General features: G+C 52.1%; 53 protein-coding genes and 1 riboswitch (2 of these 54 cut by a window edge). Of the genes, 36 read left to right on the top strand and 17 right to left on the bottom strand.

Going from position 1 to position 57,671, the window contains the following annotated elements; translation table 11 throughout:
• Together NK662_RS23535 and NK662_RS04025 are read right to left on the bottom strand one after the other, a co-directional pair.
• Positions 1-96: the 5' end (the start) of a 3D domain-containing protein gene (locus NK662_RS23535; RefSeq protein ID WP_279663557.1), read on the bottom strand. The gene continues 492 nt to the left of window position 1, outside the view; 96 of the gene's 588 nt are visible here — the first part of the coding sequence; it begins with the start codon at positions 94-96; its stop codon lies off the left edge, out of view.
• A 236-nt stretch (positions 97-332) separates the two neighbouring features.
• Positions 333-1,202 carry an SDR family oxidoreductase gene (locus NK662_RS04025; protein ID WP_368736053.1) on the bottom strand — a complete coding sequence of 290 codons (870 nt, stop codon included), beginning with the start codon at positions 1,200-1,202 and terminating at the stop codon, positions 333-335.
• Between the two features lie 176 nt (positions 1,203-1,378).
• Here NK662_RS04025 and NK662_RS04020 point away from each other — a divergent pair, with 176 nt between their 5' ends.
• Positions 1,379-1,516 (top strand): hypothetical protein, encoded by a 138-nt coding sequence (locus NK662_RS04020; protein WP_254757624.1) that lies wholly within the window; start codon positions 1,379-1,381, stop codon positions 1,514-1,516.
• 111 nt (positions 1,517-1,627) lie between these two features.
• Here the strand turns inward: NK662_RS04020 and NK662_RS04015 are convergent, their stop codons facing one another.
• Positions 1,628-2,944, bottom strand: a complete 1,317-nt coding sequence (locus NK662_RS04015) for a C40 family peptidase (RefSeq protein WP_254757623.1) — start codon at positions 2,942-2,944, stop codon at positions 1,628-1,630.
• Between the two features lie 176 nt (positions 2,945-3,120).
• Between NK662_RS04015 and NK662_RS04010 the strand changes: the two genes are divergently transcribed.
• Genes NK662_RS04010 through NK662_RS04000 form a run of 3 tightly spaced genes read left to right on the top strand, consistent with a single transcriptional unit; the run spans position 3,121 to position 4,966 of the window.
• Positions 3,121-3,375: a nucleoside phosphorylase-I family protein gene (locus NK662_RS04010; RefSeq protein WP_254757622.1), complete on the top strand. Its 255-nt coding sequence runs from the start codon at positions 3,121-3,123 to the stop codon at positions 3,373-3,375.
• On the top strand, positions 3,372-4,157 hold the full coding sequence (locus tag NK662_RS04005) for a 5'-methylthioadenosine/adenosylhomocysteine nucleosidase (protein WP_254757621.1): 786 nt from the start codon (positions 3,372-3,374) through the stop codon (positions 4,155-4,157). Before NK662_RS04010 ends, NK662_RS04005 begins: the two co-directional genes overlap by 4 nt.
• 47 nt (positions 4,158-4,204) lie before the next feature.
• Positions 4,205-4,966 (top strand): 5'-nucleotidase, lipoprotein e(P4) family, encoded by a 762-nt coding sequence (locus NK662_RS04000; protein WP_254757620.1) that lies wholly within the window; start codon positions 4,205-4,207, stop codon positions 4,964-4,966.
• A gap of 39 nt (positions 4,967-5,005) precedes the next feature.
• On the opposite strand, the gene dat is transcribed toward NK662_RS04000, so the two are convergent.
• Both dat and NK662_RS03990 read right to left on the bottom strand, forming a co-directional pair.
• Positions 5,006-5,878 (bottom strand): D-amino-acid transaminase, encoded by an 873-nt coding sequence (dat, locus tag NK662_RS03995; RefSeq protein WP_254757619.1) that lies wholly within the window; start codon positions 5,876-5,878, stop codon positions 5,006-5,008.
• A 153-nt stretch (positions 5,879-6,031) separates the two neighbouring features.
• Positions 6,032-7,954 carry an LTA synthase family protein gene (locus tag NK662_RS03990; protein WP_254757618.1) on the bottom strand — a complete coding sequence of 641 codons (1,923 nt, stop codon included), beginning with the start codon at positions 7,952-7,954 and terminating at the stop codon, positions 6,032-6,034.
• Between the two features lie 435 nt (positions 7,955-8,389).
• Here NK662_RS03990 and NK662_RS03985 point away from each other — a divergent pair, with 435 nt between their 5' ends.
• The 7 genes from NK662_RS03985 to NK662_RS03960 all read left to right on the top strand — a co-directional run bounded on the left by NK662_RS03985 (position 8,390) and on the right by NK662_RS03960 (position 15,238).
• The gene (locus tag NK662_RS03985; RefSeq protein WP_254757617.1) at positions 8,390-8,755 is read left to right on the top strand and encodes a YkvA family protein; all 366 of its coding nucleotides are present in this window, start codon (positions 8,390-8,392) and stop codon (positions 8,753-8,755) included.
• 151 nt (positions 8,756-8,906) lie between these two features.
• Complete coding sequence (locus tag NK662_RS23530; protein WP_279663551.1) at positions 8,907-9,029, top strand: hypothetical protein; 123 nt, start codon at positions 8,907-8,909, stop codon at positions 9,027-9,029.
• 13 nt (positions 9,030-9,042) lie between these two features.
• Positions 9,043-9,525, top strand: coding sequence for a metal-binding protein (locus tag NK662_RS03980; RefSeq protein WP_254757616.1), 483 nt, complete (start codon positions 9,043-9,045; stop codon positions 9,523-9,525).
• A gap of 228 nt (positions 9,526-9,753) precedes the next feature.
• Complete coding sequence (locus NK662_RS03975; RefSeq protein WP_254757615.1) at positions 9,754-10,041, top strand: ArsR/SmtB family transcription factor; 288 nt, start codon at positions 9,754-9,756, stop codon at positions 10,039-10,041.
• 444 nt (positions 10,042-10,485) lie between these two features.
• Positions 10,486-12,885, top strand: coding sequence for a PAS domain S-box protein (locus NK662_RS03970; protein ID WP_254757614.1), 2,400 nt, complete (start codon positions 10,486-10,488; stop codon positions 12,883-12,885).
• Complete coding sequence (locus NK662_RS03965) at positions 12,882-13,280, top strand: hypothetical protein (RefSeq protein ID WP_254757613.1); 399 nt, start codon at positions 12,882-12,884, stop codon at positions 13,278-13,280. Before NK662_RS03970 ends, NK662_RS03965 begins: the two co-directional genes overlap by 4 nt.
• A gap of 299 nt (positions 13,281-13,579) precedes the next feature.
• Positions 13,580-15,238 carry a lactate permease LctP family transporter gene (locus NK662_RS03960; RefSeq protein WP_254757612.1) on the top strand — a complete coding sequence of 553 codons (1,659 nt, stop codon included), beginning with the start codon at positions 13,580-13,582 and terminating at the stop codon, positions 15,236-15,238.
• Between the two features lie 297 nt (positions 15,239-15,535).
• On the opposite strand, the gene NK662_RS03955 is transcribed toward NK662_RS03960, so the two are convergent.
• From NK662_RS03955 to NK662_RS03930, 6 genes are all read right to left on the bottom strand, one after another.
• The gene (locus tag NK662_RS03955) at positions 15,536-16,096 is read right to left on the bottom strand and encodes an AAA family ATPase (protein ID WP_254757611.1); all 561 of its coding nucleotides are present in this window, start codon (positions 16,094-16,096) and stop codon (positions 15,536-15,538) included.
• Between the two features lies 1 nt (position 16,097).
• On the bottom strand, positions 16,098-17,270 hold the full coding sequence (locus NK662_RS03950; RefSeq protein WP_254757610.1) for an SDR family NAD(P)-dependent oxidoreductase: 1,173 nt from the start codon (positions 17,268-17,270) through the stop codon (positions 16,098-16,100).
• Positions 17,267-17,614 (bottom strand): hotdog family protein, encoded by a 348-nt coding sequence (locus NK662_RS03945; protein ID WP_254757609.1) that lies wholly within the window; start codon positions 17,612-17,614, stop codon positions 17,267-17,269. Before NK662_RS03945 ends, NK662_RS03950 begins: the two co-directional genes overlap by 4 nt.
• On the bottom strand, positions 17,611-18,756 hold the full coding sequence (locus tag NK662_RS03940) for a thiolase family protein (RefSeq protein ID WP_254757608.1): 1,146 nt from the start codon (positions 18,754-18,756) through the stop codon (positions 17,611-17,613). The genes NK662_RS03945 and NK662_RS03940 overlap by 4 nt, the downstream gene beginning before the upstream one ends.
• Complete coding sequence (locus tag NK662_RS03935) at positions 18,753-20,177, bottom strand: AMP-binding protein (RefSeq protein ID WP_254757607.1); 1,425 nt, start codon at positions 20,175-20,177, stop codon at positions 18,753-18,755. Before NK662_RS03935 ends, NK662_RS03940 begins: the two co-directional genes overlap by 4 nt.
• Positions 20,178-20,265: 88 nt before the next feature.
• Positions 20,266-20,829, bottom strand: a complete 564-nt coding sequence (locus tag NK662_RS03930; RefSeq protein ID WP_254757606.1) for a biotin transporter BioY — start codon at positions 20,827-20,829, stop codon at positions 20,266-20,268.
• 172 nt (positions 20,830-21,001) lie between these two features.
• Here NK662_RS03930 and NK662_RS03925 point away from each other — a divergent pair, with 172 nt between their 5' ends.
• A complete protein-coding gene (locus tag NK662_RS03925) occupies positions 21,002-21,859 on the top strand; it encodes an SDR family oxidoreductase (RefSeq protein ID WP_254757605.1) in 858 nt (285 codons plus the stop codon).
• A 112-nt stretch (positions 21,860-21,971) separates the two neighbouring features.
• On the opposite strand, the gene NK662_RS03920 is transcribed toward NK662_RS03925, so the two are convergent.
• Both NK662_RS03920 and NK662_RS03915 read right to left on the bottom strand, forming a co-directional pair.
• Positions 21,972-23,003, bottom strand: a complete 1,032-nt coding sequence (locus NK662_RS03920) for a cytochrome d ubiquinol oxidase subunit II (protein WP_254757604.1) — start codon at positions 23,001-23,003, stop codon at positions 21,972-21,974.
• Entirely contained in the window at positions 23,000-24,355 is a 1,356-nt protein-coding gene (locus NK662_RS03915) for a cytochrome ubiquinol oxidase subunit I (protein WP_254757603.1), read from the bottom strand. Before NK662_RS03915 ends, NK662_RS03920 begins: the two co-directional genes overlap by 4 nt.
• Positions 24,356-24,592: 237 nt before the next feature.
• Here NK662_RS03915 and NK662_RS03910 point away from each other — a divergent pair, with 237 nt between their 5' ends.
• The gene (locus NK662_RS03910; RefSeq protein WP_254757602.1) at positions 24,593-24,748 is read left to right on the top strand and encodes a hypothetical protein; all 156 of its coding nucleotides are present in this window, start codon (positions 24,593-24,595) and stop codon (positions 24,746-24,748) included.
• Positions 24,749-24,801: 53 nt separating this feature from the next.
• On the opposite strand, the gene NK662_RS03905 is transcribed toward NK662_RS03910, so the two are convergent.
• Positions 24,802-25,965, bottom strand: coding sequence for an acyltransferase (locus NK662_RS03905; protein WP_254757601.1), 1,164 nt, complete (start codon positions 25,963-25,965; stop codon positions 24,802-24,804).
• 216 nt (positions 25,966-26,181) lie between these two features.
• Here NK662_RS03905 and chbG point away from each other — a divergent pair, with 216 nt between their 5' ends.
• Positions 26,182-26,889, top strand: coding sequence for a chitin disaccharide deacetylase (gene chbG / locus NK662_RS03900; RefSeq protein WP_254757600.1), 708 nt, complete (start codon positions 26,182-26,184; stop codon positions 26,887-26,889).
• Between the two features lie 56 nt (positions 26,890-26,945).
• Here chbG and NK662_RS03895 read toward each other — a convergent pair whose 3' ends face one another.
• The gene (locus NK662_RS03895; protein WP_254757599.1) at positions 26,946-27,767 is read right to left on the bottom strand and encodes a polysaccharide deacetylase family protein; all 822 of its coding nucleotides are present in this window, start codon (positions 27,765-27,767) and stop codon (positions 26,946-26,948) included.
• 159 nt (positions 27,768-27,926) lie between these two features.
• On the bottom strand, positions 27,927-29,009 hold the full coding sequence (locus NK662_RS03890) for a glycosyltransferase family 4 protein (protein WP_497717176.1): 1,083 nt from the start codon (positions 29,007-29,009) through the stop codon (positions 27,927-27,929).
• Positions 29,010-29,293: 284 nt separating this feature from the next.
• Here NK662_RS03890 and galU point away from each other — a divergent pair, with 284 nt between their 5' ends.
• The 21 genes from galU (at position 29,294) to NK662_RS03785 (ending at position 54,406) form a co-directional block, all read left to right on the top strand.
• Positions 29,294-30,175 (top strand): UTP--glucose-1-phosphate uridylyltransferase GalU, encoded by an 882-nt coding sequence (gene galU / locus NK662_RS03885; protein ID WP_254757598.1) that lies wholly within the window; start codon positions 29,294-29,296, stop codon positions 30,173-30,175.
• Between the two features lie 702 nt (positions 30,176-30,877).
• Positions 30,878-32,275: an NCS1 family transporter gene (locus NK662_RS03880; RefSeq protein ID WP_254757597.1), complete on the top strand. Its 1,398-nt coding sequence runs from the start codon at positions 30,878-30,880 to the stop codon at positions 32,273-32,275.
• A 108-nt stretch (positions 32,276-32,383) separates the two neighbouring features.
• Positions 32,384-33,766: an allantoinase AllB gene (gene allB / locus NK662_RS03875; RefSeq protein ID WP_254757596.1), complete on the top strand. Its 1,383-nt coding sequence runs from the start codon at positions 32,384-32,386 to the stop codon at positions 33,764-33,766.
• Positions 33,767-34,019: 253 nt separating this feature from the next.
• Positions 34,020-34,775: an IclR family transcriptional regulator gene (locus NK662_RS03870; protein ID WP_254757595.1), complete on the top strand. Its 756-nt coding sequence runs from the start codon at positions 34,020-34,022 to the stop codon at positions 34,773-34,775.
• A gap of 194 nt (positions 34,776-34,969) precedes the next feature.
• On the top strand, positions 34,970-35,794 hold the full coding sequence (locus NK662_RS03865) for a transketolase (protein ID WP_254757594.1): 825 nt from the start codon (positions 34,970-34,972) through the stop codon (positions 35,792-35,794).
• 1 nt (position 35,795) lies between these two features.
• Positions 35,796-36,740 (top strand): transketolase family protein, encoded by a 945-nt coding sequence (locus tag NK662_RS03860; RefSeq protein ID WP_254757593.1) that lies wholly within the window; start codon positions 35,796-35,798, stop codon positions 36,738-36,740.
• Between the two features lie 26 nt (positions 36,741-36,766).
• Positions 36,767-38,206: a four-carbon acid sugar kinase family protein gene (locus NK662_RS03855; RefSeq protein ID WP_254757592.1), complete on the top strand. Its 1,440-nt coding sequence runs from the start codon at positions 36,767-36,769 to the stop codon at positions 38,204-38,206.
• Positions 38,207-39,967 carry a thiamine pyrophosphate-binding protein gene (locus NK662_RS03850; protein WP_254757591.1) on the top strand — a complete coding sequence of 587 codons (1,761 nt, stop codon included), beginning with the start codon at positions 38,207-38,209 and terminating at the stop codon, positions 39,965-39,967.
• A gap of 89 nt (positions 39,968-40,056) precedes the next feature.
• On the top strand, positions 40,057-40,998 hold the full coding sequence (locus NK662_RS03845) for a sugar phosphate isomerase/epimerase family protein (protein ID WP_254757590.1): 942 nt from the start codon (positions 40,057-40,059) through the stop codon (positions 40,996-40,998).
• A complete protein-coding gene (locus NK662_RS03840) occupies positions 40,998-42,257 on the top strand; it encodes an allantoate amidohydrolase (RefSeq protein WP_254758021.1) in 1,260 nt (419 codons plus the stop codon). The genes NK662_RS03845 and NK662_RS03840 overlap by 1 nt, the downstream gene beginning before the upstream one ends.
• A gap of 32 nt (positions 42,258-42,289) precedes the next feature.
• Positions 42,290-43,639: an allantoinase gene (locus NK662_RS03835; protein ID WP_254757589.1), complete on the top strand. Its 1,350-nt coding sequence runs from the start codon at positions 42,290-42,292 to the stop codon at positions 43,637-43,639.
• Positions 43,640-43,672: 33 nt separating this feature from the next.
• Positions 43,673-44,437: a (S)-ureidoglycine aminohydrolase gene (gene allE, locus NK662_RS03830; protein WP_254757588.1), complete on the top strand. Its 765-nt coding sequence runs from the start codon at positions 43,673-43,675 to the stop codon at positions 44,435-44,437.
• A gap of 30 nt (positions 44,438-44,467) precedes the next feature.
• Positions 44,468-44,854: a cupin domain-containing protein gene (locus NK662_RS03825; protein ID WP_254757587.1), complete on the top strand. Its 387-nt coding sequence runs from the start codon at positions 44,468-44,470 to the stop codon at positions 44,852-44,854.
• Positions 44,855-45,395: 541 nt separating this feature from the next.
• A complete protein-coding gene (locus NK662_RS03820; protein ID WP_254757586.1) occupies positions 45,396-48,821 on the top strand; it encodes a beta strand repeat-containing protein in 3,426 nt (1,141 codons plus the stop codon).
• 155 nt (positions 48,822-48,976) lie between these two features.
• Positions 48,977-50,302, top strand: a complete 1,326-nt coding sequence (locus tag NK662_RS03815; RefSeq protein WP_254757585.1) for an FAD-dependent monooxygenase — start codon at positions 48,977-48,979, stop codon at positions 50,300-50,302.
• Complete coding sequence (locus NK662_RS03810; RefSeq protein ID WP_254757584.1) at positions 50,302-51,294, top strand: class I SAM-dependent methyltransferase; 993 nt, start codon at positions 50,302-50,304, stop codon at positions 51,292-51,294. Before NK662_RS03815 ends, NK662_RS03810 begins: the two co-directional genes overlap by 1 nt.
• A gap of 212 nt (positions 51,295-51,506) precedes the next feature.
• Entirely contained in the window at positions 51,507-51,953 is a 447-nt protein-coding gene (locus tag NK662_RS03805) for a hypothetical protein (RefSeq protein ID WP_254757583.1), read from the top strand.
• 83 nt (positions 51,954-52,036) lie between these two features.
• On the top strand, positions 52,037-52,237 hold the full coding sequence (locus NK662_RS03800; RefSeq protein ID WP_254757582.1) for a helix-turn-helix transcriptional regulator: 201 nt from the start codon (positions 52,037-52,039) through the stop codon (positions 52,235-52,237).
• Between the two features lie 2 nt (positions 52,238-52,239).
• Entirely contained in the window at positions 52,240-52,662 is a 423-nt protein-coding gene (locus NK662_RS03795; protein ID WP_254757581.1) for a hypothetical protein, read from the top strand.
• A complete protein-coding gene (locus tag NK662_RS03790) occupies positions 52,655-53,479 on the top strand; it encodes a phosphotransferase family protein (protein WP_254757580.1) in 825 nt (274 codons plus the stop codon). The genes NK662_RS03795 and NK662_RS03790 overlap by 8 nt, the downstream gene beginning before the upstream one ends.
• Positions 53,480-53,547: 68 nt before the next feature.
• A riboswitch (cobalamin riboswitch) is annotated at positions 53,548-53,731 on the top strand.
• Positions 53,732-53,863: 132 nt separating this feature from the next.
• A complete protein-coding gene (locus tag NK662_RS03785; protein ID WP_254757579.1) occupies positions 53,864-54,406 on the top strand; it encodes an acyl-CoA thioesterase in 543 nt (180 codons plus the stop codon).
• 62 nt (positions 54,407-54,468) lie between these two features.
• Here NK662_RS03785 and NK662_RS03780 read toward each other — a convergent pair whose 3' ends face one another.
• Positions 54,469-55,590, bottom strand: a complete 1,122-nt coding sequence (locus tag NK662_RS03780; protein WP_254757578.1) for a HupE/UreJ family protein — start codon at positions 55,588-55,590, stop codon at positions 54,469-54,471.
• 190 nt (positions 55,591-55,780) lie between these two features.
• Here NK662_RS03780 and NK662_RS03775 point away from each other — a divergent pair, with 190 nt between their 5' ends.
• Positions 55,781-57,671 carry the beginning of a DUF4350 domain-containing protein gene (locus NK662_RS03775; RefSeq protein WP_254757577.1) on the top strand. Its footprint extends 3,494 nt past the window's final position, so only the first 1,891 of its 5,385 coding nucleotides appear in the window; it begins with the start codon at positions 55,781-55,783; its stop codon lies off the right edge, out of view.

Here is a 57,671-nt window from a genome sequence, read left to right as displayed (position 1 = left end):
AACTTGCGTTGGTGCAGTACTCGCTGCGGCATCGGCAGATATACATAATCCAAGGCTGACACAAGCCCCCAATACAAAACCTAGCAGTTTTTTCATGATGTAAGCCCTCCGTGTAAGTTGTTGGCTCAAGTATAGCACTGAAAACGCTGCCAAACGACAAAATCACAGAAGTAAAAAGCTTTTGTAACACAATAGTAATGTGGTGTAACAGGGTAATTTTTCCGACCCTCGATGAAATCAGGCTTTATCCGACATTTCCTGATTATGGTTGTAATATTTCTTGTCCATTTCCCGGGAAAAATTGTGTCGAAAGGGAGGGACTCAGTCCCTCCTCAGCCATTGATTACAGCACCGCCATTCACATGAATGGTCTGCCCGGTCACATAGGAAGAATCATCCGAGGCGAGATACACATAAGCAGGCGCGAGTTCATACGGCTGTCCCGCACGCTTCATGGGCACTTGCTCCCCGAATTTTGCAACCTCTTCCGCTGAAAAGCTGGCCGGAATGAGCGGTGTCCAGATGGGACCAGGTGCAATGGCATTGACGCGGATTCCCCGGGGGATGAGCTGCTGTGACAGGGAACGGGTAAAGGTGACAATTGCCCCTTTTGTGGCGGAATAATCGACGAGCTCTTTATTGCCCTGATATGCGACAATCGAGGCGGTATTGATAATGCTGTCGCCTTCCTGCAGGTGCGGCAGGGCCGCCTGTGTCACATAAAAGAAGGAGAAAATGTTAATGCGGAAGGTTGTCTCCAGCTGCTCGGGGGAAATATCCTCAAGCCGCGTTTGGACAAACTGCACAGCGGCATTATTGACGAGCACATTCAGCTTGCCAAAAGCGGTGAGAGTGTCAGTTATAATTTTTCTGCAATAGTTTTGTTCGCGCAAATCGCCGGGGAGGAGGATGCAGCTTGCCCCGCAGGCTTCCACCTTCTTTTTTGTTTCTTCGGCATCCTGGTGCTCATCATAATACGAAATGGCGATGTTTGCGCCTTCCTTGGCGAAGGCAATTGCGGCAGCGCGTCCAATGCCGCTGTCGCCTCCGGTGATGAGAATCGCTTTATTCTTAAGCTTTCCGCTCCCGTTATAGGCCGGGTTATCCGAAATGGGCAGAGGGTGCATGACGTATTCAAAGCCGGGCTGCCGGTCCTGATGCTGCGGCGGGAAGTTTTGCATGGCAGAGCTCCTTTCTCGGATGACATTCTTTTTACAAATATGTATGTGGGACAGAAAAAATGTTGTGTTCTGGAAAAAAGACTAGTATAATATTACTGTAAGCGTTTGCAGTATTATGGGGAATTTGAATGTTGTAATCTATGTATTGGGGAATACATAGCATCAGAGACAGAGTGATCATGTTAGGGGAGACGGCAATGAAGCGGTACGAGCGAAAGCTGAAGCAAATCAGCCTGAAGCGCCAGGCACATCAGTTGCGCGTTCAGTCACATGAAGAAGATGGGAAGAAGAAGGAGCAGCCTGTTCTGAAGAAGGACACGGCATCCGCCTCCTGATTGACACGGTTCAAACTAAGGGGATTTCATACAGAAAAAAGCAGAGGTTGGGGAACCTCTGCTTTTTTACGTTCAGGCAGAGTTTTCTTGGAATCTAGAAAACTCTTTTTCTTAATATGGTTTGGTGTAGCCTGTGAAATGCTTGCTCCAGTATGAACTGCTGAGGCTGCCGATGGCCACTCCGGAATCGCCGGCCTGGATGAAAGAGCCATTCCCCAAATAAATGCCCATATGGGAGATGCCCGGCTTATAGGTGTTCTGGAAATAGATGAGATCACCCGGCTGCGGGTTTGTTGTTTTCTTAAAGGCGCTCCAATACGCTGCTGCGCTCATGCGGCTGAAGGAGTAGCCGCTGTGGCGGTACACATGGTAGATGAAGCCGCTGCAGTCAAAGCCCTTCGGTGTGCTGCCGCCCCACAAGTAGGGCACGCCTGCCAGAGACTTTGCATAGGCCACGAGGGCGGAAGAGGCTTGCGGCTGGATGCTTTCTTCCTTAACGCTGTCTTCCTTCGTGCTTTCCGTTTGTGGCTTTGTCTGCGATGTGTACTTCTTCGCGATGTAGCCGGCAGCTCCCTGATAGCTGATGCGCAGCCAGCCGTTTCCTTCATCAGCTGCTTCCACCTGGGTGCCGAGGGAGAGGCTTCCCAGCGTCTGGTAGTCCGTGCCCGCTCCGCTTCGCACATTCAGCGAGCTTACAGTGATATAGCGGGTGTCTGTTACCGCAGCTGCCGCGCCGGCTGTAAATGCCACATATTCCTTCGAGACGAAGCCGACCGTGCTGCCGCGGCGGATTTTGTACCAGCCGTTCTCCTCTCCGATGACATCGAGCACAGTTCCTTTGACAAGGCCGCCGATAATGCCCTCGTATACCGCGGGTCCTTTGCGCATGCGCAAGGAATCGGCAGTCACGGTGTATGTACCCGGCGCCGGTGCGCCCTGCGCGGCAACCGCCGCTGTGCCTCCTGTTACATAGCTTTTGCTGACATAGGCATTCTGCCCGTTATAGGAGATTTTGTACCAATCCTGCACTTCTCCGATTACCGTCAGCGCCTGTCCCTTATAGACGGCCCCGATTGCCGGGTGGGCGGTGCTCGGCCCTGTCCGGACACGGAGCGAAGAGACGCTCACCTGGTAGCTTGCTTGTATGGTTTCGGACTTCACATAAGGCTTGCTGACATAAGCCGTTCGTCCGTCATATTGAATTTGATACCATCCGTTTGTTTCTCCAATGACCTGCAGTGTCTGTCCGCTGCGGACAACTCCCAAAATGCTGTTGGCTGTGTCTGGGCCGGTGCGGACGTTCAAGGCATTTGCTTCAACTGTGTACGACGCCCCGTTTTGTACTGCCGCAGAGGTGGCATCCGCTTGGCCTGCAAAGGAGGCGCCCGCAGCCGTGAGTGCCGCAATACTGGCGAGAGCTTTCTTCATAAATTCCCCTTTCCTTTCTATCGTCTATTTTTGGCAAAAGAAAATATTGCCAATCCATATGGTAAATTCATTGTCGATATGTGTCAATTGTTATTCTTGAATCCGTATATCTGGCTGTGATGAAAGGGACGGAGTTGAAGCAAACTACAGGCATCACACAATGAGGAGCTGTAGGAATGAGAAAATGGATAATGGGGCTAATATGCATCATCGGGCTGCTGTATCCGGAAACGGCACATGCAGAAGAGAAGGGGCTCATGGGCTCAATGAAGGGGGCAGCCATTTCGCATGTCGCATATTTGAACCATGTCCCGTTTGTCATTGTGCGGGCAATTGCGGATGATGCAAAAGAGTTTGATAAGCTGATTTTGCTGGCCTGCAGGCAGTCCACTGCGATTGTGGAACAAATGATGAAGGGGGAATTTCAATGAAGCGAGCACTGATTGCGCTTCTGCTGTGTATGCTGTGCGCGATGCCGGGCGTACAGGCGCAGGACGGCGGGGAGATGTATACAATCGGGATTATCGGTCCGATGGAGGAGGAGATTGAACTCATCCGTTCCAAGATGAAGGTGCAGAAGGTCGAGAAATTGGCGAACTTCACGTTCTACAGCGGAACCTGGGACAGACAGCGTGTGGTACTGGTGCGTTCCGGCATCGGAAAAGTCAACTCATCTGTAGCGGCCCAGATTTTGATTGCGCTCTACCGCGTGGATTTTCTCATCAATTCCGGCGTGGCCGGGGGGCTGAATCCGAAGCTGAAGGTGGGGGACATTGTTGTTTCCAGGGACGCCGTGCAGCATGATGTGGACCAGACTGCGATTGGCGAACCACCGGGGAAATTCGAGGATGCGGATGTGATCTATTATGAGGCAGACCCGCGGCTTGTCCGTCTGGGGGAAGCCGCGGCCAAAGGGCTTCCGGGTGTCAAAGTGTATGTGGGACGTGTGGCCAGCGGCGATCAGTTCGTGGGAACAGATGAGCAGAAGCAGCGGATCGTGAAAACCTTTCAGGCGGATGCGGTGGAAATGGAAGGAGGAGCAATCGGACAGGTCGCCTATCTGAACCAGGTGCCGTATGTCATTATTCGTTCCATCTCTGATGCCTCAGCTGACGCGGCGGGGGCGGAGTATAAGAGCTTTGTGAAGCAGGCAGCACGGAATGCCGCTTATTTGATTGAACAGATGATTCAGAACCTGCCAAAGAAAAAGTAAGACATGCCGCCGGAAGTTCCCCGTATACTGAAAAAAGGGGGGATTTGATGAGGAAGCAGATGCTATGCTGTCTTGCAGCTCTTTTGTTGAGCGGCTGCGGCAAACCGACGGAGGATGGCACACTTGCGGTTCTCTGGTATCAGCAATCCGGCGAAGTGCGCGGGTTATATGAGCAGGGCTATGAGCTTGGCAAGCAGCAGCTTGATCAGGCGCTGGCAAAAGGAACGGGAAAGCCGCCGGCCATTGTCCTGGATTTGGATGAAACAGTGGTGGACAACAGCCCGTACCAGGCGCAGGTAATCCGCGAGGGCGCCAGCAGCTTTGCCCTGTGGGATGAGTGGGTCCGGAAGGCGGAGGCAAAAGCGCTGCCGGGGGCGCTGGACTTCTTGCGGTATGCGGATTTGAAGGAAGTGGCGATCTATTACATATCAAACCGCCGGACCTCGCAGCTGAAGGATACGCTGCACAATCTGCAGCAGCTCGATGTCCCGCAGGCGGTGGAGTCACATGTCCTGCTGCGGGCTCCGGGGGAACAGGGAAAGGATGCACGGCGGGCAGCTGTCATGAAGACGCATGATATTGTGCTGTACTTTGGCGATAATCTGTCTGATTTTCCCGGGTTTGAAGGAAAATCCAATGAGGAGCGCCGCAGGCTGGCTGAGGAAATGAAGGCATTGTTTGGCAGACAATTCATCTTGTTTCCCAATCCGATGTACGGCCATTGGGAGGACGCGATGTACAACTATGAAGACAAGACAGAGGAAGAGAAGAAGAAGATTCGGGATAGGCTGCTGCAGCCATTCCGATAAACGCATGAAAGCCATGCAGGGAAGCATGGCTTTCTCTCTTTACAGAGCATGCAAGCGTGTATTCTTGACGCCTTCACTGAAGGCCTCCTGCAAAGCGTATGTAATCGGGCCGGGCACTCCTGTTCCGATGGCAGTGCCGTCAAGCTGCACCATCGGCATCACTTCGGAGGTTGTGGCAGTGAAGAAGCACTCATCAGCCTGCAGTACATCGCGCAGACCGAACATTTCCTCATGCACAGGAATTTCCAGCGTATGCGCCAGGGAGAGCACATATTGCCGGACGATGCCATTTAAGATGAGATGTGTGGCCGGATGGGTATACAGTGCCCCATTCTTGACGAGAAAGAAGTTGGAGTGGCTGCCTTCCGTTACAATGCCGTTCCGGACAAACAGCGCTTCCGTGCAGCCTTTTCGCTCGGCGCTTGTGCGCGCCATAACATTTGGCAGCAGATTCAGCGATTTAATATCGCAGCGGAGCCAGCGGATATCCTGCTCCGAGCAGGCCTTGATCCCTTGCTGCATAGAAGACAGCGGACGCTCCTTCCCCACAATGTACGCATACAGGGTCGGCACATTCTGCGGATCATAGATATGGTTGCGCGGCTGCACCCCGCGGGAAATTTGCAAATAAATCATTCCGTCCCCCCGGAATTGATTTTGCTCCACAAGCTCATACAGCCAGCGGACGAGCTGGGCTTTTGAAAAGGTTGGCTTCAGTTCAATTTCCTCCATGGAACGGTACAGCCGGACGAGATGCGGCTCAAGCAAATGAAAGACGCCGCTGTACAAGCGTACCACCTCATAAATGCCATCGCCAAACTGCAGGCCGCGTTCCTCCAGGGAAATATACGGCTGCTGTACAGATGTATCAACGAAGCTGTCTCCAAATAACACGATTGGTTCATGGCGCATAAAGCATTCTCCTATCCGTGAATAATGGTTGTACTAACAAATTAGCGTTTTCTGGACAAATTCCTGCCTGCATCTTAAAAAAACGGCATACAGGCATATGGCAGGCTGTGATCAAAAACAGCCAAAGAAAAAAGACGATGCAGGCGCATCGTCTTATTCCTTCGTTTCCGCTTTGATGATTGTCTTTACTGTGCCCGTCTTGATCTTATTGTTCTCGAAGAAGCGCAGTAAATCGCCTTCGATAATCTGGTCGGACATGCGTAATTCATTTTGCGCACGGTCAATCAGCGCAGTGGCTTCAGCCTTTGGCACTTCCACCTTCTCGCCTGTCTTGAAATCGTAGAAGGTGCTCTTGTAATAGATGTACTTATCTGTTACAAAGCCGCCGTCGCGGAAGACAACAAACTGCTTATGGTCAGGAGAGAACAGGTCATGGCCAAACTCGATGTCATTGGATGTTCCAACACCAAGCAGGTTCAGAATGGTCGGCTTTACATCAAGCTGTCCGGCAACCTCTGTCATCGTCTTGCCTTGCGTTTGGCCAGGCACGTGGATGAACAGCGGTGTACGCTGCAGGTTGGCTGTATCTACAGCTGTAATTTCTTTTTTGCCGAAGAACTTTGCCAGCGCGTCATTATGGTTTTCGGAAATACCATAGTGGTCGCCGTAGAACACAATAACAGAGTTATCATACAGGCCGGCTTCCTTCAGCTTTTCAATGAAGTGCTTCAGCGCCTCGTCCTGGTAACGCGCTGTTACAAAGTAACGGTCGAACGTGCCGTCACCGGAGTTGAACGGTTCAATCATCTTCATGCTGTCATCATAAGTGAACGGGAAGTGGTTGGTCAGCGTCAGGAAGCGTGTGTAGAACGGCTGCTTCAGCGTCTTCATCTTCTCGACGGACTGGTCGAAGAACTCAACATCTTTCAAGCCCCAGTTCACCTTTGTCTGCGGTGTAATCGTATAATCCAGTTCGTTAAAGTAACGGTCATAGCCAAGTGAAGGATACATCATGTTACGGTTCCAGAAGGTCGCGTTGTTCGCGTGGAACACTGCTGTATAATAGCCCTGCTGGCGCAGAATTTCCGGCGTTGCCACAAACTCGTTGTTGGAGTGTGTGAAATACACGGAACCGCGGTCCAGCGGATACAGAGAGTTATCAATGATGAATTCCGCATCAGATGTTTTGCCCTGGCCGGTCTGGTGGAAGAAGTTGCTGAAGAAATAGCTCTCCTTCGCAAACTGGTTCAGGAATGGTGTAACCTCTTGTCCATTTACCTTTGCATTCATCAGGAATGTTTGGGTTGATTCCAGAGATACTATGATTACGTTCTTGCCTTTGGCAACGCCGAACATATCCTTGTTCGGATTTACCTGATTTGTTTTCACGTAGTTCTCCGTTTCCTGCAGCTTGCTGCCGTCAGCAAATGCTTTTTGGGAGCTTGCTTTCGCCTGCAGGCCAAGGTCATACACCTGGTGTACATACAAGCCCAGGTTTTTCACGAGCATGACACGGTCAAAGGAGCGCGTCAGCAGCTCAGGGCGTTCTGTTTCCGCCAAGCCGAGGTTGGCGAAGAAAACGGCCACAGTGGCAAGGAAGTACAGAGATTTCATTGGGCGGGCCACATTCCCTGTCTTCGAGAAGTTCGGCTTCTTGCGCACCAGGTACAGCAGGAAGAAGATATCTGCCACGGCCAATAGAATTCGATAGTTGAACAGCTCTTTCACACTGGAGCCAAGGCTTCCGAAGTTGGACGTTTGTGTCAGCACCGGCAGTGTCACAAAGTCATTGAAGAAGCCATAAAACATTACGTTGCCAATCAGTACAACTGTCAGTATAAAGTTAATGAGAATTGCAATATAGTTCCGTTTCTTCCCTGTCGCGAACAATGCCAGTCCGACAAGGAGCAGCGAGGAAGCAAGCGGACTCAGGAACAGGATAAATTCCTGCATAAGCGAATCCAGCTTCAAATCAAAGCTGACGCGTGTCACAATGTATGTTTTCAACCATACGAACAAAGCGGCAAGAAGTGTAAAGCGGATATTCTCAAACTGTTTTTTCAATGATTCCTTCATCCATTTTCACCCTTTCTGTTTCTAGACATGGTTAACTCCAAAAGAAAAAGGAGTCCCATTCGAAATGCCAAGCCTTCCGCTCTCCATGGATCCAATGCTCCATGTTAAGTTTTCAACGCTGCATTCCCTGTATGTTTCTCCACTAAAATTCATCTCCATTTTTGTAAATGTGGTAAATTCCATCTTAACATTATACAGGATCTCCCTCCGTTGTGGAACCGGGAGACGTTCTACATTGTCTTACAATATTTTCAAGCCGGGTTGGCAACAATCTTCACTTTATCACTTGTCCCGACAGTCCGTCAACTGTGAAATCATGCATTGCAAACACCTCCCATGGCAGGTAAGGAAACATTTTGGCGGTCATGCAGGCTTTTGAAAACTGGGCAGGTTGTTCATATAATAGAAGTAGCTGGAAAATAAGGAGGAATCGGCATGGAACAGAAATTTTCCGTAGAGGCCTTTTGGGGCAAGCTGAAGGCAGCTGCCGTTAAGGCCGGCCATCTGGTTGTGTATACAAGCCTGCTGTTGTTTTATGTGCTGCAGCGGCCGGATGTGCCGAAGCGGGTAAAGGTGATCATCCTTGGCGCATTGGCCTATTTCATTGCGCCTGTTGACGCAATTCCGGACTTTGTGGCCGGTCTTGGCTATACGGATGACCTTGGCGCGCTTGGTGCGGCACTTGTTCAAGTGGCCATGTACGTGGATGCGGATGTGAAGCGGCAGGCGAAGGGCAAGATGGCGGAATGGTTCGGGCCTGACGTGGACACATCGGAAATTGACCGCAAGTTGGACGAGTAGGCGGCAAAGCATCTGTAAGTAAGCATATGAAGCACCGCTTCTGTTTTATGACTGGAAAGAAGGGAATTGTCGTCCGCTTCTTATTATAGAAGGGACTGCCTCTCTTTCCGGCGGCAAAAAAAAAAGAAGCTCCGCCCGGCGGAGCTTCGAAATGGCTGCTGAGGAGTTGCATGAAGCAGTGAAAAAGGCTGAGATGCTGCAGAATATGCGGAGAGGAGCGAATCTGTTCTTGCAATCTGCCTGGGAGGTTGCGAAAATGGAAGCAGCAGGTTAAGAGGAGGTGCATCATGCCATCAGGAAAAACGCACACGCGCCTCAATTTAGCGGCGCTGCCTGTGCTCGGATTTGTACTTATTACATACAAGGTGACGGATTGGAGCCTCCTGCTGCCGTCGGCGGCGGGATTCTTGCTTGGGACGTATCTGCTGAACCCGGATTTGGATACCGTCAGCGCAGCCTACCGCAATTGGGGGCCGCTGCGCTTCATTTGGTACCCGTACCGTTCCATGCTGCCGCACCGTTCCTTTCTCACCCATACGATCTTGCTCGGTGACATGATTCGCGTGGTCTATGCGGCGATTGCCTTATCGCCATTGTTGTATTTGTTGAACTGTACCGTGCTGGGCGGCCAGCTGCCGGTATGGGTGCAGACACACCGGCCGTTTCTGGCAGCCGGATTTGCCGGTATTGTGGCCGCAAGCGCATTGCATATTTGGGCGGACCGGTTGAATACAAAACGAAAGCGGGTGTTCCGCCGCAAGCGGCGCTGAGCACGGGGGAAGCCATATTTGTAAAAATGGAGATTTTAGATATATAAATTCGGTTTTTTCTGAAATTTGTTGAGAAAGTTTCTGTACATATTCAGATATTCCGCGAAATGTAATATAATAGGGAATGAGTAACAGTATGCGGTTCCATAGATGGAACGAACTGCATTCCTCAAACTTTGTACAGATGAAAGCATGAACAAACATATATCGCAAAGGGGAGGCGTATTCATGCAAGGATTCAAGGCAAACGAAGAAAAATACGTAGAAAGTGCAGAGACGATTAAGGTGCTGGCGCACCCGGTCCGTCTCGGTCTCGTGAACCAGCTGATCACGAAGGGACCTTCCAACGTCACATCGCTCTATGAGGAATTTGAACTGCCGCAGTCTACCATCAGCCAGCATTTGGCGAAGCTGCGCTCCGGCAACATTATTAAGGGAACAAGAAAAGGGCTGGAGATTTACTACGAGGTTGTGGATGATAAAGTACGCGATCTGGTGCAGATGATCGTTCATTAAAACAGACAAAAAAAGCAGCGCATCCGAAATCGGGGGCGCTGCTTTTTTTGTACAGTACAATACAGGGAATTGTGATGGGATTGTGACAGCTTCATTATAAGGCGGCAGGAGCCTCTATAAATGTGATAAAAGTCACAGCTTCGTCCTGTTTCTTTGACAAATATATGGCATCTTTCACAAATGTCGATATCTTTTGTGGCAGAAAAGAGCACGATTCTATATTTCTTAATAGGAAATTGCTATTTTACCTAGAATTATAAAATTTATGTCCATCTTGTCGATGGAATCTAGAGCAGCTTTGAATCGGAAGACCTTTATATAGTCATGCAGATTCTCATGCGACTTGGAGCTGGGATGTTTCCCTTCCGCCTGGGCTTCGCTCTTCGTGTTTCTCAAGAAAGAGAGTTCTTTCGGCAAAACTTGATTGAAAATGGAGGAGAATTCATGCTGCAGGCGCTCCTGGTGAATGTTGCAATTATATTGGTTCCGCCGCTGATTATTACAGTAATCCTCATGAGTGAACGCTGCAGACAGAATGGCATGAGGATGAAGCTGCTGACGGGCTTCATATATGGCTGCGCAGCCATAGGGTGTATGATGCACCCATTTGTGAGCGGAGCAGATTTTCTTTGGGATCTACGATGGGTTCCTTTCCTGGTCGTCTTGCTGTACAGCGGGCCGGCAGGCGGCATGGTGTGCCTGTTCATGCTGGCGGGATACCGTTTCTTTCTTGGGACGGGGCTGGCTGCATATATGACGCTGGCTGATGGATTGCTGCTTTTGCTGGCATCGTGTGCGGTGTCACCCGGCTTCCGCAGGCAAAGCCGGTCCGCAAAGGCCATTTGGGGACTGTGGCTGTCATTGATTTTGTATGCCTTTGTCATGATATCAATCGGCACCTATTTTGCCGTAACAGGACAGCTTGCCTTTCTCTTCAAGCAAAGCATTTGGTTGTATATTGGCATGGCCACTTGCTATGCGGTGTCAGTGACAGCTTCCATTTTGCCGATTGAGAACCTGCGTGAGGTACAGCTGCTCCGGCGCCTTTGGAATGTAAGTGAGAAGAATTATCGTATCTTGGCGGAGAATTCGGCCGATATGCTGTGCCGCATTTCAGCTGATGGGTACATCTTATACGTGTCCCCCGCCTGTAAAAGGCTGCTTGGCTATGAGCCGCATGAGCTGACCGGACGGAAGGTATCCTCTTTGCTGCATCCCGAGGAGCTGGACATGGTCCGGGGGAGCTTTTGGACAACAGGGGTGGCAGAAGAGGTCTTTACGTTCCGCATGAGGAAGAAGGATGGCTCCTACAATTGGTTTGAAACAGTGGGCAGCAAGCATGAAGGCCGGCAGCTGATTACGGTCCCCCGGGATATTACAGAGCGTGTGCAGCGGGAGGAGGAGCTGCGCCGGAGCGCCCAGCTGCTGGCCAGCGCTCAGGAGATTACCAATATCGGCAGCTTTGAGTGGGAGCTTGGCCACGATACATTCACGCATTCACAGCAGAACCTCCATATTTTCGGCCGGGAAAGCGGCAGCATCTCAAGCTTTCCGGCTGTGCTTGCCTCCCTTCATCCTGATGATCGCCCAAAGCTGAACCAGGCTGTATCCACTGCCATTCGATGCGGGATATATGAAACAGAATACCGGGTGATTCGCCCGCATACAGGGGAGGTGCGCCATGTCCGTTCCCGGGGCAAGATAATATATGATGGGAAGGGGCAGGCCCGGCGTCTTGTCGGCACCAATCAGGATGTGACAGAGCAGAAGCAGATGGAGCTGCAAATTCAGGAGAGCGAAGAACGCTACCGGCGGATTGTGGAGAGCTCGCCAAACGCCATTTTTATTTTCCGGGAGAATGAGATTGTGTACGCGAATGAGACCGGCCGCAGGCTGCTGCGTGTTCCGTATGCTTCCATTATGCAAATGAGCCTTCCGGATCTCTTGGGTGATGCAGGGGCGCAGGCTATGCATGAAGCAGCCCGGAAGCAGCGGACGGACGGGGTGGCCTTGCCGGTGGAGGTGCAGCTGCAGCGCCTGGGCGGAGATGCTTGCATCGTGGAGGCAAGGGCCTTGTCGGTTGTATACAGGGGGGAACCGGCTTTGTATGTGCTGCTGACGGATATTACGGAGCGTAAACGAAGCCAGGAGCTTCTGCAGCAGTCCGAGAAGCTGAAGCTTGTCGGCGAACTGGCGGCCGGCATCGCCCACGAAATCCGGAATCCGTTGACGAGCCTGAAGGGCTTTGTCCAGCTGTTCGGGTATGACAAGCAGCAGGGGCAGGCGGAATATATTCATATTATGCTTAGTGAAATCGACCGGATCAATGATATTGTGGGAGAGCTGCTGCTGTTGGCGAAGCCGAACAAAAGTGATTTTGCCCGCAAGAACCTATGTTCCATTCTTCACGATGTCATCACTTTGCTGCAGCCGCAGGCCAATATGGACAATATCCGCATTCTGAACTACTGCGAGGGCGGCAGCATCCCGGTATACTGCGTCGAGAACAAGCTGAAGCAGGTATGTCTCAATGTGTTAAAGAATGCGATGGAAGCAATGCCTGAGGGAGGAAACATTTCAGTGTTTTGCACGGAAGAGGAAGGACGGGTCAAAATCCGCTTTCAGGATGAAGGCTGCGGCATTCCGCAGGAGTATTTGCCCAAGGTCGGCCAGGTCTTCTTTACGACAAAGGAGAAAGGGACGGGGCTCGGCACGATGATCAGCTATAGCATTGTGGACAACCATAAGGGCGAAATGCGGTTTGCCAGCGAGGTGGGCAAGGGGACAACGGTTGATATTTTCCTGCCGCTGGCTTCTCCGGCCGCCAGGGAGACTGTGCAATGAGACGCATAAGCATATCTCTGCTGCTGCTTCTTTGCCTGTGCGGCTGCGGCAGAGAAGCACAAATCTATGAGCGGGTGGAGGCCCATTTTGCCCAAAGCGGCTATACGCTGCGGCAGAAGCAGGAGGCGCCGCCGCTTCAGCTGCCGCAGCCGCATCGGTATTATGGCCTGCAGGATGGTGATGGCTTGGCTGTGTATCTGTTCCCGGACGGGAAGGAAGCCAGGCAAGCCAAGTTGAAGCTGGAGCAAGAGGCCTCGCTGGAGTGGGATTTTCTCATTCCGCTGTACTTCGTCAAGGGGCCTGTGCTCATTGTGTACTTTACAAATCCGGCAAAAGCCAAGCTGCCGCTGTTTGAGAAGCTGGAACGGCTTGTACAGAGACTGGAGCTGCCATAGGAGGAGGCAGGGGAAACTGTCTTCTCTTTTTGTCTGAAGTGTGACATTCATCACAGTTTTAGCCAGGTTTAAATTTTTTGTCACAAAAAATACAAAAAAATGTCGAAAAGGGCTATGTAAAAGAATAAAAGTATGGTAGATTAATAATACAGCATCCAGTTCCTGCAAATGTAAGCGTTTTATGAAAACGTTTTACTTTTTGGGTAAGAGGTATGATGACCATACAGTCAACTCATCCGGTGGGATGCAGATAGCACTTTTTATTTTACATTATGATAATGTTTAAAGGAGATGAAGGTATGCAAACTTGGGTCCAGAACTATGATCCATTTGGCAACATCTGGCTCTCAGCCGCAGTTGCACTTATTCCAATCGTGTTCTTCTTCCTGGCACTTGCAGTTTTTCGCATGAAGGGGTATATGGCAGGACTCATCACTGTGCTTTTGACAGTGGCGGTGGCGATTCTTGTATATAAGATGCCGGCAACCATGGCGATTTCTGCAACCGTTTACGGTTTTGGATATGGTCTTTGGCCAATTGCCTGGATTATCATTACATCCGTATTCCTGTATAAGATTTCTGTAAAGACAGGCCAGTTCGATGTGATTCGCGCATCTGTGCTTTCTATTACAAATGACCATCGTCTATTGGTAATCCTGATTGGTTTCTCTTTCGGTGCGTTCCTTGAGGGTGCGGCGGGCTTCGGTGCTCCGGTAGCCATCACAGCAGCACTTCTTGCAGGTCTTGGCTTGAACCCGCTGTATGCGGCAGGTCTTTGCTTGATTGCAAACACAGCGCCGGTGGCATTCGGTGCAATGGGTATTCCGATTATCGTTGCAGGCCAGGTTACTGGCATCGATGCTCATCGAATCGGACAGATGGCTGGTCACCAGCTCCCATTGTTGTCCTTGTTCGTACCATTCTTTATCGTATTCCTGATGAACGGCATCAAGGGTGTGAAGGAAACTTGGCCTGCACTGTTCGTGGCTGGCGGCTCCTTCGGTTTGACACAATTCTTGACTGCAACTTACCTTGGACCTGAGCTTCCGGATATCACATCTGCGTTGGTAAGCTTGGTGGCATTGGCAATCTTCCTGAAGTTCTGGCAGCCTAAGAACATCTACCGCACAGACGGTGCAAGTGCTGAAGCAGCAGCTGCGGTACAGAGCAATCAGGCTGTGAAGCTGACATTCGGCAAGGTGACAAAGGCTTGGTCTCCATTCATTATCCTGACAATCATGGTTGTCATCTGGAGCCAAAACGCATTTAAGAACCTGTTCGCAACAGGCTCTCTGCAAAATTGGGTATTGAAGTTCCACGTGGCTGGCCTGGACAAGCTTGTGCTGAAGGCAGCTCCGATTGCCAAGCAAGGCACTCCGTATGAAGCGGTGTATAAGCTGAACGTAATTGATGCAACTGGTACAGCGATCCTGATCGCAGCGCTGATCTCCATCGTGCTGCTGCGTATGAACGTGAAGGATGCAGTTTCCACATTCGGTGAAACAATGAAGGAATTGCGTCTTCCAATCCTGTCTATCGGTTTTGTACTTGGCTTTGCGTACATTGCAAACTACTCCGGTCTGTCCTCCACGCTGGCATTGGCATTGGCGAAGACTGGCGGCGCGTTCCCGTTCTTTGCGCCATTCCTTGGCTGGCTGGGCGTATTCCTGACAGGCTCCGACACTTCTGCGAACGCATTGTTCAGTGCTCTGCAAGCTATCACAGCACAGCAGATTGGTGTAAGCGACGTACTGATGGTTGCTTCCAACACAACAGGCGGCGTAACAGGCAAAATGATTTCTCCACAGTCCATCGCAATCGCTTGTGCGGCTGTAGGCCTGGTTGGCAAAGAGTCTGATCTGTTCCGCTTCACAGTGAAGCACAGCTTGTTCTTCGTAACACTGGTGGGTATCATCACTTACGTACAAGCTTACTTCCTGACTTGGATGATTCCGTAAAGAAATATGGTGGATCAGAACTGCCGGCTGCTGCCGGCAGTTTTTTTGTATGCTAAGAAGAGGAGCAAGCTAATTACAGCTGATATGGGGGCTATGACCTTCCAATCCCAGCATATCAGGGCTGCTTTTCGTCTATTTTACCCATCTGTACTGGAAAACCCGACAAGTGCCTGATAAGCTGCCGGCGGAACCCGACACCTCCCCCGTAAACCGGACAGCTTTGCACTTCCAGATGTCTCCATGGGAGCCGGGGCACGTAAATGAAAGAAGGGCCCCAATCCGGGGCCCTTTCTGCTGCTACAGCTGGAATGTTTTTTGAATGAGAGCGGCTGTTTCTGCCGCAGTCAGGTTCGTATTGTCAATCCGTATGTAGTTCTTCTCCTGAACTTCACCCGGAAGCGAGTTCAGCCGGTATTTCTGCATATCCTCGAGAAGGTTTTGCTCCGAGTGCTCCAGGTTGCGCTTTGTCGGCTTATGGGCGAGGCGGTGCGGTGTTTTGTTGCGCTGCAGCCGTTCTTCCACATCGGTTTCCAGTTCGACAAAACAAATATCAGCGCCGCGTGACCGGAAGATCTCGCAGATGCCCTCAATAAATTTCCAGTCGCCTTCATGGTCAAAGGCCCAGACGTAGGTGAAAATCATCCCGTACAGGTCACTTGCCGCCACCTCTTCAAACATCTCCCGCCGGAACAGCTTCACCAGCCGGTTGAAGGAAGGGGAGCCGAATGGGAAAAACGGCAGTACGAGATCAATGGTCATATGGTTATGAAACAGCTTCAGCGCTGTCAGCTTTTCTAATTCATGTCCGACCGTCATTTTGCCTGAAGCCTGCGGTCCGAATAGTAAAACGAATTTCATGTTAATCCCCCTTAGAAGTGAGTGCCTCCCGCTGCATGGTCAAGGTCAGCCGTTCGGCCTTTTTGCCGTTTACCGCATAGATGCTGCCGGATTCAGCCAGTGTGCCCTCCACGAGCAGCTGGCGCACAAAGGCGGCGACCTCCTCGGCACTTCCGACCTGCCAATAGGAATCCAATTCGCGGTTGCCGGCGGCAGCATCCGCCTGTGCCCGCTCGATAAGCGGACGTGTCATGTCTGTTAAGGCAGCGGGTGCCACGGCGTACACCCGGATGCCGGAGCGCGCCCCTTCCTTGGCAAGCGTCATGGTCATTCCGAGCAGACCGGCCTTGGCCGCACTGTAATTCAGCTGCCCCGGCACACCTTCCCAGCCGGCGGAGGAGACCACATTGATAATCGTGCCGCCACTTGTGCGGGCTTGCCGGAGGAAGGGCTTGCTGCAGGAAAAGGCGCCTTTCAGATGAACATTCAGCACCTCATCCCATTCCAGTTCAGCTATCTTATGGGCCATGCGGTCGCGGGTAATGCCGGCATTGTTGATGAGATAATCCGCCCGGCCGAAATGGGTGAGGGCTGCCTGCAGCAGCCGCTCGCCTGTCTCCATGTCCGCAACAGAGCCGGCAACGCCGGCCGCCTGTCCGCCCAAGGCTTGAATGTCTGCCACAACCGCATCCACGCCTTCCTGTGTCCGGCCGTTGATAATCACAGCCGCCCCTTCCCGGGCAAGACGCAGCGCCATGCTCTTGCCGATTCCGCGTGTGGAGCCGGTAATGATGGCAGTCTGTCCATGCAGCGGGCTTGTCTCAAGCACGAAGGATCCATGCAAAATGTCTGCTTCCTTGCTTGCGCCCCGGAACACAACGTTCACTATGCGGCCGTCCACGCTCTCAGTCCGGCCGCTGATGTGCAGCGTTTGCCCGACCAAGAGCGGAGAGAGAAAGCGGGCATCGAATTGAAGCAGGGTGCCGCCCTGCAGTGGTGCAAGCAGCCGGGTGCAAAGCCCCATCGACAGCATGCCGTGGGCAATCGCACCGGAAAAGCCGGCATCGCGGGCCGCGGCATCATCGAGATGGATGCTGCTGTGGTCGCCGGAAGCGTGTGCGTATTGCTGTACCATATCAGGTGTAACGGTAATGGAAAAGCTTGTTGGCAGCTCTTGTCCTGCAAGGAATCTCATGATTTCTCCCCCTGTACGATGAAGGTGGAGGAGCAGATGGCCGCGACGCAGCCGTCCGTGTCCCGCACCTCCAGCTCGTGATATAAAAACCGTCTGTTTCCTTTTTCCCTGCTTGCGGTTAAGGAAATGACAACTGTATAGGTTTGATTGAGCTGCAGCGGCTGCCGATAGATAAAGCTTTGCTCGCCGTGAATGATGGGCCCCGCATGCTGCAGCCAGGGGACCTCAATCAGCTTCCAGAACAGAAAGGGAAGCGTCGGCGGCAGTCCCTCCGTGCCCAGAGCGGCATTCAGGCTGTCCATCATCTCTTGTGTAAGGGTGATTTGTACAGGCTCTGTTTTCATGCTTTCTCCACCCGTTCCAGCAGCGTTGCGACACCGAGCCCGCCGCCGATGCCGAGTGTGGCCAGCCCGTAGCGGGACTGTGTCCGCTGCAGCTCCATGCAAAGGCGGGTGATGAGGATGGCGCCGGAAGCGCCGTACGGATGGCCGAGGGCGAGGGCCCCGCCGCCGATGTTCACCTTTTCCTCCGGAATTCGCAGCTCCCGGAGTGAAGCAAGCACTTGGGAGGCGAAGGCTTCGTTAAACTCGACAAGGTCGATGTCGTCAACGCGGAGGCCGGTTCGCGCCAGCAGCTTCTGCACCGCCGGGACCGGTCCGATGCCAAGCAGATTGGGATCCACGCCGGCGCTTGTGCTGTCAACAAAGCGGGCAAGAGGGCGGAGGCCCAGCTCCCGGCATTTGTCTGCCGACATGAGAAGCACAAGGGCTGCCCCGTCGTTGACCGGACAGGCATTGCCGGCCGTCACGGTGCCGTCTGCCTGAAACACAGGGCGGAGCCGCTGCAGCCTCCTCAGGCTTGTGTCCGGGCGCGGACATTCATCCTGGTCCATCCCTTGAACCGGGACAATCTCAGCGGCAAAGCGGCCGCTTTGCTGCGAGCGGACGGCTTTTTCATGGCTATGCAGCGCAAAACGGTCCTGATCCTCCCGGGAGATGCCAAATTGTGCGGCTACATTTTCAGCCGCGATGCCCATGTCCGGGTCGCCGATCTCATCTGGAGAGAAGCGGGCGCGTGTGTATAGCCGCGGCATTCCTGTCAGTGCCGCCGGCTTTTCCATGCGCCAAGGGGCAAGGCTTGTGCTTTCTACTCCGCCAGCCAGATAGATGTCGCCGGCTCCGTTCTGAATGAGACGCGCTGCCAGATTGACAGCCTCCAATCCGGAGCCGCATTGCCGGTCAATCGTGACACCGGGAACAGAGACGGGCAAGCCTGCTGTCAGGGAAGACAGCCGTGCCAGGTTGCCGCCGGGACCGACCGCGTTGCCGAGGATCACCTCGTCAATGCTTGCCGGCTCCAGCTGATAGTCTTCTACAATATTTCGTATCACAGCGGCCGCCAGCCCTTCTGGCGGGATGTGGCGGAGCATGCCGCCGATTCTGCCGATGGCGGTGCGCTTTGCCGCGACAATGACTGCCTGTCTCATAAGGTCAGCTCCTCCTGCAGTTTTTGCGCGATAAGCGCCGGCAGCTCCGTCCGCGCCAGCTTTCCGCTGGAGGTGAGCGGAAAACGGTCTGTCGCCAAAAATAAGCGCGGGCATTTATAGGAAGCGAGCTGCTGCCGGCAGTATGCCTTTAAGGCCTGCGGATCCGGCTCGCCCTGCCATTGAATGACAGCCACGAGCTTTTCTCCCCAATAGTCATCCTGGACGCCGGCAACAGCGGCCTCCGCTACATCCGGATGCCGGCGGAGCACCTCCTCCACCTCTTCCGGATAGATGTTCAGCCCGCCGCTGATAATCATATTTTTCTTGCGTCCCACCAGGGTGATGTACCCATCAAGGTCCCGAAAGCCGAGGTCGCCGACAGTGGCGTACTCTCCGCGGAATACATCCTCTGTGCCATGCACATAGCCGGAGAAGACGAGCGGGCTTTTCACATGCAGTTCACCGACTTCTCCCGTGTCAGCCTCCGTGCCGTCCGCCCGCAGGATGAACAGCTCGACCTCCGGAAACGGAATGCCGACGCTGTCCGGCTTTTGCAGGCTCCCGGCTTCGTCTATATAGGTGATGAAGCTGAGCTCCGAGGCTCCGTAAAATTCAAAGCGGCGCGCATTCGGGAATACCGCATGCAGCAGCTCCTTTTGCTCCGCCGGCCACTTGGCGCCGGAGCAGAGGATGCTTCGCAGGACGGGGTTCTGCTTATCCCCATACGCCTGGGCAATTGCATACAGCATGGTCGGCACGGCATACATGACGGTAATAGGCTCTGTCTGCAATGTTTTTGCTGCCGCCTCTGCGGAAAAGGCCGTTTGGATGTGCAGAGTTGCCCCGAGATGGAGCGCATGCACGGCAGCAAACAGCGAAAGCGAGTGGCAAAGCGGGCCGGGCGCGTACATCACGTCTTCCGCCGAAATGGAGAAAGCCTGCTCTCCGCCGCTGAAGCTCTTCAGCCAGGAGCGGTGATGGCGCATGAACCCTTTGGGGCGGCCGGTGGAGCCGGAGGTATAGCCGATATAGAAGATGGGGTTTTCCTCAGCCTCAGCCGGTGCGGCATCCTTCAGCTTTTTAATCGAGAGTCCGGATGGGCCGCGGGACACTGCAGCATCCGGCCGGCATTCAGCGAGGATGGCCTCCCGCTCCCGCTGGCTCCATTTCGGGTCTATGGGAATGGCGGCCCAGCCAAGCAGGGCCGCAGCGAAAAAGGCTTCCAAAAAGGCCGGCTCGTTTCCCAGGAACAAAGCGACGCGCTTTCCAGGGCCTTGTCCGACTGTCTGGAGCAGCTGCTCCTGGATGGCTGTGACATGCTTATAAAAGGTATGATAGGTAATCTGTTCTGTTTCTGTTTGAATTGCAATCTTATGCGGTGTAGCTTCCGCTAAAGCGCGGAGGGAACTGCCAATCATCATCCTTCACCTCTTTTTGAAGCTATTCTTTCTCCATATAAAGGAGAAAACCCTGCTTAACACGACAAAAAAGCTTGTCGAATCGACAAGCTTACGCTGCTTTCTGCTCTGTTTCCTGTCTGATGAGCGGGTAAATCCGTTTGATTTGCAACGCAACAAGGCTGGAGATCACCACTTTGGTCAAATCGCCCGGGATGAAGATTAGAGAGGCAGTCGCATTTGCCAGCCAAGGTGTCTTCAGCACCATTGCGGTATAGGTGACGCCGCATGCATATACGAAAATAATGCCGCCAAGAATCTGGATGGCCACCATGTTCCACATGCGCAGTGAGCGCCAGGATTTTTCCACGAGATAGCCGATAATCAGTGCCGCGATCGGCCAGCTCAGAATATAGCCGCCGCTTGGCCCGAGAATGACGCTGAAGCCGCCGCGCCCGCCAGACAGAAGAGGAGCGCCCGCTGCTACAAGCAAATCAAAAATCAGGAGGCTCATAAATCCGCGGCGTGCCCCGAGCACAGCGCCGGCCAGCATCACACCGAGAGTTTGTGCCGTAATTGGAACCGGAGTGAAGGATAAGGTAAGAGGAGGAAGCAGACCGAGCGCGGCTGTCACGGCTGCGAAGAGAGAAACGTACATCATGTCTTTCAGCTTCATAGTGTATAGCTCCTTTTTGGAAATAGTAGTTATTTTTAGAATATAGACATCTTTTATTTCTGTCAACCTGAAAAGAGTACAGGTTGACAGAAAGTGTCGCCAAATTGCAAATTGACAGCCGGAAAGCAGGAGAGGGAGAATAGGTATAGGTTCATAAAGGAGAGGATTGGCGATGGAACGGATTTTGGTGACAGGCTTTACCGGAACAGTGGGCCAGGAGGCGGCAAAGCAGCTGGTGAGATGGGGAGAGCGTCCGCGCTGCGCGGTGCGCAACGTGGAGAAGGCGCTGCAGCAATATGGAACGGAATATGAGTATGCCGCCTTGGATTTTGATGAGGAAGCTACGTTTCCGGCAGCACTGGCCGGGGTTGGCCGGCTGTTTCTCATGTACCCGCCGATGATCCGCGAGAAGGACAGCTTTGCCCGCTTCATCGCTGCCGCCAAGCAGCATGGGGTGCGGCATATTGTGTACCTGTCGGTGAAGGATGTGCAGTATCTGCCGTTTGTCCCGCATCATAAGAATGAGAAGCTGATCAAACAAAGCGGCATTCCATACACCTTCCTGCGCGCCGGCTATTTTACGCAGAATTTGAACCTGTTTCTCCTTGGGGAGCTGATGAAGCATGACCGCATTTTTGTGCCGGCCGGGAAGGGGAAAACGAGCTTCACCGATGTGCGGGACATTGCTGAAATTGGCGCGCTGGCCTTGCTGGAGGGAGAGAAGCATTACAACAAGAGCTATGTGCCGACCGGCAGCGAAGCGCTCACCTTTTTCGAGGTGGCGGACATCATGACCAAGGTGCTCGGGCGCAGGATTACATACACAAACCCGACGGTGAAGGAGTTTCAGACCTATTTCCGGCAGGAGGGACTGGAGGAAGCGTATCTCAAGGTGGTGACTGGCATTCACCTGTTCACCAAAATCGGGCTGGCGAAGGGAATCACCCGTGATATCGAGAGGGTGACGGGGCATCCGCCGCTTTCAGTCCGGCAGTATGTCGAGGACTACCGGGCGTACTGGGAGAAGTGAAACAAAACGAGAAAGAGCGGAACAATGGTGAAACAATTTTTAAGAAAATGAAACAATTTCAATCCAGGCTTGAAAAACGCATCACATGCAGCAGCATGTGATGCGTTTTCTATTATTCTTTGCCGTCCCGAATGAAGGAGCGGTCCTTCAGGAAGAGATTCCAGAAGAAAATGAAGCCCGGCAGCAGGATGGCGATGCCGACCGCGTACAGGATGAGCAGCGAGTAGAAGGTGGCCTCCGTCGTGAAGGCGGTCTTCACCGTCAAATCGGGATGGACGATGTAAGGCAGATGCGCCTTGCCGTAAGCATAGCTGGCGAAGGCGTATTGTCCGATAATCGCCAGCACCGCGATGCGCGGCCAGCCGAGTGAGCCATGCGCCCGATTGTTCCACCAAAGCGAGGCATAGCCGAGCACGAACAGGCCGAGCGACAACGCAAACCAAGGAATTTCCCCGGCCAGATTTTGCAGCAGCCAGCGTGTTTCCGGCCCTGTGGACACCAGAGCGACGACAGCTGTCACCAGCGTGAAGGGGCCGATGAAAATGGCATTGCGGCGGTATACCCGGTACGTCTCCTCCGATCCCTGCTCCCGCGCGAAATCGGCGAGAAAGAGAGCGGAGAGGAACAGCTCGGAGGTCAGGCCGAACAGCATATAGGCATACAGCGCCGGGCTGGAAAACAGCTTGCTGTACAGCAGCACTTCCTTGCCGCCCTGTGTGCTGACGAAGGCGCCTTCCGTCACCGGCAGCACGGTGATAAGCAGTGCCGGGATGAGCAGGCCTGTGATGCCGGACACAATCCGCAGCAGCCGCTCATAGCCGGCCAAGGAATACGAGAACACCATGAAGGTGCTGCGGATGGCAACCAGAAACAGAATGAGCGTCACCGGTACGAACATGACAGTCGCCAGCGTGTAGGCCGCTTTTGGAAAAAAGCCGATGAAAGCGACCACGACAAACACGAGCAGCGTATTCGTCACTTCCCATGTCGGGGACAGATAGCGGTTGGCGAGCTTGCCCGCCATTGTTTTGTGCTCGGCATACACCATGCCCCAAAAGCCGGTGCCAAAGTCGATGGAGCCGAGAATGCTGTAGGCAAAGACAAGTGCCCACAGAATGAGAATTGCAACGCTTTCTTCACTCATGAACGTTTCCCTCCATCCGTTGCCAAATCAGCCGTGAGCGGATGGCGCCGGAAGAAGACGCGCAGCACGATGACAGTCAGAGCACCCAAGAATACGTACAGTACAATGAACAGGAAGAACAGCGGACCGACAAAGTCCGCCTTTGTGGCAGCCTGTGCGGTTGTTTGAAATTGATAGATCGTCCAAGGCTGCCGTCCGCTGCAGCTGAAGATCCACCCGGTTTCAATTCCGATAAAGCCGAGCGGGCCGAGTGCAACCGTGGCCCAAAGCAGCCATTTCGGGAACTGCTTGCCGCGTTTGCGGTGAATGAAGTACCAGTAGGCGAGTCCAAGTCCGGAAATGGCAATCATCAGTGTGCCGGCGAATACCATCAGGTTAAAGAAGGTATGCGTATAAAACGGCGGCCATGTTTCAATTGGAAAATCATTCAGACCCTGTACAACTGCGGACGGCTTAAAGGCAGCCAAGATGCTGAGGGCCCAGGGAATTTCGATGCCGTATCTCACCTCATGCGTATTGGCATCGACAAAGCCGCCGATCGCCAGCGGGGCATAAGACTGTGTCTCAAACAAGCCCTCGGCTGCCGCCAGCTTTTCCGGTGTATGGTCGTACAGGTTGACGGCGGAGGCATGTCCCGACATGCCCATAAGAAGGCCCGTGACCAGTGTCACAACGAGCCCGAGCACAAGCCCTTTTTTGTGATAGGCAATTTCCTGCGCCGTTTTTTCATTCCGCTTCAGCAGCTTCCAGCCTGCCACGGCTGCAATGGTGCCGGCCCCGGCCAAATACGCGGTGATGACAACATGGAAGGAGCCGGTGAAAAAGCTTGGGTTAAAGAAGGCTTCCCATGGATTGACATCATAGATGCTGCCATCCTGCTTCATAGAGAACCCGGCCGGCGTATTCATCCATGTATTGGCCGAAGTGATCAGCACGGCGGAGGCAGTGGCGCCGAGCATGACGAAAAACAGCGACAGCAGCCGCAGGAATGGTGTCAGCCTATCTGCTGCGTAGACATAAATCGACATGAACAGAGCCTCCAGAAAAAAGGCGAAAATCTCAATTTGGAACGGTACAGAAATGACCTGGCCGACAATCTTGGTAAAGCCGGGCCAAAGCAGCGCCAACTGTACGCCGACAATCGTGCCGGTCGGAATGGCGACGCCAAGCAGGATGGCAAATGCCTTGGTCCAGCGCTTTGCCATAACCGCGTAATCCGTATCCTTGCGCCAGTGGTAGAGCATTTCGCTGATGAAAATCATAAGGGAGAGACCGATGCCGAGTGTCGCAAAGATGATATGAAACGCAAGAGAGGTCCCAAAAAACGCCCGTGACAAAGTAACCGTATTCATATGACAAAATTCTCCTTGTTTTTGCTATTATCTTCCTTCCGTTGCAGGAGAATTATTCAAATATCCTTCAAATCTTATGCATTATTTCAAAATTTTTCTATGCTACAATATGTGAAAGAATATTCTGTCAAAACAAATTACGACAATTCTTGCAATATCGGAATAGATACATTATAATGGATTCGAACATGAGTTCTTTTTTATCTATTGCTATATAATGGAAGTGAGGGATTTTTGATGTATCCTGCATTTATCAATAAAATGGCATTTTCGAAAGAGCATAAGGACTTACTGGTGAAGCTATATAACAAAGAAATTACCCGGAAGGAATATGACCGCATCGTACAGACGATGTACCGGCCATCCCCGGAGCAGGCTGTGTATAAACAATAAAGGACTGATCCCGAAAGCTGCCGTCAGCGGTCTTTTGGATCAGTCCTTTCTTCTTATAGCTGCTTTTTCATCTTAACCGGCCAAACGGAGAGAGCGGACAGGTTGAGCTTCAGCTTGGCTGTTGGTCCCGTGATGGCGCCGGCGAATGGCACGAGCGTCAGCAGGGAAATGGTTCCGATGGACAGAACAGCGGTCAAGCTGAAGAGAAGCAGCGCATATAGAAGCGAGTTTGCCGGAACCCCCAGCACAGCCAGCAGCTTCACGCCCGCAGGCAGGAAGAACAAGTGCGCGAGATAGGCTCCGTACGTAAAGCGCCCGACAAACTGCAGCAGCTTGTACAAAAACGTCCGGCTGTGCACAATGGTCATGGCCAGCGCATACATCAGCAGGATTTCACTGGTTGTATACAGGAACATGGACGGCTTCAAATAGGTGGATACCTGCAGGTGAATATCGTGTAGGCCGTCAAACGAAAACAGCTCGTACGATACCATGAAGAACAGAGTCAGGAATACAAAGGTGTTCACCGGCACGTGGCGGAACACAAATTTGCGCCATGCCGGCAGCGCTGCCGCTGCAATCCCCCCCATGACGAAATAGAAGGAGTAGAACAGGAAGGTGCGGTCTGTATACAGCAGCCAGTTTGTATGCGTCAGTACGGTGCCATTAAATACATAGTGGGCGGAGAACCACATCAGCCCTGCATACAATAAGCCGAACACCAGCAGCATCTTATACAAGGCCACTCTCGTATTGACGCGGCGGCGGAACCAATGGAACAGCGCAAACAGCACCGGAAACAGCAGGTGAATCTGGAACATCATCACGACATACCACATATGCGGCGCCGCGCTGCCAAGCAGGATGGCCTGCACTGCTTCCCCCATGTGCAGTTGATGGTTCATTGTCAGATAGATCAGGGACCAGAATAAGTAAGGAACAATCAGTTCAGCTACTTTCTCAAAAATATAGGACTGGTACCGGACCTGCTTCTCGTGATGGTAGATGAGCGTGAAGCCGACAATGAAAATAAAGGCGGGCGCTGAGAACTTGGCAAGATTGAAGAACATGCCGATCAGCACACCCTGCTCCGGCGCGACAGCCGGCTGTTTAATCGTATAGGATAAAGCGCTCTGCAGCACAACGGCCAAGAACGCAAGGCTCTGCACAATCTTCAGTTCGGGCACCTGCTTTTTGCAGGATACTTGTGTTGCCATGAAACATCATCTCCTGTATCGGAATACAATATTGATTATATTACGTTTCCGTTACATAGGGTATGGAAAGTTTGTGAAAGATGTAACATGATTTCAGAAAAGGCAAAATATTTTGCCGCAAAATCTGATTTCGTTGAGGCGCAGGGACCCTGTTGAATATGCCGCATCCTGCCGCGTATATATAGGAAGTAGAAAGCTGTGAAGGGAGAAATGCGGATGATTGAGCTTGTTGTGACCGCAGATGATTTTGGTCTGAGCAAAGGGGTAAACTATGGCATTCTGGAGGCGCATATAAGCGGGCTTGTCAATTCGGCATCGCTGCTGATGAATATGCCGGCAACGGACCATGCGCTGCAGCTGGCCCGCTGTCATCCGTTGCTTGGGGTCGGTGTTCATCTTGTGCTGACAGCCGGGCGGCCGCTGCGGAAGGATGTGCCCAGCCTGGTCAATGGGCAGGGCAGCTTCCATACTCTTGCCAAGCTTGGAAGGGTGCAGCTGAATCCTGCTGAAGCAGAGGCCGAGTGGCGCGCCCAAATTGAGTCCTGCTTGGCAGCCGGTATCCGCCCGACGCACCTCAGCAGCCATCATCACGTGCATGGCAGGCCGGAGCTTGCGCCTGTTATGGAAAGGCTGGCGGCCGCCTATGATTTGCCGGTGCGGCGCTGCACAAACGGAGAGCAGCTGAACGCGTTCTCGGATGTCCTGCTTACAGACTTTCATGGAGAAGGGGCAGAGGAGGATTATTTCGCCACAATTCGTGAGCGGGTGGCAGACGGCGTCCGCGCGGAAGTCATCACGCATCCCGGATTTTTGGATGCGGACCTCCTTCGCCTGTCCGCTTATACAAGCTCACGGGTCAAGGAACTCGATATCCTAACAACCAGCCGCCTGCCTGATGGGGTACAGCTGGTGTCTTACGCATAATCAAAAAGGCGGAGGACAGTGCATGTCTCCGCTTTTTTTGATTTTCTCCGCTTGTCCTAGAGCCGGGCATCATCCCAGAAGTTGACGGCAATATGATAGTTTGGGCTGTAAGGAAGCATGGTGTAGCCCTTGTCCATCAAAATATCAATCATGCGCGGCAACGCCTGCACCGCCAGCCGGGAGTCATGCATGAGGATGACCTCTGTGTCATCATTGCTGTCCCGCTCTACGGTTTTCAGCATGGAGGCGGCCGTTTCACCGCGGGACCAATCGTTTGTGTCGATGGTCCAATCCCACATCTTGAACTGTGAAGCGGCCAAGGCGTCACGATAGGCCTGCTTCAGAAAGGGGCGGCTGCCATAAGGCACGCGGACAAGCAGTGTATGCACACCTGTCTCGTCCTCCACAATGCGGCGGGCCTCCTCCATTTCGCCCACCAGGAGGCCTGGACTGGAGTGATACAGCCGTTCCGCGTTGTGCGACATGCTGTGGAGCCCGATATAATGTCCATCCCGCAGGATGCGGCGCGCCACATCCGGGTGCTGCGCCACCCTTCCGCCAATTACGAAGAAGGTGCCTTGCACCCCCTTCTCCTTTAGAATGCGCAGGAGCTGCGGGGTGTATTGGTTGGGGCCGTCATCGAAGGTAAGATAGGCAACCTTTCGGGCATAATGGTGTTGAACCTGCATGCTTTCACGGACAAACCGGAACTGCCGATCGGAGAGCTTTTTGTCCGCCAAAAACAAGGAACGTAAGTGATGGGTGTGGACAGGCGATACAAACCCGGCATGCTGCGCCTTTGCCGAGGAGGTAAAGGGGCTGGCGCAAAACAGGAGACCGGCGCAAAGAACGAGTGAGAGAAGCGATTTATTTGCCATAGCACTCACCTTTATATGTAGAGAATTGGTATACTCGTATTATGCAACAATTGGGATGACTTAGACGAAGAATATTTTGGAAGGAGAAATACTGCGGAGATGGGGCATCCTGTATGTAGGAGAAAGTGAATAAAACAAGCCGCCTGTTTGGGCAGCTTGTCAATATTGGCGGGAACGCTGACGGTTCCGGGCCCTTTTATAGAATGATAGAATCGGGCGATAGCGCTCATGCACCAAGCCGATAATTTCGGCCACCAGCTCTGCGATGAAGATGACCAGGAACAGAAGGATGATGGACATCCAAATGGTAATTTTAGAAAACAAGAGAGCGCACAGACTGAAGAAAATGCCGAATCCATAAATAAGCAGCACCGTTTTCCGATGAGAGAAGCCAAGTGCGAGCAGGCGGTGGTGCAGGTGTGATTTATCGGGTGCCGAGATTGGCTTTTTGTTCACCAGGCGGCGGATGATTGCAAAGGATGTATCGAAAATTGGCACACCGAGAATAATAATCGGGACAAGAAAGCTGAACATTGTTACGCTCTTGTATAAACCAAGCAAGGATAACACCGAGATGCAGTAGCCCAGAAACAGGGCGCCTGTGTCCCCCATGAAAATCTTGGCCGGATGGAAGTTAAAGAACAGAAATCCGGTTGTGCTCCCCAGCACAATAATGGCCAGCGTAAAAATCAGAACGTGCAAATTATCCTGTGAAGCCATCACTGCGATGGTGGCCAGCGCAATGGAGGAGATTCCCCCGGAAAGCCCGTCCAAACCATCGATCAGATTGATGGCATTGGTGATGCCGACAATCCATAGTACAGTAAGCGGATAGGCAACGTACGGAGTCAGCTGATGATCCCCGAAGAACGGGATGTTCACCAAATCAATCAGCAGGCCGCTTCTGACAATCAGCAGGGCAACGCCAATCTGCACCAGAAACTTCAGTTTTGCTGACAGCTCATACATATCATCCAGTACGCCAAGGCCGACAATGATAAAAGCTCCGGCAATGATTGTCGACATCCGCTCTTCATACAGACCGCTCACAAAATATCCTGCCGCCACCCCGATGAAAATGCCAAGCCCGCCGAGACGGGGCATGATCCTCGCGTGTACCTTCCGAGCATTTGGTTTGTCCACAGCGCCGATCTTAAATGCAAGTTTCATCACAAGAGGGGTTACGATCACGACTGTGATCAGGGATGCGAAGAATGTTAACAGAATCATCTTCCAATCCATCCATATCCCACCCTTTGTTCTTTTTTATATATTTTTAATCCGATAGGTCCATTTTTCACTCACCTCATATCGTATCACAAAAGAACAGGAATTCAACGTTTTTTTTATGCAATTTCCATTATCGACCAAATTGATTTTCTCATATAGAATCCCGCAGTATGGCACCGGTTTTCGCCGCATGGTCCGGTAATAAAGAAAAAATAAAGGAAGTATGCTATAATCAGAAGCAGTTTAAGCAGACCGATCTGCCAGTAACGTATGCAAATGGACGAGGGGGATTCCGTGTGAAGAAAATACGCAAGGCCATTATTCCGGCAGCCGGGCTGGGGACGCGCTTTCTGCCGGCGACAAAGGCGATGCCAAAGGAGATGCTGCCGATTGTCGATAAGCCGACCATTCAATATATTGTAGAGGAAGCCATCGAGTCCGGCATTGAAGATATCATTATTGTCACGGGCAAAGGAAAGCGAGCCATCGAAGACCATTTTGACCATGCCTTTGAGCTGGAGCAGAACTTGCTGGAAAAGGGCAAGTACGATCTGCTGGAGAAGGTACAGGCTGCTTCCAAAATGGCAGATATTCATTACATTCGCCAAAAGGAGCCGCTTGGTCTGGGCCATGCGGTTTGGTGCGCCCGCAACTTTATCGGCGATGAGCCGTTCGCTGTTCTGCTCGGGGATGACATCGTGCAATCTGAGCGTCCTTGCCTGCGCCAGCTGATGGATGAGTACGAACGCACTCTCTCTTCTGTCATTGGCGTCATGAAGGTGGGAGAGGAAGAAACACATCGTTATGGCATCATTGACCCAATTGAGCAAACAGGGCGCCGCTATCAGGTGCGCAACTTCGTGGAGAAGCCGCCGCAAGGCACAGCGCCGTCCAACCTGGCCATTATTGGGCGTTATATCCTGACACCTGAAATCTTCTTATTCCTGGAGCGCCAGCGCACAGGAGCCGGCGGGGAAATCCAGCTGACGGATGCCATTGAGAGCTTGAATGAAATTCAGCGTGTATTTGCCTATGAATTCGAAGGTACGCGCTATGATGTAGGCGAGAAGCACGGCTTTGTCGAGACAACCATTCAGTTTGCCCTGCAGAGCGATGAGCTGCGAGAACCGCTGCTGCGCTTTATGGAAGAAAAGCTGCAGCAGTATAAGAGAGTGTGACGGACAACGGAAACCGCATGCTGTCGGTTGGACGTGAACAGCTATATTATAATAGGAAATAACCGGCCGCAGAAAGCCGGTTATTTCCTATTTTTCTATGAAAGTCCTTGCAACCTCTTTCTTGGATTGGAGCGTAAGAGAGCCCTGTCTTCCGTGAGTCATCCTGTAACATACCTTAAAGCAGTCTAAAGATTCTAAATATTTAAAGAAATGCGCTTGTAAATGGTTTCTAATGATGCTATGATACAAGAAATCAACGCACTTTTTGCAATTATACAGAAACGCTGTTGCGTATTACGAGACTTAATAGGCGTTGAAGAGAATCCTGGCTGATTGCAGTGCTTATTCTCTCAGAGGGATGCTTGAACCAGCCTGGAGCTGACAAGAAGGAGGGGATCGAGAGCTATTGCTTTTTCATTTTCAAGAGAGGAGTCCAGATGCACCTGCCAATGAAAAGGGAGCAAAACCAAAATTTTTTTAGGGAATTTATAAAACATCGTTGTTTATTAAACAACGAAACATTCGTGCGAATGATGAGCTTGCACACTTCTCATCACTCCATCTGATACAGGATGGAACAGATAATATATGACCTTTTAAGTTCATTATATGTGCGAAGCTGAAGCTGTCATAATTCATCCAGACCACACATGTGAAGCCTTGCATGATTTGAGATATGTGTAAAAGGAGATGAGTGTGCGAATGTCGACGAATTTAGAAGGTGTTATTTCAAGTGAAACGAGCTTGCAGCCAGCGGTGGATTTGGATGCCACGCTTAAGCCAAGAAGAGCAGAAGAGAGAAAGGTTGGCATGCTGGATTATTCCTTCATGTGGATTGGCGATGGTGTGAATCTTGGAAATATGACTCTTGGCGCCAGTCTCATTGTTGCCGGCAGCGCCACCTTGAATCTGTTTCAAACCTTCGCCGCAGCCATTCTGGCAATTGGTATTATCTCTATTGTATTCTCTTTAAATGATCGAGCGGGGTACCGGACCGGAATTCCCTACGTTGTTCAGCTGCGAATGTCGTTTGGAGAGAAGGGGGCCGTTATTTCTTCCCTGTTGAGAGGAATCCCGGCCATCGTTTGGTACGGATTTCAAAGCTGGATTGGCGGCACTGCTTTAAATGAGATTGTCAAGATTGTAACCAATGGCTCTTTTGATAACATTTTCACTTGCTTTGTCGTTCTGCAGGTTGTGCAAATTTGGCTTTCCCTCTATGGCTTCCATGCCATCAAGTGGGTGGAAACACTCGTTTCAGTCGTGATCGGCCTTGCGCTTCTCTATGTCCTGGGTGTCCTGCTGACATCTTACCGGGAACCGATCGCAGCGAACTGGGTTACAGCGAAAGGCTCCTGGGGCCTTCCTTTCTTTGCTTTCATTATGATGTTCATGGGGAACTATGCCGCCATCTTCCTCAGTGCTGCAGATTACTCCCGTGAATTGCGGCCTGGCATCAGTGACAAAAAACGCAGCCTCCTGTACTTCTCGCCTATCACGGTTGCCTATGGGTTGACCCTGACAATCGGCGCCATGCTTGCAGCAGCAACAGGCATTACAAACCCGGTAAAAGCATTTGCCATCGTTGTAAATAACAATTATATTACGTTCATTGTTTCATCCTTTATCATCCTTGGTGTTATTGGGGTGAACATGGTCGCCAATATCATTGCTCCCACCTATGTCATCACTCTGCTCACGAAAGTAAAGTATAAGCCGGCAGCGATCATCACCGGCCTGCTGGCGCTTTGCGCCTTTCCGTGGGTGCTCGTACAAGATTCTTCCGCCAAAGGCTTAGGCCTGTTCATCCTGATTTATTCCGCCTTCCTCGGTCCAATTGTTTCCATTTTGCTGGTAGAGTTCTATATTTTGAGAAAACAACAAATTCATGTAGAAGAGCTGTACAAAAAAGACGGCCAGTTCTCCGGCTTCAATCCTGCCGCGCTGATTGCCATGCTTCTTGGTGCCGGGGCTGCTTTCCTGCTGGTGGACCTTGCCTGGATCATTGGTGTGGTCGTTGGGGGGCTTTCCTATTACCTGCTCACCAGGTTTGCCTTTAAAGGCTCCAGCTTTAAGAAGGGTACTATATTTGAAGAATAATGTAAGCCTTTTCAAGAATGGTATTGTAGGGGATAAGGGGGATCTGCGCACCTCTCCCTTATCCGCTTGTGAAATTTTTAAATAGAACATTTGAAAGGGGCAGGCAGGATGAGATATGACCTGATCATTAAAAATGGAAATGTCGTGCTTGAGAATACGGTGGAGCAGGCAGACCTTGCCATCCTGGATGGGAAGATCGCGGCCATTGCTCCGCATATTTCGGCGGAAGCAGTTGAAGTGGTGGATGCATCGGGCCAATACGTGATGCCGGGAATGATTGATGCGCACGTGCACATTTGCGAGCCGGGCAGAACAGAATGGGAGGGCTTTGTAACCGGAACGCAGGCGCTCGCAGCGGGCGGGACCACGTCCTTCATTGATATGCCGCTGAATGCGCTGCCTGCAACAACGACAAGGGAAGCCCTGCAGCTGAAGCTGAAGGCTGCCGAAGGGAAGGCCTATGTGGACTATGCTTTATATGGCGGGCTGGTGCCGGATAATTTGGCAGACCTGGAGGATTTGGCGGACGAGGGCGTCCTTGCTTTTAAGTGCTTTATGGCCACGTGCGGCAGTGACGAAATCGGCGACTTCAAGAATGTGGATGACTTTACCCTGTATCAGGGGATGAAGAAGCTCGCCGAATTGGGCCAAACCTTGCTGATTCATGCTGAGAATGCAGAGTTTACGGATAAGCTTGCCGGGGAGAAGAAGCGGCAGGGCAAGACGGCACCGCGTGACTATATGGAGTCCCGGCCGATTTTTACAGAGGTGGATGCGGTGAAGCGGGCGCTGCTGTTCGGGAAAGAAACAGGCTGCCGCATTCATTTCGTGCATATCAGCAGCGTGGAGGCAATTGAAGAAATTCTGCAGGCGCGCGCAGCGGGGCAGGCTGTCACAATTGAATCCTGTCCGCATTACTTTACACTTGATCTCGAAGCCTTTGAAGCAATCGGGCCTGTTGCAAAATGTGCGCCGCCGCTGCGTGAGAAGGCAGACCAGGACCGTCTGTGGACGGCTTTGCAGGAAGGGAAGATTGATGTGTTGACATCCGATCACTCCCCTTGTCCGCCTGACATGAAGCAAAGTGATACGAACAACATCTTTGAGGTATGGGGCGGCATTACAGGCTGCCAAAATAATGTGGATCTGATGTTTGACGAGTGTGTCAAGAAGCGGAATGTATCGGTCAACGCCTTCTCTAAAATGATTTCCGGCAACCCCGCTGCAATTTTCCGGATGCAAAATAAGGGCAAGCTTGCGGTTTCGTATGATGCGGACATCATCCTGGTTGATCCGAACCAGTCGTATGTGGTGCAGCCGGAGCTGCTGTATTACCGCCATCGGCACAGCCCATACATCGGCAGACAAATTGATTGCCGTGTGACGAAGACCTTTGTGAGAGGGCAGCTTGTGTTTGATGTTCAGCAAGGAATTGTCAGCGAACCGGTTGGAAAGTTCATTTCTGCCAAGCAAAGCTTTGTCGGCGCATAGCTTTCGACATAAAGAAGACTGTCAGGGAGCATTGTCTTTGTCTCCTTTGGCAGTCTTCTTTTTTGCTGAAAAAGAGAGGGGAAAGCATATTTTCCTATCGTTTTGTCTTTTCTTCACAAATAAAATAGTACACAACCTGCAGAGAATAGACGAAATATTGCTGCATCTCATTTACTTTGGTAATATAAATATAACTGAAAATATTTTACAAGAGACAAGAACGGTATATCAGGCTTTATTTGGAGGTAATCGTATGGTTCAATCGGTTGACAGGGCGTTAACCATTATTACGTTGGTGAGCAAAAGGAAGGAAGGAATCGGGGTTACGGAGCTGGCTTCCCATTTGGATTTGAACAAGAGCTCCATCTTTCGTTTGCTGAGCACCCTCGCAGAGCACGGCTTCATTGAACAGAATCCCGAAACGAAGAAGTACCGGTTGGGCTATAAATATTTGGAGCTCAGCTCCATGTTGCTGGAATCTATTGATTTGCGGGATCAGGCGAAGCCTTATTTAGAAGAGCTGAAGCAGTTTACAAATGAAGTGGTCCACTTGGTTGTGTACGACCAAGGGGAAGTGGTTTATATTGAGAAGCTGGAGGGAAGCGAGACGCTCCGCACGCATTCACAGGTTGGAAGAAGGGCGCCTTTGCATTCCACCAGTGCCGGCAAGGTCATCTATGGCCATCTGCCTTTGAATGAAATCATGGATAACCTGGATAAGTACGGGCTGCCCGGGTATACAGAGCATACGATTACAGATAAAGACGCTTTTCTGAAGGAGCTCAGCAGAATCCGGAATGAAGGCTATGCGACCGAGATTGAGGAAAATGAGCCGGGTGTCACCTGTATTGCTGCGCCTATATTTGACCACCGGAAGAAGATTGTGGCGGCAATCAGCGTGTCCGGTCCGAGCATGCGCATGACAACGGAGCGGCTGAACGAGATGAAGCCGGTGATTATGGAGATTGGCAAGAAAATTTCCAAGCGCCTTGGCTATACAGAGCATTGAGAACTGGATGGGGAGTCCAGTTTTTTTTGTGGGAAAAAATGTTTTGTTTCATTGCTCAAGCGCTTGAAATATTCTGAAGATAATGATAATATCAAAACATGAAACATAGTTATCTAATAAGCAACAATTCTTATTTTTTTGCAACATTATAGAAACGACGTTGCTTATTAAGAAACAATAAGGGGGCATCAGTCTTGGGTTTCTCTGAAGAAAGAAAGCAGTTTTACAGCGAACTGACCAAAACAATCCGCCGGCACATTGTGAAGATGACCAACCATGCGGGCAGCGGGCATCCAGGCGGATCTCTGTCAGCGACTGAACTTATGTCTGTTTTGTTTTTTGAGCATCTGAATGTCAATCCGGCCGACCCTGATTGGGATGACCGTGATTGCTTCTTCTTATCAAAGGGCCACTGCACCCCGGTGTATTATTCGGTGCTGGCAGAGAAGGGCTTTTTTGATACAGCCGAACTGATGACGTTCCGCGACGTGGACGGCAGACTGCACGGCCACCCGTGCGGCGAGCATATCCCGGGCGTTGATGTTTCCTCCGGCTCACTCGGCCAGGGGCTGTCTGTTGCCAACGGGGTAGCCATGATTGCCAAGCTGGAGGGCAGCAGCCGCAGATCCTACTGCATGATTGGGGACGGCGAACTGCAGGAAGGCCAAGTGTGGGAGGCGGCTATGACCGCAGCACACTTCCAACTGGATAATGTATGCGCTATCATCGATTGGAACAAAATTCAGCTGGATGATTTCGTCGAAAATATTAAAGGCTTGAAAAACCTTGGGGATAAATTCAGGTCTTTTGGCTGGCATGTGGTGGAGATCGATGGCCATGATGTCGAGGCGGTGCACGAAGCATTCCAGGAAGCCAAGAGCACGAAGGGCATGCCGACAGCCATTCTGGCCCACACCATTAAGGGCAAAGGGATTTCCTTCATGGAAAACACGCATGAATGGCACGGCTTGGCGCCGAACGATGAGCAGTTAGAAATCGCTTTAAAGGAGCTGGTGTAGGATGGCCAATCAAGAAGCGCCTCGTAAAGGCTTTGCGGATGCTTTAATTCGGCTGGGCGAACAGCATGAGGATATCGTGGTTCTGGATGCGGACTGTGCCAAATCCAATATGACCAATCTCTTTAAAAACAGATTCCCGGAGCGGTTTTTTAATATCGGCATTTCCGAATGCGACTTGGTTGGAACAGCAGCGGGCATGGCAATTGCCGGGAAGGTTCCCTTTGCAAATGCTTATGCGAACTTCCTGACGGGCCGGGCGTTTGACCAGATGAGAATCTCAGTTTGCTATTCCAATAACAATGTGAAAATCGTCGGCCATAATGCCGGAACCTCTGCTGCCCAAGAGGGAGCAACGCATCTGCCGCTGGAAGACATTTCACTGATGCGTTCCCTGCCGCGGATGACGGTCATTGTCCCGGCGGATGCAGTGGAAATGGAGAAAGCGGTGGAGGCGGCTTATTACCATAAAGGCCCTGTCTATCTGCGTGTTGGCAAGCTGCCGGTCCCAATTGTGACGAAGCGTGAGGAGCCGTTTGAAATCGGCAAGGCGATCCTGTACCGGAGCGGCACGGATGTGACCATCATCAGCACCGGCATCATGCTGGGCGAGTCCCTGAAGGCGGCGGAGGAGCTGGAAATGCAGAACATCAGCGCAGAAGTCCTTCACATCCATACCATCAAGCCGATCGATCAGGAAGCCATCATTGCCTCTGCGGCAAAGACGGGGCATGTCATTACCGCGGAGGAGCACTCCATTATCGGCGGACTGGGCAGTGCGGTGGCCGAAGTGCTGTCCGAGCATCAGCCGGCGAAGTTGCGGAGGATCGGCACAAATGACCGATTCGGTGTATCCGGCAAAATGGATGAATTGCTCGATCTGTTCGAGCTGAGAGCGGGCCGCATCGCGGCAACTGCAGCGGAGCTGCTGGGCGAAAGAGTGCGGTAGGCGGCAAACGAAGGGAGGGGCGGACATTGGCAAGCTTTACATTAAGCTCTCTGGAAGGTCTGCCGCGCGCGGCGGCAGAGCCGGGTTTGCGGGAAAGCATCAGCCAGCAGCTGCAGGAAATGAACCATAAGCTGATTGTGCTGGACGATGACCCGACCGGCGTACAAACCGTGCATGATATTTTCGTCATTACGGACTGGGGCAAGGATTGGATCCGAAAGGCCATGTCCGATGACCGCAGTGTATTCTATATCCTGACAAACACCCGAAGCTGCACCGAAGCAGCGGCGGAGCGGATCAACCGTGAAATTGTCCGCAACGTCGCGGCGGTGGCGGGCGAACTGGGAATCTCTTTTTCTCTGATCAGCAGAAGCGATTCCACCTTAAGGGGGCACTATCCGCTGGAGGTGGATGTGCTGGCCGATGAGCTGGGGAGGCTTGGAGAAGCAGCCGACGGCCACTTCATCATCCCGGCTTTCCTGGAAGGGGACCGATATACAGTTGGGAACACCCACTACCTCGGGATGGATGACAAGCTTGTCCCTGTCAATGAGACAGAGTTTGCCAAGGATGCGGTATTCGGCTACCAGCACGCGGATTTGGCGAAATGGGTGGAGGAGAAAACAGAGGGAAGAACGCCTGCGAAGGCTGTTCTCAGCATTTCGCTGGAAGACATCCGGGACGGTGGAGTGGAGCGGGTCCATGAGAAGATCATGGCTGCCGCACAGAATGCGCCCATCATCATAAATGCAGTCAGCTATTATGACTTGGATATTGTTTCGCTGGCGATCTTGCAGGCGCTGCGGGACGGAAAGCATTATCTGTTCCGGACGGCGGCCTCCATCGTGAAGTCCCTTGCCGGCATCGGGGACCGGCCGTATGTGACAGGGGATGAGATGATTGCCGGGGATGGTATGTCAAACGGAGGGTTGATTGTTGTCGGTTCTCATACGAAAAAGACGACAGAGCAGCTGCAGTATGTATGCAAGCAGCAGCCGCTGAAGCAGCTTGAGCTGAGTGCGGCAAAGGTGCTGCAGGAGACGACGAGAGACGCGGAAATTCAGCGTGTGTGCCATCTCGCTGACCAGTACATTTCCGCAGGGTGTGACACCCTTGTGTATACAAGCCGGGACGTCATCCTTGTGCCGGGAAAAGAGGAAAATCTGAAGGTCAGCCATCTCATTTCAAGTGCCCTTGTCGATGTTGTGAAATCTCTGCAGGTGAAGCCAAGCTACATGATTGCCAAGGGGGGCATCACCTCCAGCGATGTCGCCACGGAAGGGCTCGGCATCAAGTACGCGAAAATTCTGGGGCAGGCGGTGGCCGGTGTTCCTGTATGGCTCACGGGCAGCGAAGCAAAGTTTCCAAACACGCCTTACATTGTGTTTCCGGGCAACGTCGGACAAACGCATTCCATTGCACAGGTTGTTGCAACAATAAAAAGCAGTCAAAGGGGAGAGGTTTAAATGGCAAAGGAAAGAATGACAGCAGCTGAATTGATGGCGCGTTACTTAGAAAAAAGAGGTGTGAAGCACATTTATGGTGTTCCGGGTGCTGCCATCCTTCCATTTTATGATGCCATCCGGGAACTGACGGCGATCGAGTCCTATGTGGTGCGGCATGAGCAGACCGGCGCTTTCATGGCGGACGGCTATTCCCGGGCCACGGGAGAAGTGGGGGTATGCGTCGCCACCTCCGGACCGGGGGGCACGAACTTCCTGACAGGCCTCTACAGTGCCTGGATGGACTCCATTCCGATGATTGCCATTACCGGCCAGCAAAAGAACAGCCTGATCGGCACCATGCAGTTCCAGGAAGCGCCGATTGTGGAGATGGCAAAGCCGGTTACAAAAGCCTCCTACCGTTTGACGGACGGCAGCAAGGCAGCCGAGTTCATTCATGAAGCCTGGATTACGGCGACAACCGGAAGAAGAGGGCCGGTGCTGCTGGATCTTCCGGTGGACCAGCAAAAGGTGGAGGTGGAAGTGGACCTGGATGCCCTAATTGCCTCTACACCTGCAAATAACCTGCCGTCCGCTTCTGATGAAGATATTCATAAAACATTCCTGCTGCTGAAGGAAGCAAAGCGGCCGGTGCTGATTTCCGGCGGCGGCGTAAATTTGGCAAATGCCACTGCCGAGCTGAAGGCGTTGGCAGAGGAGCTGCAGATTCCGGTTGTCACGACAGGCATGGGCATGGATACCTTCCCGAATGACCATCCGCTGTTTGCCGGACGCATGGGAACCATGCTGGATACTCCTTTTGGCAATAAAACGGTCATTGAGGCAGATTTGGTCATTAACCTGGGAGGCCGCTTCGCTGACCGCTCTACAGGAAACGTTGCCGTATTCACACAAAATGGCAAAAAAATCATCCACGTTAATATTGACAATAAGGAGCTTGGCAAGACAGTTCCGGCAACGCTGGGCGTCGTGTCCGATGTCAAGTCGTTCATGGTGAAGCTGACAGAAGCGCATAAGAGTCTGAAGGCCGCTGTAGCAGCCGCTGTTGAGACGGATGTGAAGCTTGATTTGACTGAGGAGCGCAAGAAATGGGCGCGCAAAACAGATTATACAACGCTGCCAATCCGCCAGGAGCGGGCCTTGCGCGAGCTGCGCGAGTTCCTGGACCGTGATGCTTTCGTCTCGCACGACTGCGGCATCAGCCAAATTTGGTCCTGCCAGCTGTTTGAAACATATGAGCCGAGAACGTACCTGCTGACAGGCGGCGCCGGCACAATGGGCTGGGGCCTTGGCGCCGCAATGGCTGCCAAGCTGGCATACCCTGAAAGACAAAGTGTCAACATCCTTGGTGACGGAAGCCTGGGAATGTCTCTGCAAGACCTTGCAACAGCCGCAAAACACAACATTCCAGTAATCATCTTCTGCTTAAACAACTCCCTGCTTGGCCTGATTCGCCAACAACAGAACTGGTTCTATGGTGAACGCCGCATTTCCACTGACCTCAACTACATCAACGAGCTTTGCGACAACACCGACCGCGGCATTGACTTCGTCAAGACAGCCGAGGGCATGGGTGTCCGCGGAGAACTGATCACGCATTACGATGACATCAAGCCGGCGCTGCAGCGTGCCGTGAATTCAGGAAAACCGTACTTGCTTGAAGTAATTGTAGACCCCGATCCTGAGAAGGCATGCGAGTTCTCCAACAATGGGGCGCTGAATGGCTTCACATACTCCAGCCAGATTGACTTTTCCAAGCAATAAAAGCCAGTTTTTAAGATTCATATAAAAAAGTGCCGGGCCGCCTGCCGGTTGCCCGGTGCGCCAAATGAACTGTCAGGAGGAAAGAGACAATGTCAGCAAACCTGCATAACAGTATGAAGGTTGGAATCGTGCATTTCATGGCATATCCGGAAACCATGGGCGGTGAAGGCCCGGTGGCGGAAACGGTCAAAAAAATTGTTCAGGATGACTTTTTTTCCGGAATTGAAATTACGTCTGTCCATGACCAACAGGAACGGGAACTTGTCAAAGCGATGCTGCAGAGCGGGGGCATGACGGTAGGCTTTGGCGCACAGCCGATTCTGCTGCGCAACAAGGGCAATCTGAACTCCTTCGATGAGGCGGAGCGCCGCCGGGCCATCGATTTGGTAAAAGGGGCAATTGACCAGGCGTATGAGCTCCAGGCTTCCAAGCTCGGCTTCCTAAGCGGCGCCAGACCGATAGATCGGCAGGATGAGGCGCTGCAGCTGCTGACAGATTCCATCAAAGAGCTTTGCGAGTATGCGCGCGTGAAAGGAGATCTCGTGCTCTCGCTCGAAACCTTTGATGATGAGACAGACAAGAGATGCTTGATTGGTTCAAACGCGCTTGCGGTGGAGGTGGCGAAAGAGGTGCGGAAGACAGACCCGTCCTTCGGGCTGATGCTGGATTTGAGCCATTTGCCGATGCAGCGTGAAACGTCAGCTGATGCTTTGACAGTGGCGCGTGATTATATCAACCATGCCCATATTGGCAATTGCTATATTCAGAACCCGGCAGACCCGGCTTATGGAGACCAGCATCCGCGCTTTGGCTATCCGGGCAGCGAAGTGGCTGTGCCGGAGCTTGCGGAATACCTGCGGGTGCTCCTGGAAATCGGCTATATCGGCGAAGGCGTTAAAAATATGGTTGCCTTTGAAGTAAAGCCTGTCGGTTCTGAGCTGTCCGATATCATCATCGCGCAATCAAAACGGACTTTGGTCGATGCTTGGTCGCTGCTGCATGCGAAAAAGGGTGCATCTATTCTAATTTGATGGGAAGTGATTACTTGGTTGCGGTGAAGCATCATATCGACGCGAAACGGATTTGCGCCCGGCTGGAGCAGCTGTCGGCGTGCTCGGCGACAGCTGTCGGTGTCACAAGGCTTCCCTTTACGAAGGAGAGTGCCGAGGCGGAACAGCTGGTGGAGCAATGGATGGCGGCTGCCGGCATGGCAGTGAGGAAGGACAGTCTCAATAACCTGATCGGCCGTTATGAGGGAAGAAATCCATCTGCCCCCGTGCTGCTGATTGGATCACATTTGGACAGCGTGATTGAAGCGGGGAAATATGACGGCACCTTGGGCGTCCTCACTGGAATTGAAGTGGTGCAGGCACTGCGGGATGCCGGAATTGTTCCGGAAAATCCCATTGAGGTAATCGGTTTTTGTGATGAGGAGGGTGTCCGATTCCACTCCACCTTCCTGGGAAGCAAAGCAGTTGCGGGTTTGTTCACCGACAGCGACCTGGCCAGGACGGATGAGCAGGGCATCTCTGTTGCGGAAGCATTGCGGCAAGCCGGAATTGAGAATCCGTACGAGTATCAGTCAGCCCGCCGCCGTCCTGAAGAGCTGCTTGCGTACTTGGAGCTTCATATGGAACAAGGACCGGTGCTGGAGTGTGAGCAGCAGCCTGTCGGCGTTGTGACGGGCATTGCCGGAGCCACCAGATTCTCCTTTGAAATTACAGGGAAATCCGGACATGCGGGGACAGTTCCCGTTTCCATCCGCCAAGATGCGTTGCTGGGCGCAAGTGAGCTGATCTCTTTCATAGAGAAGCAGGCGCTGCTTCATGAACCGCTGGTTGCCACAGTCGGGAAGCTGACGGTCCACCCGGGAGCCAGCAATGTCATTCCAGGCCGTGTGTCCGGCACATTGGACATCCGGGATTTGCATGTGGAGCGCAAGGAACAGGCCATTCAAGCCATTCTTGGCGAAGCGGAAAGAATGGCAGCTGCCAGAGGGCTGCAGATTTGCTTTGAACAGGTGATGGAGGTCAGTCCGGTATACTGCGATGAGAAGCTGATGGCCATTCTCGCAGCATCCATCCAAGAACGGGGCGGACCTGTCATTCAAATGGTCAGCGGCGCCGGCCATGATGCCATGGCCATGGCCCATGTGACGGATGTTGCGATGATTTTTGTCCGCTGCCTGGATGGCCTGAGCCACCATCCGGATGAATTTGTCGCTGAGGAAGACATTGGCGCAGGAGCAGAGGTTTTGCTGTCTGCTGTCACTAAGCTTGTCCTTGCATAGGTATATCACGCTGAAATAAGGAGGTGCACTGTATGTATGATCTGATCATCCGGAACGGGAGCATCGTTCTTCCGGACTCCGTTGTAAAAGGTGACATCGGCATTGTGGATGGCAAACTCCAGACGATTTCTGCAGATGCTTTGCGTGATGCAGAAGCAGAAAGAATCATTGATGCAGCCGGCAGGCACATTTTTCCGGGACTCATTGACTCCCACGTGCATTTCAATGAGCCGGGCCGGACAGAATGGGAGGGCGTGTACACAGGAAGCCGCAGTCTGGCTGCCGGCGGGGTGACATCCTATTTTGACATGCCGCTGAACAGCACACCGCCCACCATTAACAAGGAAAACCTGGACCTGAAGAAGGCATGCACGGAAGGCAAATCGGTGGTCAATGCTTTTTTCTGGGGCGGGCTTGTGCCGGAAAACATTGAACATATTCAGGAGCTGCACGAGAACGGCGTCATTGGCTTTAAGGCCTTCATGTCGCCGAGCGGCATTGCTGACTTCAACCATGTGGATGATGTGACGATTTTTAAAGGGATGGCGGAAATTGCGGCTGTCGGTTCTCTGCTGGCGGTGCATGCGGAAAGCACAGTGATCTGTGATCAGCTCGCGCAGGAAAAGCAGAAGCAGAATTGGACGTCTGCACGTGATTTTGTGGAATCCCGGCCGATTATTTCCGAAATTGAAGCGGTGCGGCGCATCATTTCTTATGCCGAAGCAACAGGCTGCAAGGTGCACGTCGTGCATGCCAGCAGCCGGAAGGTCGTGCAGGTCATTCAGGAAGCAAAGGAACGGGGCGTCGACATTACAGTGGAGACGTGTCCTCATTATCTATCCTTGACGGTAAGCGACCTGGAGGAGCAGGGGGGCGTGGCGAAGTGCTGTCCGCCGCTGCGGGATGAGCAGGAGGTCGAGGATTTGTGGGCTTCCTTGCAAAATGGGGAGATTGATGTCATTGCCTCTGACCATTCCCCGGCTCCGCCAGCCATGAAGGAAGTGCAAAACGGCGACTTCTTCCGGGCATGGGGTGGCATTTCCGGCGCGCAGTCCACACTGAACATTCTGTTGACGGAAGGGCACCATGAGCGTCAGATGCCGCTTGAGCAAATTGCCCGGCTGACAGCAGCCAACCCGGCAAAGCTGTTTGGCCTCTATCCGCGCAAAGGAATCATTGCCGCCGGCAGCGACGCGGATTTGACCATTGTGAATCTGAACGAAAGCTTTACCCTGAAGCGGGAAGACCTGCTTTACCGGCATCAGCAGTCTCCGTATATCGGCAGAACCTTTACCGGGGCAGTCAAGATGACCATTGTGAACGGCCGTGTGGTGTACGAGGATGGCACAATCACAGCGGACCGGCAAATAGAAGTAGGCTGAAATTTCAAACCAAGTGCAGAGGAGAATACAAGCATGGGATACCCGAAGGACCTATTATCCAGCAGATCCATCATTGAGCATGGCAAATACGCGCTGATTGCGCCGGAAGGCTTAGTCAACAATGTGATTCCAGGCTTTGAAAACTGTACGATTTCCATTCTGGCATCACCGAAGCTTGGCGCCAGCTTCGTCGACTATATGGTGACCATGCATAAGGGAGGCCGGAATGCTGCCGGCTTTGGCGGCCAGGAGAATATTGAAACGTTTGTGTATGTGCTGGAAGGGAAAATTAAGGCTTCCACGGACCAGCAGGAGTTCACACTCGAGGAGAGCGGCTATCTCTACTGTCCGCCGGGAACGAAGATGTACCTGGAGAATGTAGCGGATGAGGATGCCCGGCTGTTCCTCTATAAGCAAAAATACCGGCCGCTTGAAGGGAAAAAGCCATGGGTCTATTCCTCCCATGCCAACCACATTGAGTATCGCATTTATGACAACATGCACAATGTTCATATCAAGGACCTGCTGCCGACGGATCTGGATTTTGATATGAATTTCCATATCCTTTCGTTTGACCCGGCAGCCTGCCACCCGTTTATTGAGACGCATGTGCAGGAGCATGGCGCATACCTGCTGTCCGGTGAAGGCATGTACAACCTGGATAACAAGTGGGTGCCGGTGAAGAAGGGCGACTATATTTTCATGGGGCCGTATGTGCATCAAGCAGCCTACGCAGTAGGGCGGGAAAGCTTGACCTACGTATATTCCAAGGACTGCAACCGGGACGCGGAGCTGTAAGAAAACCCAAACATGAAGGGATGTGCTGATATGGAAAAGGAAGCGGCTTTGCCGACTGTGGAGGATATGATAAAGGAACGAGTTTTTGAGATTGATAAAATTGCCAAGTTCGATCCGCATGTTGCGCAGAAAAATTATTTTTACGAAACAGATAAGACGGTTGGAGCTGTATGGTGTCTTGAGCCAGGCCAGGACCTGTACCTCCATTCCCACTCCAACGTTGATGACATTTGGGTGTGCATGCAGGGGGAAGGCGTCTATTACCCGGACTTGGAGCATGAAATTCCCATCCGTCAGGGCATGGTGCTGCTGGCAAAGCCGAACCAGATTCACGGCATGCGCAATACCGGCACGGAACGCTTTGTCTTCGTCGGCTTTGCCGCCGGGGCGCTGCCAATGGATATTACAAGATACTAGAATACAAGGGGGCAGGCCGCATGGCCAGCCCCCTTCTTCATGAAGCGGAAAAAGCTGTGTGTTTGCCGCCTCTATCTATACAGATAAATATATTATCTGCGCACAATTATTTTTTGTAAATGTCATATTTACAGGAGATGACAACTGAGCCTAATGTCGGCAGCCCAGTTCTCTGTTGAAAACAAGGGTGGATCTAAATAATAAAATATTTAATGCATTTTAAATTCTTGAAATTAGCAGTTTATTAAATCAATATTATGCTTTATAATAATTTTTGGTTCCAATTTCAGGCGATAAGTCAATATATACATATACTTAAATGGCGTCTGCAAGTGGTGCTGTATATCTATAGAAAAAAGCGAAGCGAGACGATTCCCGCCTGCAAGCCTTCCAAGCTGTATCTCAGTTGAGAATGAAAGAGAGAATTTGAGATGCTGAAAAGGAGGGGAAGCATAGCCTTTATATTCAAAAAGTGAATATATATGACTATTGGCATTTTCAGCTCCTTCGTGAAAAATGATAAAAGGAGAGTGAGAAGCAGATGAAGAAATTAGGAGCAATCATCCTGGCGGGCTCCCTGATGCTTCAACCGGTTATTCCGGCGCTTGCTGCAACTGCAAGCACAACGGCGGCGGGAACGGGCCGTACAGCATTGAATGTGCAAACGGGCGTCATTACGCCAAGCCAGCTTTTGACGGGCGGCACAACACTTACAGGGACAGTGCTCATTGACGGGCCCAATCTGATGATGAGTGTGAAGCAGGGCAGTCAAGCGGTGTCCAGTGCAATAATCAAGACCTTCCCCATTTCGGACAAGCTGTACGGCTATTCCATTGAGGTGCCGGCTGAAGGGACGTATACGCTGGAGGCCAAAACGGTGTACACAAACGGCAGGAATGCCGGGCAGACACATACAAGCGCTGTGCCGGTGACAGTGAAAGCAGTTACCGCGCCGCCGGTTATCACCATTGACCCCTACAACACGAAGCCTACGAATCAATCTGTCACAGTTCACGCAAACACAAATAAAGGCACCTTGAATGCCGCGAGCCACACCTTCACGGATAACGGCTCCTTTGACTTTGTTGCCGCCGATGCAGCGGGAAATACGACACGCCAGACCGTAACTGTCAGCAATATTGATAAGACGGCTCCAACGGCTGAAATTAGTTATTCCACAACGTCCCCGGTCAATACAGACGTTACGGCGACACTTCAGAATATAAGTGAAGATATCACAGTAACAAACAATGGAGGATTACTCTCCCATACATTTACGAAAAATGATGAATTCACCTTTGAGTTTGAGGATGCCGCCGGAAACAAGGGAACTGCCAAGGCAAACGTTGCGAACATAGACAAAACGTCCCCGGTTGGAAAGGTTTCCTACAGCACGACAGAACCAACCAACCAGGATGTGACAGCCACAGTTGATTTTGACGAATCTGTCACTGTAACCAACAATAACGGCTCCGCCAGCCATACCTTTACAGACAATGGGGATTTTGTGCTTGAGTTTGTAGACAAAGCCGGAAACCCTGGATCAGTGACTCTCTCGGTGAACAACATTGATAAAACGCCGCCGACTGCCTCTGTGCAGTACTCTACTACAGAGGCAACAAATGGTGATGTGACTGCAACCATCCAGCCGAGCGAAAATGTGACAGTTACAAACAACGGATCTGTAAGCCGGACCTTCGAGGAAAACGGAGAGTACACCTTCGAGTTTGAGGATGCAGCAGGCAACAAAGGGACAGCTGTGGCCAGCGTCAAGAATATTGACAAAGTTGTGCCGACTGCTTCTTTCAGCTACTCAACGGAGACGCTGACAAACGGCGATGTGGTGGCACAGATTATCCCAAGTGAAGATGTGACGATTACGAATAACAATGGTTTATCTGCATATACGTTCGGGGAAAATGGCAGCTTCACATTCAAATTTAAGGATGCTGCAGGCAACACGGGCGAAGCAACAGCGACAGTGGCCAACATTGATAAGATTGTGCCAACCGCAACAGTGGATTATTCCAAGACGACACCTACAAATGAGGATGTAGTCGCAACCATCACACCAAGTGAAGCGGTAACTGTAACGAATAATGGCGGCTCCACCAGCCATATCTTTACGGACAATGGCAGCTTCACCTTTGAGTTTGTCGACAAGGCCGGCAACAAAGGAGAAATGACAGCCCAGGTCAACAATATTGACAAGGTTGCGCCGACAGCCGGCATTCACTATTCCACGACTTCTCCGGTCAACACGGAAGTGACAGCCACGCTGGTGGACGCGAGTGAGGCTATTACAGTCACGAATACAGCTAACGGTGACTTCAATCATGTCTTTACGGACAATGATACATTTAAGTTTGAGTTTGTGGATGCAGCGGGCAACGTTGGGACGGCAACAGCTAAAGTCAACAACATTGACAAAAGAGCCCCTATCGCCTCTGTGCAGTATTCCACAGTGGATCCGACCAACCAGGACGTGCGGGTGGAGGTTACGTTTGATGAGGACAATGTAACAATCACGAATAATGGAGGCTCCGCAGTCCGCACGTTCACAGATAACGGAACCTTCACCTTCAAGTATAAAGATGCAGCCGGCAATACAGGCGAAGCAGAAGCAACAGTGAGCAACATTGACAAGACAGCGCCGACAGCAACGGTCGAATATTCTGCTACAACTGCAACAAATGGAGATGTGGTGGCGACGATTAAGCCAAGCGAAGCTGTGACAGTCACCAACAATGGCGGAACTCTCAGCCATACCTTTACGGCAAATGGCACGTTCACGTTCGAGTTTAAGGACGCGGCCGGCAACACGGGAACCGCAACGGCAACTGTCAACAATATTGATAAGACAGCACCAACCGCAACCGTGACGTACTCCAAGACAACGCTGACGAATGGAGATGTAACAGCAACCATTTTGCCAAGCGAAGCTGTGACAGTCACAAACAATGACGGCGCCCTTGCGTACACCTTCACGGATAACGGCACGTACACCTTCACCTTTAAGGATGCGGCCGGCAATACAGGAAGTGCAGTGGCGACAGTCAACAATATTGACAAGAAGGCACCAACCGCAACAGTGTCTTATTCCAAGACAACTCCGACAAATGGAGATGTAACAGCGACGATTACGCCAAGCGAAGCTGTGACAGTCACCAACAATGGCGGGTCTCTGAGCCATACCTTTACGGCAAATGATACCTTCACGTTCGAATTTAAGGACAACGCCGGCAATACGGGAACCGCAACGGCAACTGTCAACAATATTGATAAGACAGCACCAACCGCAACCGTGACGTATTCTCAGACAGCGCCAACAAACGGAAATGTAACAGCAACCATCACGCCAAGCGAAGCTGTGACAGTTACAAACAATAGCGGCGCCCTGACATACACCTTTACCGCGAACGGCACGTACACCTTCACGTATGTCGATGCGGCCGGCAATACAGGAAACGCAACAGCGACAGTCAACAATATTGATAAAACAGCGCCGACTGTCAACGGCGTGAGCAACAATCAGACGTATACAAGCTCTGTAGCTCCAACCTTTACTGAAGGAACCGCGACCCTGAACGGAAATCCGTTCACATCCGGCACTGCAGTCTCAGCGGCCGGCAGCTATACCTTGGTTGTGACGGATGCAGCCGGAAACACAACAACGGTCCAGTTCACCATTGTTTTGGCAACCTCCATCACGTTTGGTACATTCTCAACCAGCAATAGTAGTGGTGGTGGAACAAATCTGGACGTTTCTGCACCGTACACGGTGTATTATTCCAGTGGGGCACCCAAGTCAGTGGCCAGCACAACGCTTGTGACAGTTCCAAAACCGACAACGGCGGGAAGTTCAACATCCGCTGATTTCACAACAGAGGGTCTCACATACACCATTAAAGTGACCCTTACAAGCACCAGCCCTGCAAGATATAATGTGACAGCCACGAAGAAATAATAAAGAAAAAAGCCCTTTTCACTTGGAAAGGGCTTTTTTCCTGTGTAATCCGCTTTTTTCTTCTATCCGCTATATATAGAACATATAGTAGCGTATGGAGAAAGTTCCAAAAATGTATAATATATGTACAAGTATTGTATAAGAGGAGGTGCGATGTGGGAAGTCACGTGCTCATTTCAGGGGGCGGTATTGCCGGGCTGACATTGGCGTTGAAGCTGCTGCAGCAGGGCTTAGCAGTAACACTTGCAGAAAAGGAAGGCAAGCCTTCGGTGAAGTACAAGGGCGAGCTGCTGCAGCCCAAAAGCCTGGAGCTGCTGGATGGGCTTGGACTGCTTGCTGAGGTGCGGCAAAAAGGCTATCCCTTGTACACGACTGCCATTATTGAAGAACTGCCGCACCGTAAGGAAACGATTGTGTTCCGGTATGACCTGCTGCAATCCTCCTATAACTATGCCCTTATGATCCCGCATGAAGCCTTGAAGGGAATCATCCTGGCACAGGCGCAAAAGTATGCTGGCTTCCGCTATTTGCAGCCGGCCAAATTTCTGTCCTTCGGGGAGACAGGCCCCCGGAAGCGGACGGCTGTCATTGGCATGAAGGATGGTGCGGAGCTGCGGCTGGAAGCGGACTTTTTTGTCGGGGCGGAAGGGCGGCAGTCTCCCGTCCGGACGAATCTCGGGATTGGGCTGCGGACAGCTTCTTATAATCATCATTTTCTGACTGTCAGCTTCCCGCGGCCGCCTTCGCTGACGGAGGCGGAAATGCTGGTGCGCGGCCATTATTTTCTCGGCTTGTTTCCGCTGCCGGAGGAACGGGTGCGGACCGTATTTCTGATTAAACCAAAGGAGTACAAGCAGCTGCGCAAGCAGGGGCTGCAGGCAGTGTACAAGCAATATTGCTCCTTCTATCCCGAGCTGGACGGCTATGTGCAGTCCATTGGGAGCTGGAAGGACATTCAGCTCATGATTCCGGTGCGCCATAATGCGAAGCAGTATGTCAAAGGAAACTGCATCATTATCGGGGATGCCGCCCACAGTGTGCACCCGATGGCCGGGGAGGGCATGAACCTGGCCATCCAGGATGCGTATACATTGGGCGAACTGCTGGGCTGGATGTACGGGCAAGACAAGCTGGACCCGGAGCACCTGCAATGGTTTGAGCGGGTGCGCAAGCCGCGCGCGGAGTATGTATCGCGCCTCAGCCACCAGTCTGCTTTGGCCTACTCCTATTCGCTCCCGCCCTGGTCCTGGTTCCGGGCAAGGGTGCTGAAGCGGATGGAGCAGTCGGAAGCGATGCATACCAAACAGATGCTGAACATTTCCGGGCTCGGCATCTGGAAGGAAACGTGGCTGGACCGATTTGTACAGGCCGGCCTGCTGCCCATGTCGCTGCTTGGGAGCCCGGAGCAGCAGCAGCATTTTTTTACACCTGAGCGAGACTATCCTTGGAAGCATGATAGGAAAAAAGGGGGAATGTCGTAATGCTGCAGGATTTGAAAATGGTGCTGCACGCCCGCTCCTGGATGAAGAAAAATGAGCCGTTTTTGCCGACCTGGCACGCGTATGTCGGGTATAAGCTGGACTTATTTGCCAAGCTCAGGCAAGGGCTGACATTGGCGGATTGTGTGGAGCGGTGGGGCTACAGCCGCGAAATTCTGGAGTGCTGGGCGGATGCCGGGCTGGAGCTGGGGCATCTGCGGAAAACAGAAGCAGGGACGCTGATTCCATCGAAGGAAATGCAGACATATTTTACGAAAGAGAGCCCGTCCTGCATCGGGGAGCTTCTCCGTGAAATGCTGGAAATGCACATTCCGGCCCTGCTCAGCTATCCGCAGCTGCTCCAGGGCCAAGAGAAACACATGTATTACAGCGATACGTACGGCCAGACAGTGGCCGCCACCTCTGCGCTGATTGAAAAACGGGCCTTTCCTCTCGTCTATAAGTGGATGAAGAAAAAGCGGGCAAGGAGTGTGCTTGATATCGGCTGCGGCAACGCTGGCTACCTCATCCGCATGGCCGAGAAGCAAAGGAAGGGCCGGTACATCGGCGTTGATATCAATGCCGATGTCGTCCTGCAGGCCAGACAGGCTATTGAGCATCGCCCGCAAATTGAAGTGCACCATACAAAAATGGAAGAGTGGGCCGGCCCTGCTGAGCCCGTGCATATGGTCATGATGAACAATATTCTTCACTACTATTCTCCCAACGACCGCGCTGACCTTTTTCATAGGACGGCTTCATTCCTGAAGAAAAATGGTACGCTCACCATCATTACGCCGCTGTACCTGGAGCGGGGCGGCCGTCTGTTTTCAGCCGCCTTCAACTCTTTCATGAATGCCCACCAAAACCTGTACTCCCTGCCGCGCAGGAAAGAGCTTGTCCGCGATGCGAAGAAGGCCGGCCTGTCCTGCCGTTCCGTCAAAACAGTGGTGCGCGAAGGCAGCTGGTACTTCATGGCGTTTGAGAAGAAGTAAAACGCAGAGGGGGATGGATATGAATCAAGTATTATCATTTGCGATGCTGCTGGCCGTGCTTGGAACGGGGCTGCTGCTCATCAAAGCATGGCTGCAACGCAAGTAAGGGCAGGGAGCACAAGGCTTCCTGCTTTTTTATGCGGTATGTTCTTATGAAAACAGTAACCTGTACATATAATGAGGAAAGATAACCCGATTGGGGGGGGGAGAGTATGTGGAGAAACCAGGGAACAGCATTATTGCTGCATGCCGTCATCGGCATGCTCATTTGGTTTGGAGCAGGGGCAGCCATGGAGTTGCTCATCCGTCTCCGGATTGCGGCTGACGGCCTGTCAGACTATATCTTTCTCTTTTTCTGTCTCGTGGGTCTCTTATTCTATTATTGGGCAGGCAAGCGGTATTTGCGAAAGCTTTCTACGAAACAGGAGAATCTTCTTTCCGTGTCCCTTGTCAGCATCATCGGCATTCTGCTGTGGGGCAGCTGCTACTTTTTCACGGACGGCGGCTTTGCGTGGGTGCCGTACATGCTGTACAATGCTGCGCTGTATCCGCTGATCACCCTGTTTCCTGCGGATGGAGAGGCATTCTTTGTCATCGTCGCCTTTCTCCCGTCCCTTGTATTTTGGCTGGCGCTGCAGAGACAAGAGAGGCGGACCTGAACAGGTCTGTCCTTTTGGTTGTGATGTAATATATATGTTGCATAATGGAAGGTATATGTTACAATGGGTTCAGGTGGTGTTATATGGAAAATCGTGTGAAGGCAGCCAGGATGCAGCGCGGTCTGACGCAGCAGGAGCTGGCGGACAGAGTCGGGGTGACGCGGCAGACGATCAGTCTGATTGAAAAAGGGAAGTATAACCCGACATTGCGGCTTTGTTTGGAAATCTGTTATGTGGTGGGGCAGACGTTGGATGAGATATTTTGGGTGGATAGGGGGATGTAAGGATGCGTGATGAGAGATTGGCATTACAGACGTTAAAGAGCATTCGCTTGGCCTTTTTTGTCCAAACCGCTGGTACTATCAGCTTACTGGGCTATGAAACCGTGACAAAGGGGGCTGCAGCTTTGGCGAAGTCGCCGCTCTTGGCATTGCTGAGTGTGACGGTGCTTGTGTTCACTTTGCATACACTGCGTGTTTCCACGGCACTTGTGGAGGATGCCGGCATGACCAAATTTTTATTTTCGTATGCTCGTATCATATTGACTGCGCTGCTTATTGGAGGCATCTTCGCAGGCGTTGGCCTGTTCGCAGCACCGGCCGGACAAGCATTGGGTGCCGGCGGTATTGTAGCTGCTTGCTTTTTTCTCTTTGCAGCGGGAGCCCGGTGGATGCGGAAGAAGTATCGGGAGGAGCTGGAGGATGAATAAGGGGTACATACAGGAGAAGCTTCCAGACTTGCAGATTCGGACAATGGAGCAAAATATGAATGGGCAAAATAACGCGGTGTTTCTTGTGAATGAAGAGCTGGTATTCCGTTTTCCAAAGTACGGGCAGGGACTGCAGCAGCTGCGCCAGGAAACGGTGCTGCTGCTGCAAATCCAGCAGCGCGTGCCACTGCCACTGCCGGTGCCTGAGCCGCTGTATGTCTTCTTGGATGAAGCGCCCGGCCGTGCCTTTGTCGGCTACAGGCTGCTTTCCGGCCGGCCGCTATGGAGGAAGGACTTTGCCGCTGTAAAAGAGAAAGGCCGCCTGGCACAGCAGTTGGCTGAATTCCTGCAGGCACTGCATCGTCTGCCGGCAGCCGAGTTCTCCTATCTGCGGGATGCCGCGCAGGATATGGCACACTTGTATGAAAGAACTCAGCAAAAGCTGTTTTCCTTTATGCGGCCGGATGCAAGGGAAGCAGTGGCACAGTTGTTCTCCAGTGGGACAGCTTCCTATACAACGGCGGTTATTCACGGTGACTTCGGTGCATCCAACATTTTGTATGACAAACAGTCCATTTCCGGCATCATTGACTTTGGCGGGGCAGCCCTCGGCGATCCGGCCTATGACTTTGCCGGGCTGTTGGCCTGCTACGGCGAAGACTTTTTGCAGGAATGCCTGCAGCACTATCAGGAGGGGGACCAGCTGCTGCCGCGCATCCGCTTTTACAGGGAAACCTTTGCGCTGCAGGAGGCGCTGCACGGCATGGAAAACGGTGATGAAGAAGCATTTCAGAGCGGAATACAGGGGTATGTTTGAAAGAAATAGTTGCTAAGATATACATAATCTTGTAATGTATACAATATGTTGTTAGAAAATTTTGATAATTATATACTCAGGCAATAGGTGCAGGGCATAAGCCCTGCTGAAGAGGGAAGCCGGTGCAAGTCCGGCGCGGTCGCGCCACTGTAAGGGGGAGCATGCTGTGATATACCACTGTCCGGCGGGACGGGAAGGGTACAGCCTGCATAGAAGCCAAGTCAGGAGACCTGCCTATTGTTATATACTTATAACCTACGCGGAATAGGGAGAAGTGATGCACGTCTTGAAATCTGTTGGTCTCCAACTCTGTTTCACCATGTCTGTCAGCTTCTCTTGTTCGCCAAAGAGGGCTTTTTTCATGGAGAAAGGGAGGCATTCAGCATGAGGAAAATTGGATTAGCAGGAGAAAGGCCGGTCGGGGATTCCAGGGTCTACAAAGCAAGCCATGTGTTTCCGTCAGATTTGAACCATAAGGGAACCTTGTACGGCGGCAAAATTTTGGCCGAAATGGACGTTGTTGGTTCAATGGCGGCAGTGAAGCACGCCCGCCATAATTGCGTGACAGCTTCCATAGATTGGGTGGACTTCCTCTGCCCGGTCCACAACAGCGACAGCATTTGCTATGAAGCCTTCGTCATTTGGACCGGCAATACCTCCATGGAGGTATTTGTGAAAGCAATTGCCGAAGATTTGAAGCTTGGCACGCAGCGGGTGGCGGCGACCTCCTTCATCACCTTTGTCGCGCTCGGCGAGGATAACGCCCCGGCACCGGTGCCGAAGGTGGTGCCGGAGACAGAAGAAGAGAAGCAGCTTCATGCGGTGGCCATGGAGCGGGCCAAGCTGCGGCACATCCGGAAGGAGCAGAGCGAACAGATTGCACGGACGCTGTCGCTGCCGATTCCGGAGCCGAAGCAGATGATATAGGAGACTTATATTATTTGATTCTATGGAAAAACGGACTGGCACAAAAGGCCAGTCCGTCCTCTTTAGCTGAGCAGCCGCTCCGCCAGCCAAACAGCGCCAAGCACAAGGGTGCATGCGGAAATTCCCATGACCACCCGCTTATATTGCTTCAAGCGGTGCAGCTGATACAGCGGCCAAAGGAAGAGAAGCACAAGCGCAAGCTGCACGGCTTCAATGCCAAGGTTAAAGTTCAGCAGTGCCACGGCCAAATGCGACTTGGATATGCTCATCTCCTGCAGAATGCCGGCAAAGCCAAAGCCGTGCACGAGCCCAAAGAGGAATGTGACAATCCAGCGCTGCGAAACTTCTTTGCGGAATATATTCTCCAATGCGACATAGCAGATGCTCAGGGCAATCACTGACTCCACCAGACGCGAAGGCAGATGTACAATGTTAAGAACCGCCAGCGATAGTGTGATGCTGTGTGCGATGGTGAAAGCTGTCAATGTCATGATATATTGCTTCAGCGTCTGCTTGCGGATGAGCAGCGCCAGCAGAAACAGCAGATGGTCATAGCCGGTGATGATGTGCTCCATGCCAAGGGTGAAGAAGGACATCCAACCGGAAGAAGGTTCCTGCGGTGCGACGGCACCCTGCTGCTGCTGATTTTCCGTCAGCAGGATGGTCCAGGTCCGATTTTTCCCCTGTAAGGCAGCTTCACTTGCCTGCCCGGCATACTCTGCTGTCAAAAAGTTTGTGTAGCCCGCTGAATTTTCCTTTTTATATAAAATGCCGTCAATCAGCGTAATGGTTTGTCCGGCACTGTATTTCGGAAAAATAAAGTGGAAGGTGACAACCTGCTTGTCCCCTTTTTGCTCCAGCTTCATGCTCTTCAATTCCCCGCTTTGCTGCCGTCCGTCCTTCTCGAGAAGCAGGCCGTCCTCCACCCACTCCTCCACCCGGCGCTCCACTGCCTTCAGTTCAGCATCCTCCAGTGATTCATTCTCATTCTTGTCACTTTCAAAGCCTTCAATAATAGAAAGGGAATCAATAGAATAGATGAGATCTGTCTGTTTATCTCCAATTTGCAGGGTTGTAAAACCGGCACTCAGCGGATGGGCTGAACCGAGTTGCGGAACGAGCATCGCAAGGACTGCAAAGATAGAAAAAAAGGAAAAAATTACTTTATTAGAAAAGCTTCTCAAGTCGTGCTTCCTCCCCCGTATTGTACTGTACGTCTCCATTATACGAGGATTTTCTCCGTTATAGTGCAAAAATTATTGAAGAAATGACACAAAACGACAAATTTACAAAAAACATATATTTTTTAATATTTTCTGTTTAAATATATGGTACATTAGTAGAGTATAACTATCTTACTCTAGGAGGAATTGTATGCGGAGCAAAAACTTTCGCAAGTGGACGAGTTTTGGCTTATCATCGCTGTTAATCGGCGGAACGCTTCTGCCGCAGTTCACTGTCCCGGCTTATGCTGCCAAGGCCAGCCATGTCGTCATCAGTGAAGTGTACGGCGGGGGCGGCAGCAGCTCTAGTGCTTACAAGAACGATTATATTGAGCTGTACAATCCAACTGACCAAGACATTGACTTAAGCCAATGGTCCCTACAGTATGCCAGCTCAAGCACAACATCTTTCAAGGCCTACAACTTGACCGGCACCATTAAGGCCTATGGCTACTATTTGCTAAAAGGATCAGGCTCAGGATCCGCTGCAAGTGCGGCAGATCTGCCGGTTAAGGAAGATGCTTACGCTTCTGCCCTGGCCATGGGAGGTGCGGCTGGTAAGGTTGCTCTGGTCAATAAACAGACAGCGCTTACCACTATGACAGATGACAGTATTGTGGATTTGGTGGCGTACGGAAACAATACCGGGATAGCGGGAACGCCAGCCCCATCTACTGCCAAGAGTGTTGAGCGTCTGGCAAATGACGGTACAGATCCGTCAGGTGCGGGAGCTGGAAAGGGAAATGGCTGGGACACAGATGATTACTCCCAGGACTTTATTGCTACAACCCCGAATCCGCAAAGTTCCGTGTCTCCAATTGAAGGCGATACAACACCAATCAGCGCACTGCGCCAAAACGACAGCACCGGCACACCAACGCTGAAGGGCCAGACTGTCAGAGTTGAAGGGATTGTAACCGTAGCCAATCAGGTGCTGGGCGCCAACTCCTTCTACATACAGGATGCGAGCGGCGGCATCAACGTATTTAAAAGCGACGCGGCAGTGAAAGCGGGCGACCGGGTCAAGGTGATTGGCCAGGTGGACTTCTTTAATGGTTTGACGGAGCTGGTTCCAGCATCTGTTCAAGTCATCAGCCAAGACAATCCTGCAGCGCCGGCACCAGCAGCTCTCGCTGATTTGCTGAGCTATGTGACAGCGGAAAAGCTGGAAGGCACACTTGTAACGGTACGCGGCAAAATCACAAACATTCCGACAAACACAGCCGGCTCTTATAATATAACCATGACTGATGATGCGGGCAAAGCCGTTACGGTGCGTGTCGCTGCCGGCACAGGCATTCAAGCAAGCAATCTGCAGCTGAACGCATCCTACGAAGTGACGGGAATTGTCGGGCAGTACGACTCTACTTCTCCGTACGACAGCGGCTATCAGCTGTATCCGCGCAGCAGCGCCGATATCAGCAATTTCTTCTCATTGGAACTGGCACATACAGCCTTGACAACAACTCCTGAAGGCGCAGATGTAATCTTCAACGCAACTGTGCAAGGAGCGGACACGGCAAAGGTGTACTATAAAGCAGCAGGAGCCGCTTCCTATGAGGCGCTTACCATGGCGAAGGGCGACCAAGACCAGTATACAGCAGTCCTGCCGGCGGCATCTGTACCAGCCGAAGGCTTTGTCTACTATATTGAAGCCAAAAATGCGACAAGCACAAAGCAGACTGCCACTGCGGACCAGCCGCATGCTGTGCAGGTTGTGAAGGATATAGTCGGTCCAACCTTTAACGCGGAACAGCCGTCCAAAGATATAAAGGTGGAAACACAGCGTCCAGATATTTCCGTGCAAATCAACGATCCAAATGGAATTGATACAGCGAAAACCGTGCTGACAATCGATGGACAGCCGGTGGCGGCAACAGTAACGGATACACAGGCTGCCTTTACGCCGGAAGCAGACATGGCGCTTGGCGCACATACTGCCAAGGTCACAGCTTACGACAAGAAGGGCAACATGAGCGAGTTCTCCTGGAGCTTCGAGCTGCTGAAGCCATTTACCGGCGGCGGCCATTACCGCGGCACAA

This window comes from Ectobacillus ponti (assembly GCF_024294785.1).
GTDB lineage: Bacteria > Bacillota > Bacilli > Bacillales > Bacillaceae_G > Ectobacillus > Ectobacillus ponti.
Note: the sequence above shows the minus strand (reverse complement) of the source record. Positions and strands in the feature narration are given on the sequence as shown.

Coding starts and splice junctions, on each gene's coding strand:
- NK662_RS04020 (WP_254757624.1), top strand. CDS start 1,379: ATGAAGCGGTACGAGCGAAAGCTGAAGCAAATCAGCCTGAAGCGCCAG.
- NK662_RS04015 (WP_254757623.1), bottom strand. CDS start 2,944: ATGAAGAAAGCTCTCGCCAGTATTGCGGCACTCACGGCTGCGGGCGCC.
- NK662_RS04010 (WP_254757622.1), top strand. CDS start 3,121: ATGAGAAAATGGATAATGGGGCTAATATGCATCATCGGGCTGCTGTAT.
- NK662_RS04005 (WP_254757621.1), top strand. CDS start 3,372: ATGAAGCGAGCACTGATTGCGCTTCTGCTGTGTATGCTGTGCGCGATG.
- NK662_RS04000 (WP_254757620.1), top strand. CDS start 4,205: ATGAGGAAGCAGATGCTATGCTGTCTTGCAGCTCTTTTGTTGAGCGGC.
- dat (WP_254757619.1), bottom strand. CDS start 5,878: ATGCGCCATGAACCAATCGTGTTATTTGGAGACAGCTTCGTTGATACA.
- NK662_RS03990 (WP_254757618.1), bottom strand. CDS start 7,954: ATGAAGGAATCATTGAAAAAACAGTTTGAGAATATCCGCTTTACACTT.
- NK662_RS03985 (WP_254757617.1), top strand. CDS start 8,390: ATGGAACAGAAATTTTCCGTAGAGGCCTTTTGGGGCAAGCTGAAGGCA.
- NK662_RS23530 (WP_279663551.1), top strand. CDS start 8,907: ATGGCTGCTGAGGAGTTGCATGAAGCAGTGAAAAAGGCTGAGATGCTG.
- NK662_RS03980 (WP_254757616.1), top strand. CDS start 9,043: ATGCCATCAGGAAAAACGCACACGCGCCTCAATTTAGCGGCGCTGCCT.
- NK662_RS03975 (WP_254757615.1), top strand. CDS start 9,754: ATGCAAGGATTCAAGGCAAACGAAGAAAAATACGTAGAAAGTGCAGAG.
- NK662_RS03970 (WP_254757614.1), top strand. CDS start 10,486: ATGCTGCAGGCGCTCCTGGTGAATGTTGCAATTATATTGGTTCCGCCG.
- NK662_RS03965 (WP_254757613.1), top strand. CDS start 12,882: ATGAGACGCATAAGCATATCTCTGCTGCTGCTTCTTTGCCTGTGCGGC.
- NK662_RS03960 (WP_254757612.1), top strand. CDS start 13,580: ATGCAAACTTGGGTCCAGAACTATGATCCATTTGGCAACATCTGGCTC.
- NK662_RS03955 (WP_254757611.1), bottom strand. CDS start 16,096: ATGAAATTCGTTTTACTATTCGGACCGCAGGCTTCAGGCAAAATGACG.
- NK662_RS03950 (WP_254757610.1), bottom strand. CDS start 17,270: ATGAGATTCCTTGCAGGACAAGAGCTGCCAACAAGCTTTTCCATTACC.
- NK662_RS03945 (WP_254757609.1), bottom strand. CDS start 17,614: ATGAAAACAGAGCCTGTACAAATCACCCTTACACAAGAGATGATGGAC.
- NK662_RS03940 (WP_254757608.1), bottom strand. CDS start 18,756: ATGAGACAGGCAGTCATTGTCGCGGCAAAGCGCACCGCCATCGGCAGA.
- NK662_RS03935 (WP_254757607.1), bottom strand. CDS start 20,177: ATGATGATTGGCAGTTCCCTCCGCGCTTTAGCGGAAGCTACACCGCAT.
- NK662_RS03930 (WP_254757606.1), bottom strand. CDS start 20,829: ATGAAGCTGAAAGACATGATGTACGTTTCTCTCTTCGCAGCCGTGACA.
- NK662_RS03925 (WP_254757605.1), top strand. CDS start 21,002: ATGGAACGGATTTTGGTGACAGGCTTTACCGGAACAGTGGGCCAGGAG.
- NK662_RS03920 (WP_254757604.1), bottom strand. CDS start 23,003: ATGAGTGAAGAAAGCGTTGCAATTCTCATTCTGTGGGCACTTGTCTTT.
- NK662_RS03915 (WP_254757603.1), bottom strand. CDS start 24,355: ATGAATACGGTTACTTTGTCACGGGCGTTTTTTGGGACCTCTCTTGCG.
- NK662_RS03910 (WP_254757602.1), top strand. CDS start 24,593: ATGTATCCTGCATTTATCAATAAAATGGCATTTTCGAAAGAGCATAAG.
- NK662_RS03905 (WP_254757601.1), bottom strand. CDS start 25,965: ATGGCAACACAAGTATCCTGCAAAAAGCAGGTGCCCGAACTGAAGATT.
- chbG (WP_254757600.1), top strand. CDS start 26,182: ATGATTGAGCTTGTTGTGACCGCAGATGATTTTGGTCTGAGCAAAGGG.
- NK662_RS03895 (WP_254757599.1), bottom strand. CDS start 27,767: ATGGCAAATAAATCGCTTCTCTCACTCGTTCTTTGCGCCGGTCTCCTG.
- NK662_RS03890 (WP_497717176.1), bottom strand. CDS start 29,009: ATGGATTGGAAGATGATTCTGTTAACATTCTTCGCATCCCTGATCACA.
- NK662_RS03880 (WP_254757597.1), top strand. CDS start 30,878: ATGTCGACGAATTTAGAAGGTGTTATTTCAAGTGAAACGAGCTTGCAG.
- allB (WP_254757596.1), top strand. CDS start 32,384: ATGAGATATGACCTGATCATTAAAAATGGAAATGTCGTGCTTGAGAAT.
- NK662_RS03870 (WP_254757595.1), top strand. CDS start 34,020: ATGGTTCAATCGGTTGACAGGGCGTTAACCATTATTACGTTGGTGAGC.
- NK662_RS03860 (WP_254757593.1), top strand. CDS start 35,796: ATGGCCAATCAAGAAGCGCCTCGTAAAGGCTTTGCGGATGCTTTAATT.
- NK662_RS03850 (WP_254757591.1), top strand. CDS start 38,207: ATGGCAAAGGAAAGAATGACAGCAGCTGAATTGATGGCGCGTTACTTA.
- NK662_RS03845 (WP_254757590.1), top strand. CDS start 40,057: ATGTCAGCAAACCTGCATAACAGTATGAAGGTTGGAATCGTGCATTTC.
- NK662_RS03840 (WP_254758021.1), top strand. CDS start 40,998: ATGGGAAGTGATTACTTGGTTGCGGTGAAGCATCATATCGACGCGAAA.
- NK662_RS03835 (WP_254757589.1), top strand. CDS start 42,290: ATGTATGATCTGATCATCCGGAACGGGAGCATCGTTCTTCCGGACTCC.
- allE (WP_254757588.1), top strand. CDS start 43,673: ATGGGATACCCGAAGGACCTATTATCCAGCAGATCCATCATTGAGCAT.
- NK662_RS03825 (WP_254757587.1), top strand. CDS start 44,468: ATGGAAAAGGAAGCGGCTTTGCCGACTGTGGAGGATATGATAAAGGAA.
- NK662_RS03820 (WP_254757586.1), top strand. CDS start 45,396: ATGAAGAAATTAGGAGCAATCATCCTGGCGGGCTCCCTGATGCTTCAA.
- NK662_RS03810 (WP_254757584.1), top strand. CDS start 50,302: ATGCTGCAGGATTTGAAAATGGTGCTGCACGCCCGCTCCTGGATGAAG.
- NK662_RS03805 (WP_254757583.1), top strand. CDS start 51,507: ATGTGGAGAAACCAGGGAACAGCATTATTGCTGCATGCCGTCATCGGC.
- NK662_RS03800 (WP_254757582.1), top strand. CDS start 52,037: ATGGAAAATCGTGTGAAGGCAGCCAGGATGCAGCGCGGTCTGACGCAG.
- NK662_RS03795 (WP_254757581.1), top strand. CDS start 52,240: ATGCGTGATGAGAGATTGGCATTACAGACGTTAAAGAGCATTCGCTTG.
- NK662_RS03790 (WP_254757580.1), top strand. CDS start 52,655: ATGAATAAGGGGTACATACAGGAGAAGCTTCCAGACTTGCAGATTCGG.
- NK662_RS03785 (WP_254757579.1), top strand. CDS start 53,864: ATGAGGAAAATTGGATTAGCAGGAGAAAGGCCGGTCGGGGATTCCAGG.